The 57,671-nt window shown below is 61.2% G+C and carries 52 protein-coding genes and 1 riboswitch (2 of these 53 running past the window's edge); of the genes, 29 read left to right on the top strand and 23 right to left on the bottom strand.

What is annotated here, in order from left to right; all coding sequences use genetic code 11:
* Positions 1-1,085, top strand: the 3' portion of a protein-coding gene (gene parE / locus BM399_RS04685; RefSeq protein ID WP_092864835.1) for a DNA topoisomerase IV subunit B. The gene continues 922 nt to the left of window position 1, outside the view; 1,085 of the gene's 2,007 nt are visible here — the last part of the coding sequence; the start codon falls outside the window, past its left edge; its stop codon occupies positions 1,083-1,085.
* 58 nt (positions 1,086-1,143) lie between these two features.
* Here parE and BM399_RS04680 read toward each other — a convergent pair whose 3' ends face one another.
* Positions 1,144-2,553, bottom strand: coding sequence for a fatty acid desaturase family protein (locus BM399_RS04680; RefSeq protein WP_092864832.1), 1,410 nt, complete (start codon positions 2,551-2,553; stop codon positions 1,144-1,146).
* Positions 2,554-3,235: 682 nt separating this feature from the next.
* Between BM399_RS04680 and BM399_RS04675 the strand changes: the two genes are divergently transcribed.
* Positions 3,236-5,098: a DEAD/DEAH box helicase gene (locus tag BM399_RS04675; RefSeq protein ID WP_092864829.1), complete on the top strand. Its 1,863-nt coding sequence runs from the start codon at positions 3,236-3,238 to the stop codon at positions 5,096-5,098.
* 22 nt (positions 5,099-5,120) lie between these two features.
* On the opposite strand, the gene BM399_RS04670 is transcribed toward BM399_RS04675, so the two are convergent.
* From BM399_RS04670 to sufC, 6 genes are all read right to left on the bottom strand, one after another.
* Positions 5,121-5,537, bottom strand: coding sequence for a TfoX/Sxy family protein (locus BM399_RS04670; RefSeq protein ID WP_092864826.1), 417 nt, complete (start codon positions 5,535-5,537; stop codon positions 5,121-5,123).
* A gap of 26 nt (positions 5,538-5,563) precedes the next feature.
* Complete coding sequence (locus tag BM399_RS04665; RefSeq protein ID WP_092866351.1) at positions 5,564-5,920, bottom strand: HesB/IscA family protein; 357 nt, start codon at positions 5,918-5,920, stop codon at positions 5,564-5,566.
* A 105-nt stretch (positions 5,921-6,025) separates the two neighbouring features.
* Positions 6,026-6,412 carry an SUF system Fe-S cluster assembly protein gene (locus BM399_RS04660; RefSeq protein ID WP_342028742.1) on the bottom strand — a complete coding sequence of 129 codons (387 nt, stop codon included), beginning with the start codon at positions 6,410-6,412 and terminating at the stop codon, positions 6,026-6,028.
* 116 nt (positions 6,413-6,528) lie between these two features.
* Positions 6,529-7,812, bottom strand: coding sequence for a cysteine desulfurase (locus BM399_RS04655; RefSeq protein WP_092864820.1), 1,284 nt, complete (start codon positions 7,810-7,812; stop codon positions 6,529-6,531).
* A gap of 4 nt (positions 7,813-7,816) precedes the next feature.
* Positions 7,817-9,154: a Fe-S cluster assembly protein SufD gene (gene sufD, locus BM399_RS04650; RefSeq protein WP_092864817.1), complete on the bottom strand. Its 1,338-nt coding sequence runs from the start codon at positions 9,152-9,154 to the stop codon at positions 7,817-7,819.
* 2 nt (positions 9,155-9,156) lie between these two features.
* Positions 9,157-9,912, bottom strand: a complete 756-nt coding sequence (sufC, locus tag BM399_RS04645) for a Fe-S cluster assembly ATPase SufC (protein WP_092864814.1) — start codon at positions 9,910-9,912, stop codon at positions 9,157-9,159.
* Between the two features lie 263 nt (positions 9,913-10,175).
* Here sufC and BM399_RS04640 point away from each other — a divergent pair, with 263 nt between their 5' ends.
* Together BM399_RS04640 and BM399_RS04635 are read left to right on the top strand one after the other, a co-directional pair.
* On the top strand, positions 10,176-10,541 hold the full coding sequence (locus tag BM399_RS04640) for a hypothetical protein (protein ID WP_143111330.1): 366 nt from the start codon (positions 10,176-10,178) through the stop codon (positions 10,539-10,541).
* Between the two features lie 27 nt (positions 10,542-10,568).
* The gene (locus BM399_RS04635) at positions 10,569-10,976 is read left to right on the top strand and encodes a hypothetical protein (RefSeq protein ID WP_092864808.1); all 408 of its coding nucleotides are present in this window, start codon (positions 10,569-10,571) and stop codon (positions 10,974-10,976) included.
* Between the two features lie 116 nt (positions 10,977-11,092).
* Here the strand turns inward: BM399_RS04635 and sufB are convergent, their stop codons facing one another.
* Together sufB and BM399_RS04625 are read right to left on the bottom strand one after the other, a co-directional pair.
* Entirely contained in the window at positions 11,093-12,562 is a 1,470-nt protein-coding gene (gene sufB, locus BM399_RS04630; RefSeq protein WP_092866348.1) for a Fe-S cluster assembly protein SufB, read from the bottom strand.
* A gap of 55 nt (positions 12,563-12,617) precedes the next feature.
* Positions 12,618-14,189, bottom strand: coding sequence for an aminotransferase class V-fold PLP-dependent enzyme (locus BM399_RS04625; protein ID WP_092864805.1), 1,572 nt, complete (start codon positions 14,187-14,189; stop codon positions 12,618-12,620).
* 291 nt (positions 14,190-14,480) lie between these two features.
* Here BM399_RS04625 and BM399_RS04620 point away from each other — a divergent pair, with 291 nt between their 5' ends.
* The gene (locus BM399_RS04620; protein ID WP_092864802.1) at positions 14,481-15,263 is read left to right on the top strand and encodes an alpha/beta hydrolase; all 783 of its coding nucleotides are present in this window, start codon (positions 14,481-14,483) and stop codon (positions 15,261-15,263) included.
* Between the two features lie 33 nt (positions 15,264-15,296).
* On the opposite strand, the gene BM399_RS04615 is transcribed toward BM399_RS04620, so the two are convergent.
* Complete coding sequence (locus tag BM399_RS04615) at positions 15,297-16,418, bottom strand: anhydro-N-acetylmuramic acid kinase (protein WP_244531069.1); 1,122 nt, start codon at positions 16,416-16,418, stop codon at positions 15,297-15,299.
* Between the two features lie 89 nt (positions 16,419-16,507).
* Between BM399_RS04615 and tyrS the strand changes: the two genes are divergently transcribed.
* The gene (gene tyrS / locus BM399_RS04610; protein ID WP_092864799.1) at positions 16,508-17,767 is read left to right on the top strand and encodes a tyrosine--tRNA ligase; all 1,260 of its coding nucleotides are present in this window, start codon (positions 16,508-16,510) and stop codon (positions 17,765-17,767) included.
* A 7-nt stretch (positions 17,768-17,774) separates the two neighbouring features.
* Here tyrS and BM399_RS04605 read toward each other — a convergent pair whose 3' ends face one another.
* A complete protein-coding gene (locus tag BM399_RS04605) occupies positions 17,775-21,425 on the bottom strand; it encodes an AsmA-like C-terminal region-containing protein (RefSeq protein WP_244531068.1) in 3,651 nt (1,216 codons plus the stop codon).
* 318 nt (positions 21,426-21,743) lie between these two features.
* On the opposite strand from BM399_RS04605, the gene BM399_RS04600 reads away from it, so the two are divergent.
* Together BM399_RS04600 and BM399_RS04595 are read left to right on the top strand one after the other, a co-directional pair.
* Complete coding sequence (locus BM399_RS04600) at positions 21,744-22,211, top strand: peroxiredoxin (RefSeq protein ID WP_092864793.1); 468 nt, start codon at positions 21,744-21,746, stop codon at positions 22,209-22,211.
* Between the two features lie 236 nt (positions 22,212-22,447).
* Positions 22,448-22,960: a bactofilin family protein gene (locus BM399_RS04595; protein ID WP_092864790.1), complete on the top strand. Its 513-nt coding sequence runs from the start codon at positions 22,448-22,450 to the stop codon at positions 22,958-22,960.
* A gap of 64 nt (positions 22,961-23,024) precedes the next feature.
* On the opposite strand, the gene BM399_RS04590 is transcribed toward BM399_RS04595, so the two are convergent.
* The 5 genes from BM399_RS04590 to BM399_RS04570 form a co-directional block, all read right to left on the bottom strand.
* A complete protein-coding gene (locus BM399_RS04590; protein WP_092864787.1) occupies positions 23,025-25,280 on the bottom strand; it encodes an ATP-binding protein in 2,256 nt (751 codons plus the stop codon).
* Positions 25,277-26,446, bottom strand: coding sequence for a metallophosphoesterase family protein (locus BM399_RS04585; RefSeq protein ID WP_092864784.1), 1,170 nt, complete (start codon positions 26,444-26,446; stop codon positions 25,277-25,279). The genes BM399_RS04590 and BM399_RS04585 overlap by 4 nt, the downstream gene beginning before the upstream one ends.
* A gap of 39 nt (positions 26,447-26,485) precedes the next feature.
* Entirely contained in the window at positions 26,486-27,025 is a 540-nt protein-coding gene (locus BM399_RS04580; RefSeq protein ID WP_092864781.1) for a GNAT family N-acetyltransferase, read from the bottom strand.
* Positions 27,026-27,098: 73 nt separating this feature from the next.
* Positions 27,099-27,536 carry a hypothetical protein gene (locus tag BM399_RS04575; RefSeq protein ID WP_092864778.1) on the bottom strand — a complete coding sequence of 146 codons (438 nt, stop codon included), beginning with the start codon at positions 27,534-27,536 and terminating at the stop codon, positions 27,099-27,101.
* A gap of 127 nt (positions 27,537-27,663) precedes the next feature.
* Positions 27,664-28,296, bottom strand: coding sequence for a MarC family protein (locus BM399_RS04570; protein WP_092864775.1), 633 nt, complete (start codon positions 28,294-28,296; stop codon positions 27,664-27,666).
* Positions 28,297-28,536: 240 nt separating this feature from the next.
* Here BM399_RS04570 and BM399_RS04565 point away from each other — a divergent pair, with 240 nt between their 5' ends.
* Positions 28,537-28,809: an usg protein gene (locus tag BM399_RS04565; protein WP_092864772.1), complete on the top strand. Its 273-nt coding sequence runs from the start codon at positions 28,537-28,539 to the stop codon at positions 28,807-28,809.
* Positions 28,810-29,100: 291 nt separating this feature from the next.
* Here the strand turns inward: BM399_RS04565 and BM399_RS04560 are convergent, their stop codons facing one another.
* Positions 29,101-30,045: a sensor histidine kinase gene (locus BM399_RS04560; RefSeq protein WP_244531067.1), complete on the bottom strand. Its 945-nt coding sequence runs from the start codon at positions 30,043-30,045 to the stop codon at positions 29,101-29,103.
* A gap of 607 nt (positions 30,046-30,652) precedes the next feature.
* On the opposite strand from BM399_RS04560, the gene BM399_RS04555 reads away from it, so the two are divergent.
* The 5 genes from BM399_RS04555 (at position 30,653) to BM399_RS04530 (ending at position 35,273) form a co-directional block, all read left to right on the top strand.
* The gene (locus BM399_RS04555) at positions 30,653-31,033 is read left to right on the top strand and encodes a TIGR02300 family protein (protein WP_143111329.1); all 381 of its coding nucleotides are present in this window, start codon (positions 30,653-30,655) and stop codon (positions 31,031-31,033) included.
* A 204-nt stretch (positions 31,034-31,237) separates the two neighbouring features.
* On the top strand, positions 31,238-31,615 hold the full coding sequence (locus BM399_RS04550; RefSeq protein ID WP_092866342.1) for a DUF930 domain-containing protein: 378 nt from the start codon (positions 31,238-31,240) through the stop codon (positions 31,613-31,615).
* A gap of 45 nt (positions 31,616-31,660) precedes the next feature.
* Positions 31,661-32,074: an arsenate reductase (glutaredoxin) gene (gene arsC / locus BM399_RS04545; RefSeq protein ID WP_092864764.1), complete on the top strand. Its 414-nt coding sequence runs from the start codon at positions 31,661-31,663 to the stop codon at positions 32,072-32,074.
* Positions 32,075-32,455: 381 nt separating this feature from the next.
* Positions 32,456-33,280 carry a GlcG/HbpS family heme-binding protein gene (locus BM399_RS04540; protein WP_244531066.1) on the top strand — a complete coding sequence of 275 codons (825 nt, stop codon included), beginning with the start codon at positions 32,456-32,458 and terminating at the stop codon, positions 33,278-33,280.
* 349 nt (positions 33,281-33,629) lie between these two features.
* A complete protein-coding gene (locus BM399_RS04530) occupies positions 33,630-35,273 on the top strand; it encodes an arylsulfatase (protein ID WP_092864758.1) in 1,644 nt (547 codons plus the stop codon).
* Positions 35,274-35,367: 94 nt separating this feature from the next.
* Here BM399_RS04530 and BM399_RS21575 read toward each other — a convergent pair whose 3' ends face one another.
* The gene (locus BM399_RS21575) at positions 35,368-35,679 is read right to left on the bottom strand and encodes a PsiF family protein (protein WP_425284054.1); all 312 of its coding nucleotides are present in this window, start codon (positions 35,677-35,679) and stop codon (positions 35,368-35,370) included.
* Between the two features lie 48 nt (positions 35,680-35,727).
* Complete coding sequence (locus BM399_RS04520; protein ID WP_143111328.1) at positions 35,728-36,105, bottom strand: hypothetical protein; 378 nt, start codon at positions 36,103-36,105, stop codon at positions 35,728-35,730.
* Positions 36,106-36,396: 291 nt separating this feature from the next.
* Here BM399_RS04520 and BM399_RS04515 point away from each other — a divergent pair, with 291 nt between their 5' ends.
* The 4 genes from BM399_RS04515 to BM399_RS04500 all read left to right on the top strand — a co-directional run bounded on the left by BM399_RS04515 (position 36,397) and on the right by BM399_RS04500 (position 39,926).
* A complete protein-coding gene (locus tag BM399_RS04515; protein ID WP_092864752.1) occupies positions 36,397-36,648 on the top strand; it encodes a hypothetical protein in 252 nt (83 codons plus the stop codon).
* 99 nt (positions 36,649-36,747) lie between these two features.
* The gene (locus tag BM399_RS04510) at positions 36,748-37,464 is read left to right on the top strand and encodes a TonB family protein (protein ID WP_244531065.1); all 717 of its coding nucleotides are present in this window, start codon (positions 36,748-36,750) and stop codon (positions 37,462-37,464) included.
* Positions 37,465-38,209: 745 nt separating this feature from the next.
* Positions 38,210-38,860: a hypothetical protein gene (locus BM399_RS04505; RefSeq protein WP_092864746.1), complete on the top strand. Its 651-nt coding sequence runs from the start codon at positions 38,210-38,212 to the stop codon at positions 38,858-38,860.
* A gap of 163 nt (positions 38,861-39,023) precedes the next feature.
* A complete protein-coding gene (locus BM399_RS04500) occupies positions 39,024-39,926 on the top strand; it encodes a restriction endonuclease (protein WP_092864743.1) in 903 nt (300 codons plus the stop codon).
* 3 nt (positions 39,927-39,929) lie between these two features.
* Here BM399_RS04500 and BM399_RS04495 read toward each other — a convergent pair whose 3' ends face one another.
* A complete protein-coding gene (locus BM399_RS04495) occupies positions 39,930-40,568 on the bottom strand; it encodes a DUF1285 domain-containing protein (RefSeq protein WP_092864740.1) in 639 nt (212 codons plus the stop codon).
* 188 nt (positions 40,569-40,756) lie between these two features.
* Between BM399_RS04495 and BM399_RS04490 the strand changes: the two genes are divergently transcribed.
* The 6 genes from BM399_RS04490 to BM399_RS04465 all read left to right on the top strand — a co-directional run bounded on the left by BM399_RS04490 (position 40,757) and on the right by BM399_RS04465 (position 50,343).
* On the top strand, positions 40,757-41,755 hold the full coding sequence (locus tag BM399_RS04490) for an AAA family ATPase (RefSeq protein ID WP_092866336.1): 999 nt from the start codon (positions 40,757-40,759) through the stop codon (positions 41,753-41,755).
* Positions 41,756-41,763: 8 nt separating this feature from the next.
* Positions 41,764-42,762, top strand: coding sequence for a DUF58 domain-containing protein (locus tag BM399_RS04485; RefSeq protein ID WP_092864738.1), 999 nt, complete (start codon positions 41,764-41,766; stop codon positions 42,760-42,762).
* Entirely contained in the window at positions 42,759-45,731 is a 2,973-nt protein-coding gene (locus tag BM399_RS04480) for a DUF4159 domain-containing protein (protein ID WP_092864735.1), read from the top strand. The genes BM399_RS04485 and BM399_RS04480 overlap by 4 nt, the downstream gene beginning before the upstream one ends.
* Before the next feature lie 11 nt (positions 45,732-45,742).
* Positions 45,743-47,884 carry a hypothetical protein gene (locus BM399_RS04475; RefSeq protein ID WP_092864732.1) on the top strand — a complete coding sequence of 714 codons (2,142 nt, stop codon included), beginning with the start codon at positions 45,743-45,745 and terminating at the stop codon, positions 47,882-47,884.
* Between the two features lie 30 nt (positions 47,885-47,914).
* Positions 47,915-48,697 (top strand): NAD(P)-binding domain-containing protein, encoded by a 783-nt coding sequence (locus BM399_RS04470; RefSeq protein ID WP_092866333.1) that lies wholly within the window; start codon positions 47,915-47,917, stop codon positions 48,695-48,697.
* 86 nt (positions 48,698-48,783) lie between these two features.
* Positions 48,784-50,343, top strand: a complete 1,560-nt coding sequence (locus BM399_RS04465; RefSeq protein ID WP_092864730.1) for a DUF4332 domain-containing protein — start codon at positions 48,784-48,786, stop codon at positions 50,341-50,343.
* A 33-nt stretch (positions 50,344-50,376) separates the two neighbouring features.
* On the opposite strand, the gene BM399_RS21065 is transcribed toward BM399_RS04465, so the two are convergent.
* Complete coding sequence (locus tag BM399_RS21065; RefSeq protein WP_177228039.1) at positions 50,377-50,550, bottom strand: hypothetical protein; 174 nt, start codon at positions 50,548-50,550, stop codon at positions 50,377-50,379.
* A gap of 592 nt (positions 50,551-51,142) precedes the next feature.
* Positions 51,143-51,253, top strand: a riboswitch (TPP riboswitch).
* A 112-nt stretch (positions 51,254-51,365) separates the two neighbouring features.
* Here BM399_RS21065 and thiC point away from each other — a divergent pair.
* On the top strand, positions 51,366-53,402 hold the full coding sequence (gene thiC / locus BM399_RS04455) for a phosphomethylpyrimidine synthase ThiC (protein ID WP_244531064.1): 2,037 nt from the start codon (positions 51,366-51,368) through the stop codon (positions 53,400-53,402).
* 41 nt (positions 53,403-53,443) lie between these two features.
* On the opposite strand, the gene BM399_RS04450 is transcribed toward thiC, so the two are convergent.
* On the bottom strand, positions 53,444-53,662 hold the full coding sequence (locus tag BM399_RS04450) for a hypothetical protein (protein WP_092864724.1): 219 nt from the start codon (positions 53,660-53,662) through the stop codon (positions 53,444-53,446).
* 339 nt (positions 53,663-54,001) lie between these two features.
* On the opposite strand from BM399_RS04450, the gene BM399_RS04445 reads away from it, so the two are divergent.
* On the top strand, positions 54,002-54,436 hold the full coding sequence (locus tag BM399_RS04445; protein WP_244531063.1) for a hypothetical protein: 435 nt from the start codon (positions 54,002-54,004) through the stop codon (positions 54,434-54,436).
* A gap of 59 nt (positions 54,437-54,495) precedes the next feature.
* Positions 54,496-54,780: a hypothetical protein gene (locus BM399_RS04440; RefSeq protein WP_092866323.1), complete on the top strand. Its 285-nt coding sequence runs from the start codon at positions 54,496-54,498 to the stop codon at positions 54,778-54,780.
* Positions 54,781-55,464: 684 nt separating this feature from the next.
* On the opposite strand, the gene BM399_RS04435 is transcribed toward BM399_RS04440, so the two are convergent.
* Complete coding sequence (locus BM399_RS04435) at positions 55,465-56,853, bottom strand: polysaccharide deacetylase family protein (RefSeq protein ID WP_092864721.1); 1,389 nt, start codon at positions 56,851-56,853, stop codon at positions 55,465-55,467.
* A gap of 223 nt (positions 56,854-57,076) precedes the next feature.
* Here BM399_RS04435 and BM399_RS04430 point away from each other — a divergent pair, with 223 nt between their 5' ends.
* Together BM399_RS04430 and BM399_RS04425 are read left to right on the top strand one after the other, a co-directional pair.
* Entirely contained in the window at positions 57,077-57,403 is a 327-nt protein-coding gene (locus BM399_RS04430; RefSeq protein WP_092864718.1) for a hypothetical protein, read from the top strand.
* A 229-nt stretch (positions 57,404-57,632) separates the two neighbouring features.
* Positions 57,633-57,671: the 5' end (the start) of a bactofilin family protein gene (locus BM399_RS04425; protein WP_092864715.1), read on the top strand. The gene runs 456 nt beyond the window's last position; the window shows 39 of its 495 coding nt (coding positions 1-39); the start codon lies at positions 57,633-57,635; the stop codon falls past the right edge of the window.

Here is a 57,671-nt window from a genome sequence, read left to right as displayed (position 1 = left end):
TTCCGACGGCCGAAGGCGGCACGCACGAGAACGGCCTGCGTCAGGCGCTGTACAAGGGCCTCCGCGCCTATGGCGAACTCGTCAACGTCAAGAAGGCGATCCAGATCACCTCGGAAGACGTGATGGGCACGGCAGCGTCGATGCTGTCGGTCTTCATTCGCGAGCCAGAATTCCAGGGGCAAACGAAAGACAAGCTCGCGTCCGCCGAAGCAACCAAGATCGTCGAAACCGCTGTCCGCGACGCCTTCGATCACTGGCTCGCAGATAGCCCGCAACAGGCAACGAAGCTGCTCGAGTGGACCATCGATCAGTCCGAGGAGCGCCTGAAACGCCGCCGCGAGAAAGAGGTCGGCCGCCAATCCGCCACGCGCAAATTGCGCCTCCCCGGCAAGCTTGCCGACTGCTCGATTCAGCAGGCAGCAGGCACGGAAATCTTCATCGTCGAAGGCGACTCCGCCGGTGGCAGCGCCAAGAGCGCGCGCGATCGCGAAACCCAGGCAATCCTGCCGTTGCGCGGTAAAATCCTGAACGTCGCCAACGCGTCCTCGGCGAAGCTGTCGCAAAACCAGCTGCTCTCCGATCTCATTCAGGCACTCGGCGTCGGCACTGGCACCAAATATCGCGACGAGGATTTGCGCTACGAGCGCGTGATCATCATGACGGACGCCGACGTGGACGGCGCACACATCGCCTCGCTGCTGATAACCTTCTTCTATCAGGAGACGCCGGAGCTCGTTGAAAACGGCCATCTGTTTCTGGCCGTCCCGCCGCTCTACAAAATCTCCGACAAGAGCGACGTTGCCTATGCACGCAACGAAGTGCATCGCGACGAGCTTATCGCCACGCGCTTCAAGGGTCGCAAGCCCAAGGTTACGCGCTTCAAAGGCCTCGGCGAGATGGACTTCAAGGATCTCAAAGAGACGACGATGGACAAGAAGAAGCGAACGCTTCTGCGCGTTGGCATCAGCGAAGACGCACGTGGCGGATTGGGCGATGTCGTCAATGCACTGATGGGATCGAAGCCCGAAGCTCGTTACCGCTTCATCCAGGAACACGCGGCTTTCGCGAAGGACCTGGACATCTAAGACGAAACGATAGGCTGGCAGCTTGAACGAGGGGAGCGCAAACGCTCCTCTCGTTTTTTTATGTACCGTCGCGCAGAGACGCCTCGTTCTCGCGCGCAATGGCAGCGGCGTCGCTCACCTTGGCGTATTCGAGCGTATTGGTATCGACGTAGACGTTACCGCCCGCCTCCGGCGCGTACTTTTCACCCAGAACCTCGATGACGGTCGGATTGCGATCCTCGACCTTGCCATGCGGCGAGTTGAAGTAGCCCTCAACGACGATCCCCTTGTCTCGGTATTCGGGATCCTGCAGCAGCAGCTCGTGCAAGCCCTTCAGCTTGTAGTGGGGCACCGAGGCGAAGACGTGGTGCGGAAGGTGATAATCCATGCCGAACGGAAACACCGCGTAACGAATGAACGGATTGACCAGGAACACCCGGGTGTTCGTGTAACGTCCGCGATCGGCATTTCCGTGCTGCACCCACTGGCGCATGATCATGAATAGCGGGAACGCCGTGAACAGAGGAAGGATCCAAAGTAGACCGAAATATGCCCACGCCGGGCCCCAGCCCGCAACTTCGATGCCCGTGAGAGCGGAGTACAGGATCGCCATAAAGAGAATGCGGCTGATGTTCGTCGTCCGATGCGAGATCACCGTCTCGACGTGCGCATGCGGCAGCTTCTCCTCATCGAGAAAATAGAAGTACGCAACAGCCGCGGCCGTCATCACGCCAAGCGCCGCGAAAGCCCACGCGCCATGTCCCGACTCGATGAGCGTGATCGCAGCCGCAGGCGCCGTCACGGCGTAAATGACGCCCATCAGCGTCGGTAGCCGTTCGCCCTTGCGCTCGCGGTCCATGTACGGGTTGTTGTCGGTGCCGAGAGCACTATAGCGCGCACGAACGATCATGTAGCGGAAGAGGTTCGGCAGCCAAAGCTGCTTCCCGAGCTCCTTCAGCATCTCGAAATGAGTGATCGGGAAATCGAGATCATGGCCGCTTTCATTGAGCTGGGCCCAATCGGGATCGCGAAGCGGGTCGTTGATGAATTGGTGATGCGCGAGATGGTGCAGCCGGTATTGGAACGTCGACGTATAGATCGGAAACCCGCCGAGCCAATCGGACGCCAGTTCATTCAGGGTCTTGTTTTCAAAGAGGATGAAGTGCGTCCCCTCATGAATGACACCGCCGAACTGGTGCTGCGACGCGCCGACCACGGCGATGCACAGCAGCGTCATGGGGATATTCCACCACCACTCGAGACCTGCCTCCGCGACCGCGCCATAGCTCCAAATGGTCAAGCCAATCGATGCAGCGATGACGAGGTAGACAAACGCGATATGGCGGAAATTCGTGAAGTTATCCCGCTTCTTGAGCTCTCGGATGGCGTCACCGCGGCGGGGGCCTTTCTGACGCGCTTCGCCGCTCGTCGCGGTTTCGCGAACTGTCAGACCGGCATCGGCCATCGAAGAACGAGCATTTCCAGCCATCGATCGAGATCCTCGCGAATTTCAGCGGCGCTCGGGTATCTCTAACCTGAGAATCGCGTCGCACCACGCGACGCCATCGACTTTTAGCGAACCTGCGTGTCCGACCGGTATCTGCCCCAGCAGATATCTACGGCATTGATTATTGATCCAAAAGTCAATTTCGCTGATACGACAAATAAGCCCTTCTCGGCGGGGGACAGTTTGTAATCGCCTTCAACCGGGGCCTATGTCCTATGCCTCGCGAAAATGAGTGCGCGCCGCATTGATTCGTCCACGCGGCCATTCGAGGCCGAGCATTTTTACTCCTCCAGAGCACCGCCGGGGCGCTGCGGCATCCTCGGCATCGCCTTCTCCGGGAAAAATGGCTGCCCGAGCCGACGCATAGTGACGATAACCGGCGCAAACGGCCGAATTCGCTCGCCCAATCCTCCCTGTGACACAACCCCGCGGGCTCACAGGCCTAAACCGGCGAGTTTCCCTTGCGCTAGGACGAGATGTATGCGAGCACCCGAACGTGCCGGAGCGCAGGGGATCGATTTGCGCATTTTTTAAATGCTTTTTGATCCGCACTCCTATTTCGGCTTAGGTCCTTTCGGCACCCGTCCCCCCTGCGCTCTTGAAAGACTGTCTGACGCTGCGTTGCGCCGGACCATCCGAGCTGTGCAGATGGAGATACTGACTTTTGGAAACCAAGACGTTCGCTGACCTAGGGCTTTCGCCCAAGGTTCAAGCGGCCATAACGGCTGCGGGTTACGCAAACCCAACCCCCATTCAAGCCGCCGCCATCCCGGTCGCCGTTACCGGACGAGACGTGCTCGGCATTGCCCAGACGGGCACAGGAAAAACGGCTTCGTTCGTCCTCCCGATGATCACGCGCCTCGAAACCGGCCGCGCGCGGGCACGAATGCCCCGTTCGCTGATCCTCGCTCCGACCCGAGAGCTTGCGGCCCAGGTCGCGCAAAGTTTCGAAAAATACGGTGTAAATCACAAGCTGCAGGTCGCGCTCCTCATCGGCGGCGTCTCGATGGACGACCAGGTCAAGAAGCTTGATCGTGGCGTCGACGTTCTGATCGCAACCCCCGGCCGCCTTCTCGACCATTTCGGGCGTGGCCGCGTCATGCTGATGGGCGTCGAAATCCTCGTCATCGACGAAGCCGACCGCATGCTCGACATGGGCTTCATTCCGGACATCGAGAAAATCTGCAAGCTTCTGCCGCCACGGCGCCAGACGCTCTTCTTCTCGGCGACGATGCCGCCGGAGATCACCCGGCTCGTCAATCAGTTCCTGAACAATCCCGAGCGGATCGAAGTCGCGAAACCCGCGACGACCGCGAAGACCATCACGCAGCACTTCGTCTATTGCCCGAACGGCGAAGACTGGGCGAAGCGCGACGTCCTGCGGAATTTGATCCGCGATGGCAACGTCAAGAACGCCATCATCTTCTGCAACCGCAAGCGTGACGTCGCCGTCCTCTTCAAATCGCTGACGAAGCACGGCTTCAACGCCGGCGCGCTTCACGGCGATATGGATCAGGCGAGCCGGACGGACACCCTCGACAAATTTCGTTCGGGCGACATCATGTTGCTCGCGGCGTCCGATGTCGCGGCGCGCGGCCTCGACATTCCGGAAGTGTCCCACGTCTTCAACTTCGACCTTCCCTGGGCTGCCGACGATTACGTGCATCGCATCGGCAGAACCGGACGCGCCGGTCACGAAGGCCATTCGATTTCGCTCGTAAGCCCGGACGACCTGAAGTTCGTAAAGGACATCGAAAAGGTCACCGCCGAAACAGCCGTCTGGCTCGGCGATCCGCCGAGTGAGGAAGATATCGCAGGTGCCGGCAAACGCCGCCGCGGTCGCGGTGGACGCGGCCAAAGCTCGGGCCCCGATAAATCACGGAGACCGCCGCAGGCTGCGCAACGAGGTAGCCGCCCGCCGGAACATAAAGAACGTGCACCCGAGCGTCGGGAACGACCGGAGCAAAGCGCTCGCCCGCCCCAGCACGAGCCGGCTCAGCCGGAGTATGCCGAGCCGATCGAGCAACCGCACCGCGAGGAGCGTAAACGCACGCCTCGCCCGGAGAGAGCGCCACAACCGCGATCCGAGCAGCCACGGCAGCAGCATGCGAGATCAGAGCGCTCGAGATCACCCGAGCATTCAAGATCCGAGCAACCGAGGCTCGAACAACCGAGGCCAGAACATCCGCGGTCTGAGCACGCGAGATCTGATCAGCCAACCCCTGATCACCCAAGATCCGAGCACGCACGGCCCGAGCACGCACGGACGGAGCATCCTCGCCGGCCCACAGAACCGGGACGGCGCCCGCAGCGCCCGAAACCCGCTCCTGATGCGTGGACGGACGAGCCCGCACCCGCGCAGCGACAGGCACGCCATGAGCGGGCGGAAAAGCGGGAACCGGCAAGGGAAGCGCCTCGTAAGCAGCAGCCCTCTCATAAGGGTGATGAGCGCTTGGGCTTTGCCGAGAACGTGCCCGCGTTCATGCGCAAGCCGCCACGTCCGATGAAAGTCCCTGGCCGCGGCTGAGGCTCGCGGCTGAGGCTAACGCTCAGCGTTTCGTCGGCTTAACATTAGGTTTCGCCGGCTTCGCCGTTCTAACGGTGCGAGCCGGCGTGACTGACCGCTTGGTTTCCGAAGCCGCATATTTCGCCGCCGCGACCGATGCGGATGCCCAGTCTCGCAGGTCCTCGGTATCGTCGAGCAGGCGCTCGGGAAGTAGCCAGTAGGAATGCAGTTCGGCGCGGCCATTCTTCGTCATGTATGAGAACGCGCGCGAGCCTTCAGCCGCGAACCTCAACCGTGTCTCGTCCGACGTCTTGAGATAGATCGCGCCGTCGTCGATGATGGCGAAGAAGATGCCGTCAAAATAAACGCCGACGCCGCCAAACATGCGCCGCCCGCGAACCGAGCCCGCACGTCCCAGCGCATCCTTCAGAATTTCGAGAATTTCGTCATTGGCGGACATGATTGACCGTCATGCCCGCGTCCGCCTCACGCCTCGGCCGGAGCAAATCCAGGAGGCGTTGCCGGCTCGAGATTGACGCTCTCGCCGCAACCGCATGCACTCTTCTGGTTCGGGTTGTTGAACACGAACTGCGAAGAAAGCTTGTCGGTCTTGTAGTCCATCTCGGTGCCGAGCAGATACATCATCGCAGCCGGATCGATCAGGACGACGGCGCCCTTTTCCTCGATGATCTCGTCGAACTTCCCGATCTCTTCCGCCCACGTCATGGTGTATTCCATGCCCGCACAGCCGCCCTTCTTCACCCCGATCTTGAGGGCTTTGACGCCGGGCTTCTGCGCAATGAGCGCGGAAACGCGCGCCGCAGCGGCGTCGGTCAGGGTCATGACTTTTGGCATTATTCTAAGCGAGGGCACGCGGGCCTCCGTATGTGCGAGTCGTGGCAACAGCCACATCATATAGGAATTCGGGGCTCAAATGCGAGGGCGTCCTCAAAACATGCCGACAGCGAGGCGCGCCTCATCCGACATCCGGCTCTGATCCCAAGGCGGATCGAACACGATGGCGACTTTCGTCTGCGCGACGCCCGGAACCGCATTGACGGCATTTTCAACCCAGATCGGCATTTCCCCCGCAACCGGGCATCCGGGAGCCGTTAAGGTCATGTTGATCGCGACATTGCGGTCGTCGTCGATCTCGACTTTGTAGATCAATCCCAGCTCGTAGATGTCGGCAGGGATTTCGGGATCGTAAACGGTCTTCAGTGCGGCGACGATTTCGTTCGTCAGCCGCTCGATCTCTTCAGGCGGCAGCGCCGTCGCCAGAGCCGCCGCATTTTGATCAGTTGTCTTTTGCTCAAACGTCGCAGTGTCCGGCACGGGGTCCGGAGCGACGCCACCATCCGGCGGCGACGTCGGCGGCGCGTCTAGCGCTTCGACCGCCTGCTTTACGGCGGCGCGGTCTTCAATCTGCTTCCCGTCCATGCGGAAGCTCCTCAAGTAAAAAGGTCATGGGCTTTGGTAAGCGCTACCATCAGCGCGTCAGCCTCGGCCTTTGTGTTGTACAACGCGAAAGACGCGCGGCAGGTTGCGGTAACCCCAAGCCGCTCCATCAGAGGCTGCGCGCAGTGATGACCGGCGCGAATAGCGACGCCGGACCGGTCGATGATCGTCGAAACGTCGTGCGGGTGCAGACCATCGATCGTGAACGAAAAGATCGAGCCTTTTCCCGGCGCAGTCCCGTAGAGCTTCAGCCACGGTAGTTCCGCCAAGCGTTCCGCTGCGTAAGCGCCAAGCTCCGCTTCGTAGAGCGAAATCTTTTCTCGGCCGATCTGCATCATGTAGTTGAGCGCGGCACCCAGGCCGATGGCTTCGACGATGGCCGGGGTGCCCGCTTCGAACCGGTGCGGCGGCTGGTTGTACGTCACGTTATCGAGCGTCACGGTCTCGATCATATCGCCGCCGCCCTCGTAAGGCGGCATGGCAGCGAGGTGTTGGCGCTTCGCGTAAAGCACGCCGATCCCCGTCGGGCCATACGTCTTGTGGCCGGTGAAGACGTAGAAATCGGCATCGAGTTCGCGAACGTCGACGCCCATGTGCACGGCGGCCTGACTGCCGTCGACGAGAACCGGCACGCCCTTGGCGTGCGCAATCCTGATGATCTCCTTCACCGGATTGATCGTGCCGAGCACGTTCGACATATGCGTAACGGCGACAAGCTTCGTGCGCTTCGTGATCAGGCTCTCGAGCTTTTCAATGATCAGCTCGCCGCTATCCGTCATCGGCGCCCATTTCAGAACGGCGCCCTTCCGCTCGCGCAGAAAGTGCCAGGGCACAATGTTGGCATGATGCTCCATGATCGTGATGAGGATCTCGTCGCCCTCGCCGATCCGGGGTTCGCCGAACGAACGCGCAACGAGATTGATCGCGCTCGTCGCATTGCGCGTGAAGATGATCTCGTCCTGGTACTCGGCATTGAGAAAGCGGCGCACGGTTTCCCGTGCCGCCTCATAGTGCTCCGTCGCGGTATTCGAGAGATAGTGCAGCCCGCGATGCACGTTCGCGTACTCGAAGCGATAGGCGTGATCCATCGCCTCGATGACGGAGAGCGGCTTCTGCGCCGACGCCCCGTTGTCGAGATAGACGAGCGGACGATCGTTCACCTCGCGAAAGAGGATCGGAAAGTCGGCCCGAATGCTTTCGACGTCATAAGGCGCCGCCGTCAGCCCCGCGTGCGAGGCCGTGCTTCTCGCTACATCAATCGACGTTTCGCGTCCCATATGCCTATCCGCGTGGCGAGCGGCCGAGCCACTGCATCGCATACGATGCAAGCGCCTCTCTGAGCCCCTCGTGCTCGACCTTGTCGAGCGCCTCACCAATGAACGATTCGATCATCAGCGCGCGGGCTTCCTTCTCAGGAATTCCCCGCGAGCGGCAGTAGAAGAGAAGATCGGAATCGAGTTCCGCACTCGTCGTACCATGACCGCAAACGACATCGTCGGCGTAAATTTCGAGTTCGGGCTTTGAGTCGAACTCCGCATCTTCAGACAGCATCAAAGCTTGCGACATCTGCTTGCCGTCCGTCTTCTGCGCGTCGGGCCGAACGATGACCTTGCCTTGGAACACACCGCGGCCGTGACCGTCGAGAACGCCCTTGAACAGCTCCCGGCTTTCGCAGTGCGGCACCGCATGGTCGACGACGAGCGTGTTGTCGACGTGCTCGGAGCCCCGCGCCAGATACGCGCCCGAAAGATCGAGCTTGCCGCCTTCGCCGTCGAAAAGAATGTTGGCGCCATGCCGTGCAAAGCCGAGGTTCGATGAAAATTGGAAGCCACGATAAGTTGCATCAACTGCCATCGTCACTTCGCAATTCGAAAGATGCAGCGACTTGCCTTCATCAACCGCCGACCGGACGTGATTGAGCGTTGCGCCCTTCCCGACCGACACTTCCGCGAGGACATTGAGATGCGCGTCGCGGACAGCGCCCGGCAGCACGACGTTGGCTTCGACGATGGTCGCGCTGGCGCCTTCGCCGACCGTGATCAAATTCCGGACGGTAACGGCGTTCGCCTCTGAGCCCGCACGAACGAAAACGATCAGCAGCGGCTTGGCGATCGACGCGCCCTTGGTGACGTCTACGATTGCGCCGTCGGTCATGAAAGCCGTGTTGAGCGCCTCGACGGCGTCTCCGCCCGCTGGCGTTGAAGCCAGGCTGGCAACGGCCTCTTCCGACGCCGACTGTAGCGCCTTCCCGATGGTCGAGATCGCCAATCCCTTGGCATCCGCGATGTCGCTGAGGTCTGCGCGATGGTGACCATTCACGAACACGATGCGATGCGCGTCGACGTGAGCCAACGGCCCGAGCGCAACGATGAGTTCGCCGATGCTCAGCGGGGTCTTATCCTCGACGGCGGCTGGCAGCACCTCTTTGAGGTTGGCGCGCAGATCCGTGTATTTCCACTCTTCGATCCGCCGGTGTGGAAGCCCGAGGCCACCGAACGTGCCGATAGCCTCAGCACGGCGCGCCTTCACCGGTGCGCTGCCCGGAAGCTTTGCGGCGGCCGCCTCGAAACTTTCCGAGATGGCCTGCTCCGCCTTGGTCTTCATGACTGCTACGTTCATGTTCACGCTGCCTTGTTCGAATATTCAGCGTAGCCGGATTTCTCGAGTTCGAGCGCGAGTTCCTTGCCGCCCGTCTTCTGGATGCGCCCGTCGGCGAGAACGTGCACCTTGTCCGGAACGATGTAATTCAAGAGCCGCTGATAGTGCGTGATGACGAGGAACGCGCGGTCGGGCGAGCGAAGCGCGTTGACGCCTTCCGAGACGATCCGCAGCGCATCGATGTCGAGGCCGGAATCCGTTTCGTCGAGCACGCACAGCGTCGGCTCGAGAAGTCCCATCTGCAGGATTTCCGAGCGCTTCTTCTCGCCGCCCGAGAACCCGACGTTGACCGGACGCTTCAACATCTCGATGTCGATGTTGAGCTTCGCGCCCTTCTCCTTCGCGAGCTTCAGGAAGGCAGGCGTCGTCAGCTCCGCTTCGCCGCGCTTCTTGCGAATGGAGTTGAGCGCAGTCCTGAGAAACGTCAGGCCGGCCACACCCGGAATTTCCATCGGATATTGGAACGCCAGGAACACGCCCTTCGCGGCGCGCTCGTCAGGCTCCATGTCAAGGATCGACTCGCCATTCCAAAGAATGTCGCCGTCGGTGACTTCATAGCCGTCGCGCCCCGCGAGCACATACGCAAGCGTCGACTTGCCGGAGCCGTTCGGCCCCATGATAGCGTGCACTTCACCTTTCGGCACCGTCAGCGAAAGCCCCTTGAGAATCTCCCGATCCTCATCCTCGAGCTTCACGTGCAGGTTCTTAATCTCAAGCATCTCAGTGACCGTTTCCTATGAACTTCCGTTTGAATTCTTACCCGAGCGCCAACTCACTTCTGTTTTGCTGGCTGTTTCTTCCCGATCACAGACCCATCGGCAATCGCCCTTAGGCCGTTGACGTTATAACGGCATCCATGCAGCACTGGACCCGAGATCGAGGGGGACCAATTCGGACCATGCTGCGCATACCGGGATGCATCCTTGCGCTTATGATTGCGACTGGGTGCTCCTCGGCGATGGGGCCTGACGCGAGCATCCGAGTGCCGGCCCTGGCGAGCGCGCCGGGCCCTGCCTTGAACATGTACTGGCCGTGCCTTCTCGAAATCCCGACGCCCGATGTACTGAAAGAGCGCTACTCCGTCATCGTCGATGGCAACACTGTCGGAGACATCGGGCGCTGCGAGTATCGGCGCTTCGAGGTCACGTCCGGACGCCATGAAGTCAAAGTCAAATCGCCCATGCTGCTTGTCGACCTCGCGGGCGCCTTCGGATTGAAGGGGCCGTACTATAATGTTCCGCCCGGCGCCCCGATCTACATCCGGCTGACCTTTTTCAAATACGTCGAATACCGCGAGGTTCCCGCGGAAGTCGGCATTCGCGAAATTACCAACATGGCCAAGAATTGAAGCCGTCCTGACTGGAGCGTCCTCAAAATGAAAACCACTTTCGCCATCGCCGCCTTTGCAACGATCCTCGCCCAATCTGCCCAAGCCGGCGAGCTTTACATCGTTTCGCGGTGCGCACCGATCCAAATCTTGACCGGCTGGAAAACCGACCCCTTTGGCTCGTCCAGTCCCGTCTTCGTCAATGGCAAGCTCGTCGGACACTTGAAAATCTGCGACGCGCTCCGCACCAACGTAGTGGCGGGGAATCACAACGTTCGCGTCAAGCTCGCCGGAAAGAGCGACTATGGGGTTTCGAGCGATGCTGGGATAAGCGTCGCCGCCGCAAATCACCCAGTCTATGTCGTGATGAGCAACAACGACTTCACGCACGCTGAGGTCGTGAGCAGCGAAGAAGGACGGCAATTTCTCGCGAACGTGCGGCAAGCCAACAAATAGGCCACCGGCCACGCCTCCGCATCCCGGAAGCACGTCGATTTCATGCAGGCAAGCGGCCGCCGGCTCCGGCAACGGAACCGGAGGCAACGTTCCCAAATTATGAGCCGGCATTCCGATCATCCCACGCTTCCTTCAAGCGAGATGCCGATAAGCTTCTGCGATTCAGCCATGAACTCCATCGGCAGCTGCTGCAGCACATCGCGGACGAAGCCGTTGACGACGAGCGCAATCGCCTCTTCCGACGAAAGCCCGCGCTGGCGGCAGTAGAACAGCATGTCGTCCGAAATCTTCGACGTCGTCGCCTCGTGTTCGAAGTGCGCGCTCGAGTTCTTCGCTTCGATGTAAGGCACGGTGTGCGCACCGCACTTGTCGCCGATGAGCAGCGAGTCACAGTTCGTGAAGTTGCGAACGCCTGTCGCCTTCCGGTGCGCCGACACGAGACCGCGATAGGTATTCTCCGAATAGCCCGCCGCAATGCCCTTCGAGATGATGCGGCTCGACGAATTCTTGCCGAGATGGATCATCTTCGTTCCGCTGTCGACCTGCTGATAGCCGTTCGAAACCGCGATCGAATAGAACTCGCCCCGTGAATAGTCGCCACGCAGAATGCAGCTCGGATACTTCCACGTGATCGCTGAACCGGTTTCCACCTGCGTCCACGAGATCTTCGAGTGATGACCGCGGCAATCCCCGCGCTTCGTCACGAAGTTATAGATGCCGCCTTTGCCTTGCGCGTCGCCCGGATACCAATTCTGCACCGTTGAGTATTTGATCTCGGCATCGTCGAGCGCCACAAGCTCGACGACCGCTGCGTGCAGCTGGTTTTCGTCGCGCATCGGCGCGGTGCAACCTTCGAGATAGGATACGTACGCGCCGCGATCGGCAATGATCAGCGTGCGCTCGAACTGTCCCGTCTGCTTCGCGTTGATGCGGAAATACGTCGAAAGCTCCATCGGGCAGCGCACGCCTTCCGGCACGTACACGAACGAGCCGTCAGAGAACACCGCCGAGTTCAACGACGCATAGAAGTTGTCCGACTGCGGCACGACCGAGCCGAGATACTTCTTCACGAGCTCGGGGTGCTCGCGCACGGCTTCCGAGATCGAGCAGAAGATGACGCCAGCCTTCTTCAACTCGTCCTTGAACGTCGTGACGACCGAAACGCTGTCAAACACGGCATCGACCGCGACGCGCGACGACGTCACGCCCGCGAGAATTTCCTGCTCCTTGAGCGGAATGCCGAGCTTCTTATAGGTCTCCAGCAACTCCGGATCGACTTCGGCGAGGCTCTTCGGCCCCTCGGTCGATTTCGGCGCCGAGTAGTAATACAGATCCTGAAAATCGATCTTCGGATAGCGGACCTTCGCCCAAGTCGGCTCGGTCATTGCCTTCCAGCGGGTGAATGCCTCGAGCCTCCAATTCAGAAGCCACTCCGGTTCGCCCTTTTTGGCCGAGATGTAGCGCACGGTCGATTCATCGAGGCCCTTCGGCGCCCGGATGCTGTCGATCACCGTCTCGAAACCGTACTTGTACTGGTCGACATCGATCTTCCGAACGTGATCGATTGTCTCCTGAACAGCAGCCATTTCTTTCCGTCTCTCTTTCAACGCCGCCAACCGGCGGCCCTTCAACTAAATTCCGTTACGCAGCGAGCGCTGATGCCCCTGCGATCGTCGTCCACGCAGCCAGAAATGCCGCGATATCGTCCTTCGTCGTCGTCGGCCCGAGACTGATGCGGATGGTGCCCGCGGCAATGTCGTGACCGAGGCCCATCGCTTCGAGAACATGGCTCGCGCCGACTTTGCCCGATGAGCAAGCCGATCCGGCGCTTACAGCGATTCCGGCGAGATCCAACCTGATGACCAGTGTCTCGGCGAGCTTGCCGGGAAGCGCCAACGCTGTCGTATTTCCGAGGCGTGTCGCGCCTTCGCTGATGATCGCCACATCCGGACTGATGCGTTTCAGGTCGGCCTCGAACTCATCCCGCAAGGCGCTGATGGCCGCTGCAGCCTGCAAGTCGCGAAGCGCGGCTTCCGCCGCTGCGCCAAATCCGGCGATTGCCGCGACGTTCTCTGTTCCCGCCCGCCGCCGTCGTTCCTGCCCGCCGCCCCGAAGTAAGGGCACAAGATCTATATGGTCGCGAATGACCAAGGCGCCAATACCTTTGGGCCCGCCCAATTTGTGCGCGGAGAGCGCAAGCGTATCGACACCGAGTGCGGCGAAATCGATCGCCATCCGGCCGGCCGCCTGCACAGCATCCGTATGCACACTGAGCCCATGCGAGCGCGCCAGCTCCGCGATTTCCGCGACAGGCTGAACGACGCCGGTTTCATTGTTGGCGAGCTGAAGCGCAAGAAGGGATGGCCCCGCAAAGCTCCGCGACGATACCTGCTCGCTGACGTCTTTGGCGCTGACCACGCCGTTCCGGTCGACCGGCAGCATAATGATTTCGCTGCGCGAAGAACGGACCGGCGCGAGAACCGAATCGTGCTCGACGCCGCTCGTCAAAATCGACGTCCACGGCTGCGCCATGACCCAGTTGTTGGCTTCCGTCGCGCCGCTCGTGAAAACAATTTCGGACGGCTTGGCGCCGATCAGGCGCGCGACGCTTTCGCGCGCCCCCTCGACGACCGCGCGAGCGCGACGTCCTTCCGCATGAACCGACGAAGCATTGCCGACGACGTCGAGCGCCGCGATCATCGCAACCTTGGCCTCGGGCCGAAGCGGCGCCGTGGCATTATAATCGAGATATGTCCGCATGCCCGCCGGCCGCGCGGCAGCGGCTGCGAAAGCCGGCCGCGACGAATATCGCCCGCCTGCAATGACGTCGGCGAGATTGACGGAAGCCAGGAACTGCCCCGTCGACTCACTGAGCGCGCTCCAAAGCCAATGCGTGACACAAGGCGTCGCGGCAGAGCAGCGCGGATCGTTATGCGAGCAACGGGTGAATCGCGTGTCTTCCTCGACCGCATCCATGACCGCAGCAATCGAGATTTCCGCGGCACGCTTGGAAAGCCGGTAACCGCCGGACCGGCCGCGGGCGCTTTCGACGAGACCAGCGCGGCGAAGTGGCACGAAAAGTTGCTCGAGATAGGCGAGCGGCAGGCTCTGCCGCTCAGCGACGACCGATAGCGCTATCGCGCCCTCATCGGCATGCCCGGCGAGATCGGCCATGGCCATGACCGCGTACCGGCCTTTGGTCGTCAATTCCACGTTTCTATTCTCCGGACTATCGTCGCCCCAAGTGGCAACGGAATCCAAACCTTGCGCCCGGCACCCCGGACTGTGCTAAGAGAGCCGCCCTGATCCAATGCCTTTTGTAAACGAGCCAGGACCCAGTATTTCGAACGGTTCTAAAGTTATGGAAATCCTGAGCGCCGGAGTCAAGGATTGAGATTCAACCCACAAGGATTTGAACGCCCGGAGGCCATCCATTGGCTTCCTCAGTCGCTCTGAAGCCAATCGTCTGAACCCGAATCACCCGAAAAAACCGAGTAATCTCCGATGCCCGAACTTATTATCAATGGCCCAGGCGGACGCCTGGAAGCCCGGTACCATCACGAAAGCAACGGCGACAGCCCGATCGCGCTGATTTTGCATCCCCATCCCCAGTTCGGGGGCACGATGAACAATCAGGTCGTCTATTCGCTCTATCACACCTTTGCCGCACGTGGATTTTCCGTCCTGAGGTTCAATTTCCGGGGCGTAGGTCGCAGCCAGGGCGTCTGGGATGGCGGGCCGGGCGAGCTTGCCGATGCGGCATCTGCTCTCGACTGGCTCCAGCAGGTTAAGCCCGACGCCAAGACGTGCTGGATCGCCGGCGTGTCGTTCGGAACGTGGATCGCCATGCAGCTCCTGATGCGGCGCCCCGAGGTGGATGGCTTCATCTGCGTCGCCCCGCCGTCCAATCTCTATGACTTCTCGTTCCTCGCGCCCTGCCCCTCCTCTGGCCTGATCATCAACGGCGACATCGATCGCGTCGTCCCGACGGCGTCCGTCGCCGAAATGGCCGCAAAGGTTAAGGTGCAAAAAGGCATCAAGATCACGCACGAGGTCGTGCCCGGCGCCAACCACTTCTTCGAGAACAAAACCGAAGAACTCGGCTCCATCGTCGGCTCCTATCTGGATGACCGGATGATCCAGTTCGAACAGGATCGCGAGCGCAACAAGGAACGTGAGCGCGAACGCGAACGCGAACGTCAGCGCCAGCGTGAACTCGAGCGCATGGAAACTCAGAGCACCCCGGCGGCGGCGGCGGCTGGCGAGGACGACAGCGACGACGAGTAAGTTCGTCGCCCAGCTTTTCGAGAGTCCGGTTCTCTAATTAATCACATGAGCGGTGGGGTCTGCGCGCAGCCCCCCGCTCATCGGCTCGGCAACGCCCGTCGTTCCGGGATAAGTGATCGGCAAACCGCGGATTGAGCGGACCGCCAGATAAGCCCACGCTTCCGCTTCCAAACTGTCGCCGTCGAGTTCCACGGTCTCTGCGGGAACAACCGCATACTGAACCCGCTCGGCAAGCATCCGCATGATCGCGCGGTTCTTGCGGCCGCCCCCTGAAATGATCCAAAGCTCGGGCTCAGCGGGCATATGCTCGCGCGCTCTGGCGATGGCTCGCGCCGTGAAAGCAGCAAGCGTCGCCGCCCCGTCCTCGACCGAGAGATGGTCGACGAGATCAGTCGAAAACGTATTCCGGTCGAGTGACTTCGGCGGCGTCTCCGTGAAGTAGGCGTGGCTCAGACAAAGCCGGACGGCCTCCTCGTCTACGGTGCCGTTCGATGCAGTCGCCCCACCGGAATCGAGAGCTGCGCCCGTTTTCCGCGCCATCCAATCGTCGAGCAACGCGTTGCCCGGCCCCGTATCGAACGCCAGCAGATGGCCGTCGCGGCCGATCCACGTGACGTTCGCGACGCCGCCGATGTTGACGACCGCGACCGGCCGTTGCGGCAGTTTGGACGTGAGCGCACGATGGTAAACCGGAACGAGGGGCGCGCCTTGCCCGCCCGCATCGACGTCGGCGGCGCGGAGATCGTAGACGACCGGACAGCGCGTGAAATTGGCCAGAAGCCCGCCGAGCCCAAGTTGCACGGTCAAGCCCGCCTCAGGCCTGTGAAGCACGGTTTGGCCGTGAAACCCGATGACGTCGACCGATGCCCCGTCGATCTCGGTATCCCTGAAAAACTGGCTGACGGCGACAGCATGACGCTCGGTCAGGGCCCGCTCGGCCTCCGCCAGCGAACGAATACGATCACCCCGCGATTTCAGACCGCCGGCGTCCGCAATCGCGTTGATGAGAAGCCGCCGCATGGCGTCGTCATAGGGATAGGTCCGCGCTTGGCCGCGACGAACGATGTCCTCCCCATCCGTTTCGAGAAGGGCTACGTCAACGCCATCGAGCGATGTGCCGCTCATCAGCCCAATCGCCCGCATCAACTTGCCCATGGGCACCTTCCCGTGCATGGTGTCGCCCGCCCGCGACACGGCTCGATTGGAGCAGCTCGCGGCCACCCAAGCGGAAGCCAACAATAACGATGTCGACACCGAAATCCGAATTTCTCAAGATTATGACCGAGCGCGGCTTTGTTCACCAGAGCTCGGATATCGAGGGCCTCGATAAATTGGCGAGCGAGGGCCGCCTCGTCGCCTATGTCGGCTATGATTGCACCGCGCCGTCGCTGCATATCGGCCATCTCTTGTCGATCATGATGCTCCGCTGGATGCAGACCTCCGGGGCCGGCAAGCCTATCGCCCTGATGGGTGGCGGCACCACGCGCATCGGCGATCCCTCCGGCAAGGACGAGACCCGCGTATTGCGAACGGTTGAAGAGATCGAAACCAACAAACAGAGCATCAAGCAGGTCTTTGCAGAATTCCTGCGCTTCGGCGATCAGATGACCGATGCGCTGATGGTCGACAACGCGGAATGGCTGGCGCCGCTGAATTATATCGGCTTCCTGCGCGACGTCGGCCGCCACTTCTCGGTCAACCGCATGCTGACGATGGACAGCGCAAAGCTGCGCCTCGAGCGCGACCAGGAGCTGTCGTTCATCGAATTCAACTACATGCTGCTCCAGGCCTACGACTTTGTGGAACTCAACCGCCGCTATGGCTGCAACTTGCAGATGGGCGGATCGGACCAGTGGGGCAACATCGTCACCGGCATCGACCTTGGCCGCCGAATGGGCGTCAAGGAGCAGCTCTACGCTCTGACGTGTCCGCTGCTGACGACCGCATCCGGCGCGAAGATGGGCAAGACCGCCTCCGGCGCCGTCTGGCTGAACGAAGCGCAGCTTTCCGCCTACGATTACTGGCAGTTTTGGCGGAACACGGAAGATGCGGACGTTGGCCGCTTCCTTAAGCTTTTCACATTCCTGCCGCTCGACGAAATCGCCAAGCTCGAGAGCCTTTCGGGCTCCGGGATCAACGAAGCAAAGAAAGTACTGGCGACGGAAGCAACCGCCCTTCTGCACGGCCGCGAAAAGGCCGAGGCTGCGGCCGAGACCGCGCGCAAAACGTTCGAGCAGGGAACGCTCGCGGATAATCTTCCAACGATCGAGATCCCTCGCGCCGATTTGGAAGCGGGCCTTGGCGTTCTGACTGCCTTCGTCAAAGCGGGCTTGGTGGCGTCGAACAGCGAAGCGCGACGGCAAGTCCAAGGCGGCGGCCTGAAGGTCAACGACGAACCGGTGACGAGCGACAAGGCAACCGTCGGCACCGCTGACGCTGGAACGACCGGCGTCATCAAGCTTTCGCTTGGCAAAAAGAAGCACGTGCTTCTGAAACCGGTCTAAGCGCCGCTCAGTGGTTGGTCGTCGTCGACGACCAACCATCGACCGCCTCAGCCTCCTTCGGAGCGGTCTTCTTTGCCTTGGCCTGCGCTGGCGCGTGCGTCTTTGCTTTCGACTTTGGCTTCTCGCCCGCGACAGAGGGAACGGGCGGCGCCGCGCGCACCCGGTCCTCGACCGGCTTTTGCGGAGCCCGGTCTTCGCGTACCTGAATGGTCGGATCCATCGACGTCATCTGGAAGATGTCCCGGAATATTCCAGGAGCGACCAGCGAGAACGGGTTGACGATGACCTGCGGGTCGGAAGTCGGTCCCTGCACGGCAAATGTCATTCCGACGATTCCCTCGCCCTGCGAGCCCGATAGGATCTGTCCAAGCAGCGGAATGTCGCCGAGCGCGCCATTCAAACCCTGCAACGGAATGTAGGTGCCGCCGATGTTGACGCGCTTCGTCCGGAAATCAACCTTGCCGCGAAGCGTTGCGCCGAGCATCGGCCCTTTGAGATAGGATTCCTGCAGCACGAACTGACCGTACCCGACAGAGAACGGCGCGCGCATCCGCGTGAAATCGAATACCTCGCGCGTAACCTTGCGATTGCCCCCGATGGCCGGACGCCCCTCGTCAGCGCTGCTGACGACTTCGGTAACGATCGGATCGCCGAGAATTCTGAAATTGTCGACGACGAGAACGCCGGTCTTTTCCGCGGGCCCAGCGCCGTCGAGCCCGACGTCGAGCTGCATCTTCCCGCCCGTCATATTCGGATAGAAGTTCACGAGCTTCATCACCTGGCCCGCGTCGCTCGAGGTAACGACCAATCTCCGGCCGCCCTGGCCTTGATCGAGTTTCGCGACGAGCAATGCTCCCCCGTCGAGCGTGCCCTTGGCATCGAGGCTCGCGAGATCTCCGTCGCGCATTTCAATTGCCATCTTGAGATTGCGCAACGAAACGTCATAGCTACCGATGACGTTCGCGAGGTCGACGGTAACGTGCGCACCGGCCGACGACGCCCTGTCCTTCCGGTCCGGACCGTCGCCGACGCTGAACAGCGAACGGAAGAAATTTCGCGCATCGAAATTCGAACCGGCGATCTTGATCGTCCAAATGTCGTCCTTGCTGCGCGAGCCGCTCATGTCGAGCCGCGAGATGACGTTCAGATTGACCCCAGGAAAATTGAATTCCTTGACCTTGTTGTCGGTGCCGATGACGATCCGCCCATCGGCGGCGATATCGTCGCTGACGACCTTGAAGTTTTGCAGTTCCGTGTCGCGGCCCGGACTACTGACGATATCCGCGTCAAGGCTCGCTGTCCGGCCCGGCGCCTTTCGCCATTGCAAATGCTCGAATGTAAGCTCGGCCTCCGTCAGATCGGCATGCAGCTTGATCGCGGGCTCCGGCCGGTCGCCCTTCTGCAGCGAAATTTCGACCGGGACGACACCATGAACGAGGTTGTTGATGTCGAGGCCGAGCTGCGTGCGATCCGTCTCGTCCAGCTTCGCGACGATCTTGAGCGGCGGCTGCTGCGCCGCATCCGGACCGAGAAGCCGCTGTCCGACGACCTTCGCCGGAATGCCGTTGATGAGCAGATCGCCCTTCGCATCGAGCGACGTGTCGGTGAGCGTAAGATCGAGAGTAAAGCCTTGAACATCGAAGCGGCCGGCGACTTTGCCGAAGCGCCCGTCGGATACGCGGGCTTTGCCGGTAATCGTCATGTCATCGCCGGTGACACCCGGGAAGAACGGCAGCTTGATCACAAGCTGAGCGTCGACCTTGCCTTCTCCGGCTTTCGGCAATGGCGACGCATCCCGCACAGCCCGGACCGGAAGCTGCTCCATGGCTTCAAGGAAAGGACCAAGATCTCCGACAGCCGAAAAGCCGATCTCGCCGTTCGGGCGCGGACCCAGGATATCGTCGGTCGTCAGGCGCCCATTCTTGAGCGGAAGCTGGCCACCGCCCGGCAACGCGACGGCGCCTTCGGGCACCGTAATATCAAGCGCGTTATCCTTGATGCGAATTGACGTGCTCGGCGCCGCAATCGACTGCATGCCCGGCAATGGCGCAAACACCGCGTTACTCGCCTCAAAACTCGCGTTGACTCGCTCGAGCTCCGTCGAAACGGAGCCCGGCTCCATGCCACCCACGTTGTCGTTCGTGAACCGAAGAGTTCCACCCTTGAAGTCGACGGCCGATACGTTCTTGCCAACCCAGTCGCGCGTCCCCGTCGCCACCGCACGCGGCCATAGCGCCTTGAGCGTCGCAAGCGGCATCGGTGAAACCGTGAACTCGGCCGACATACTCTGACCTTGCGGTCCCGCCTGGGTCGTCGCCTTGACCGTCGCCTCGCCGCCACCGCCCGCGAGGCGGAATTCGGTCAGATCGATGAAACCCCGCCGGGGTATGATCGTGCCGCGCGCCGACCAGTTGTCGATCGTCACCGGAGGCACGTTGAATTCCGCCGCCTCGAACACGCCATTCTTGCCGTCGAGCGCGAAGAGCCATTGCGGCGGGTCTGTTCCCTTCGAAACGTCGGTCATGTTCCCGGTGAACATCATCGTGCCGTCGGCCCATTTCACCGGGCTCGGCTGCAGCTCCCAATGCCGGGCCTTGCCGTCGAACGTCAGCTTGAAGAGACCGGCCGTCACCTCCATCGGGTGGACCAGATGCGGAAGCCGCACGCGCCCTTGACCGACTTCGAGGGCAAGTTCACCGCTTTCGATATCGCCGACGGTGGAAAGCTCGACCGTGGCATCGCCCGAAACCGGAAATTCGAAGTTCCCAAGCAAGGCAAGCGGGGGCGCCGCAGCTGCGAGCGTGGATGGAACGAGGTCGCGGATCGTTGCCTTCACGTCGAGCTTGCCGGTTTGAACGCTTTCGTCCGTCAGGAATGATACCGACCATGCCCCCCTCGGCGACGCGACGGTCGCGCGGCCGGAGATGACGCTACGCCGCTCGGCGTGATTGAAATCGACGCTCGCCTCATCAATGCGCCACGAACTGCGCTGGCCCTCGTAGTCGACGACGACCGTCGCGTTCGAAAGACCGAATTCCGTCAGATACGAAGTCGCGTCGAGGCGCTTTCTGGCGCGGCGGGACGACTCGCTCAGCATCTTCGCCAGGTTGACCTTCGTCCCCGCTTCAACCGCCGAGCGCGGCGGAGCCACCGTTGTTCCCGGGTTGGCGACGGGAGGCGGAGCGGCAACGCTGCTGCCATCCGGACGCACCGGAACAGGCTTCGGCACCGCTCGCTCGAACACGAACCCGGATTTCTCGGAATAGGCGAGCGCGATGATCGGATCGATGAGTTCGATGCGCGCCGGAACGATGCGTCCGCGCGCCAGCGCCGCCATCGAAATGTTTACGGCGGCAAGTGGCGACGAGAGCACCACATCGCCGCCCTGCTCCAGCACGCTCACGTCCCGGAGCCGGAATTCCAACTCGCTGTTTGGCCCAAGCCTGAGCTCGGCGCCGTCGATCTTCACCGAGCTCGTAACGAGTTCCGCGTTGATGCCGCGCTCGATCGGCGAGACGACGAAATCAAAAGCGATCGGACCGTGCTTCAGCCGTACGTAGAGCAGGCCGGTCGCCATCATCGCGAGCAACGTCAACGGCACGATGCAATAAAAGAGAACGCGGCAGCCGCTCAAGAAATGCCGGAGGCCTGTAGACATCGCCCCATCTTCATCGTCGTCCATCGGAGGACCGGGCGGAGCCGTCGCCACGCGCTGCGAAACAGCAGTTCGTGGCACGACATTTAGCTGCGCGCTTTGATCGGCGTCGCGCCGATTTGGAGGGCGCCCGCCGGTTGCCAGTTTCGTCAACGCCGCTCCTCAAGAACCCCCGCGGGCCATACCGGCCCGACCCCTCGTGCTGTCGCCGGGAACGGACAGAAAAAGCTTTCAAAAAGAAAGTCTAAATCTGTCTGGCCTCCGCTCGCTCGACGTGCCAGCTACAGTGCCGAAAAGCGACAAAAGAAAGGCACATTTAAGATGATCGAGGAAGGAAAGAAGGCTCCTGATTTTAGCCTGCCTGATGACATCGGTGGAGAGGTTCGGCTTTCCAAATTGAAAGGCCGTCTTGTCGTCCTTTATTTCTATCCGAAGGACGACACTTCGGGTTGTACGCAGGAGGCAAAAGACTTCTCGTGCCTCGCCGAAGAATTCGCAGCCGTAGGCGCGGACGTCATCGGCATCTCCCCCGATAGCGCAAAGAGCCATCAAAAATTCAAAACCAAACACGGCCTGTCCGTGCGCTTGGCTGCCGACGAGCAGAAGGAGACCGCGATCGCCTATGGCGTATGGGTCGAGAAATCGATGTACGGGCGGAAATACATGGGCGTCGAACGCTCGACCTTCCTGATCGACAAATCGGGAAAACTTCTCCGCAGCTGGCGGAAAGTTCGCGTCCCGGGGCATGCCGAAGAGGTTCTGGAGACGGTTAAGGCGCTCAAAACCTGACCAAAACGGTGCGAATAGCGGCACCGTTGATCTTCCGCCACACTTCTCCACCAAGAATATGCCATCTGCAGCAATGCAGAGAGTTTCCGGTGGAAATTGTTACGCTCAACGGTGGATTGGGCCGCCAAAAATGCTATCCGAATCAAACGCGCTCGCCGCACGTTTGAATAACGTAATGCGTTGAGGCCGCTTCGGGCGCGGGTCGTTGCTTATGTTGTGTTAGAGGGGAAGAACATATGTTGCCTAATTTTCGCCGTACCGAGCCGACCGCCTCTGCCGCCGAAGCGAGCGCCGCACCAGCCTTCCAGCCGCGCCCCTTTCTGACCGTGCCCCGAGCTGCCGCGACCGAAGGACCAAAATCCGTTTCGGTGATTGGCACGGACCTGACCATAACCGGCAATCTCATCTGCAAGGGCGAAGTCCAAGTCGACGGCATCGTCGAGGGTGACATCCAAGGCAGCAACGTCGTCGTCGGTGAACACGCGACCGTCACCGGCAGCATCTCCGGTGAAGAAGTCATCGTCCGCGGCCACGTCGTCGGATCGGTACGCGGACGCCGCGTCATGCTGCAGACGACCAGCCAGGTCGAAGGCGATATTTTCCACCAATCGCTGTCCATCGAGCAGGGTGCTCTGTTCGAGGGCAAGTCGCGCCGCACCAAGGAGGACCCGCGTACGATCGCGGCGCCGAAATCCGAGCCCATCGGCTTTGTCGTGCCGCCGCGGCTGCCGCCCGAACTTCCGAATTAATACCCGTCACTACCGACTAAACCCTCTCAAACCCCCCAAGGCCTTTCCCCCTAAAGGCCTTAACTCACCTTTCCGGCCGCCAGTTTGTAACTGTGAGTCGACGGCCGGGAAGGATTTCGAAAGCTCTCTCGCGACACGTCAGAACGATGATCTGCGGAACGCTGCTGGCGGCCGCAAGCTCCCCGCATACGGCCGCGAGACGCGCATCGTCCGAATAGGCCAGCGGATCGTCGACCACGAGAGGCACGCCCCGCCCGCTTTCGGCGAGTATTTCCGCAAACGTCAGGCGGACCAGGATCGAGAGCTGCTCCCGCGTGCCGTCGGAAAGCGCGGTGACGGTCTCGGTCCCTGCAGCACGCCGCAGGGCATCGACAGCGAAATCATCGCGAAATGTCAGCTCCGATGTCCCGAACACCCGTTCGAGATGCCGGCCGAGCCGGCGTGAGATCGGGGCCGAATAAGCAGCCTTCGCTTGGGCTTCGATAGCGGCGAGCGTTCGCTCCAAAAGCCGCAACGCTTCCGCCTCGTGCCGTAGCCTCTGCGCCTCCGCTTCCGCGCGCTCGAACTCGCCTTCGCGCGCAGCAAGTTCCCCCGCCCGGCCGTTTTCGTCACTTGCCTGCTGCGCGCCCTTTGCGTGCGCAAGCTCATCCCGCAGGCGGCCGATCTCGCTCTTGCGATTTTCTTCGGTCTTTCGGGCGGCAACGATTTCGCCGTCGAGTCTGCGGAAGTCGTCGTCGTCCATCGCCTGAGCACTGAGTGCGTTGAATGTCAGGCGAGCGTCCATGGCAACCGACTTCAAACGTTCGACGTCAGGTTCGGAGAGAGAGGCTTGAGCCACAGCCGCCAACTCCGCCTCGATCTGCGCAATGTCGCTGGCGAGCACTTCCGCGCCACGAGGCGCGAGATCTGAGAGCCGGGCACGCGCAGCGGCGAGATCCGCTTGCTTCTTTGCACGGGCCTGAGCCCGCTCGCGCGCTTGTTCGGTCGTCGCAACGCCGAGACGCTTCAGCGCATCCTCGATTTCGCGCGTCGCCGCTTCACTCTTAGCGCGGAGTTCCGCGCCGCGCGCCGCATGCGCCGTCGAAATCGAAATCGCAGCGATCCCCGGAATGCGAATTTCGAGCGGCTCGACGACAGCGAAACTGCGGCTCTCTTGAAGCGGCGACCCGCCGATCTCGATCCGCCCGCGGCCACCCTCTTCGACCGCGATATCGACTGTTGCGGCGTGCCCTGAAAGCTCCGCTTCGGCGACGGCACGTTGCTGTTCCAGAACGCCGAGGCGATCGATCACGCCCGGAAGCGCCGGATCGGCTTCAATCTCGGATGTCCACGTGCCGATCTGCCGGCCGGTTTCCACCGCCGTGGCATATCCCGCCCGCTTCTGGTCGAGCGCTTCCGCCAATTTCTTGCGCGACGCGAGCGCGCCGAGCGCCGCAGCGTGTTCCGCTTCCCGCGCGCGCATCGCCTCCCGTGCGAGATCCCGCTGAGACCGCGTATCGATGGCAGCCGCGCGCCGCGCCTCTAGTGCCAGAGTCCCCGAACCGGACGCATTCGATTGCACCTCGGCTTCCAACTCGCCAAGCCGCCTCGTCATCTCCACGATGTCGTTGAGCCGCTGCTCCGCAGCTTGCGCGATTGTGCGAGTCTCGTCGCGCTCCTTTTTGGCATCGTCTCGAAGCTGCTGCGCGACGTAAAGCGGCCCGTCCTTCTTGATCCCGGCTCTCGACGGCGTCAGCAGCAGATCAAGCGCACGTTTGGTTCGATCGCGCACGCCCTCGAAAGCCGCATCGAATGCAGCCGTTTCGATTTCGCGGCCGATCACGTCCCTGAGAATGGCCCTCTCGCCACGATCCTTCACTTTACCGGCGGGATCGATGTCGGGCTCGGGCAGCGACAACGTCTGCTTCTGGCGAACCCAGACCAAGCCGAAGCTCCCGGGAAGGTCGCTGCTCCTGCCGGTCAACTCGGCAAGGCGCTCTTCGGCCTCGGCGTTGCGCGCGACGATCGCCCCAGAATCAAGATCGCTCAAAAGAGCGCTCGCTCCCCGTCCGAACTGCTTGCGAATGTGCCAGCGGCGGCCCTGCGCTTCGAAGTCGACTTCGACCAGGGGCTCGCCTCCCCCATACGGCCGCATCGCGTCGAGCGCACCGCCGCTCACTTTGTGGCGTGTAAGAAAAGCCGCTTCGAGCGCGTGGAACATCGTCGACTTACCCATCTCGTTGGGTCCGCAGAGAACGTTCACGCCGTCGCCGAATGTTTCGATGGCAACCGGCTCGACAAATCTTCTGAATGCCGCGACGCGGAGGGCGAGAATTTTCACTGGCCCGCCTCGCGTCGGCCCTCAGCGGCGAAGCCCGCGAGACGAAGCAGCGCCGTTGCGGCAGCGTCACGTTCCGGACTTGCGGGATCTGAACTCACCGCAGCCAGATGTCGTGCCGCGTCGAGCAGCGCCCCCGCAAGACCGAGGCTCTCGAAATCCATGGAGCCGGACGTAACCGTCAGCGCTTTGTCGTCGATCTCGAACCGGCGCAGCCGCGCCGACCATTCTTCCCGCCATACATCGAGCGCCGCGCGATCCGCGAGCGAAAGATGGCCGCCAAGAGCGAGCCGAAGCAAAGTCTTGCCGAGCGTCGAAGCCGCGCTCCGAACGTCGCGTTCGATCGCACCGAAATCGGCGGCCGAGTGAACGGTCCGATCGAACTTCAGCCAGGTGAACTCCGCTGTCGGCACCTTATCAACCGCAACCAGCTGCGCACCGTCGACCGTGACCGAAAGCGCAAAGCCCGGCTCGTTGTCGGGAAATTGATCCGGCTCCGGCGTCCCCGAATACCAGGTCTCTGCTGAAACACGCGCCGCACCGTGCCAATCACCGAGCGCCAGATACGCGAGCCCCGCACGTTTCGCGCGATCGGGCGCCAAACGGAGCGCCGCGTCGTCATCGCTGCCGAAGCCGCGAACCGACCCATGCGCGAGCCCGATGCGGGCGGCGCCCGGCGGGGTCTGAGCCGCGTCCATCCATTCGGTGACATCGCGCCCCGGATCTTTCGACGTTACCGGCGACGGCAACAGCACCGCATTGCCGGCGAGCGTATGAGGCGTTGCACTAGAAAGCACGGAAACGTTCGGCGGCAGACCAAGTCGCGAGACCTGATCCCACACGCCACTCAATCGCAAGGGATCGTGATTGCCCGGCAGAAGCAGCCAGGTCACGTCGCTTTCCTCGGCGAGTTGCGCAAGCGCACGCCGGATCTCGAGCGTCGCGATCAACTCGGAATCGAAGATGTCTCCTGCAACGAGAACATGCCGCGCGCCACGCTCACGCGCGATCTTTGCAAGCCGTCCGATAATTCCGAGCCGCGCAGCCGCCAGCTCGCCCGCGAGCCCCGGCTCGAAGCGGCGAAACGGTTTTGCGAGGTGCCAGTCCGAGGAATGAATGAAGCGGAACGTCATGGCGCGAGCTTTCGCCGCTTCGTCCGTCAACTTCAAGGCATCTCTGGGCGTCGCCGCGGCGTGTGGATAACTTTATCAGAGCGCGCGGCCCAAGAAGAGCAGCTGTCCGCTCGTCCCGGCCCGGACGATCTCGGCGAACCCGTTCCGGTTGTAGAAGCTGATATTCGGCGAGCCAGCCCCCGTGACGACGTGGACGCCCGGCGAGCCAAGAGCTTTTGCATCGGCGACGAAATGATCAATCAACCGGCCGCCAATGCCGCGATTTCGAAAATCCGGCGCGACGTTCACATGCAGGTGCGCGGGAAATTTCTTCGTCTGCTCGCGAAGCGCGTTGAAGAACTCGATGTCGGCAAAGCGCGCCGCCTGGGCCGGATCCTCAATGGCCCCGACGAGATAACCGGCGACCTCGCCCGACGGCCTCAGCGCCAGATACCCGAATTGCGGATCGTGCCGCAGATAGCGCCCGAGCCACCGCTCCCGGAACGCCGCCCGCACGGGCTCGCTCTCGAACGATTTCGTATTGCTTGACTCAAAAAAAATAGCGTCGATGCCGCGCTCGATGTCAGGCGTCGGACCGGCGTCGAGCAAACGGTGGATGCTTACTGTCTCGGACATTGCTCTCGCTTGTCACGCAATGGCGTTTGGACGAGGGCAACCCCCAAAAAAGCATCCCCCTGGCGCAATGCATCTACCCGGCGGCGTCGACGGCGGCAACAAGTTGCCGGCGAAACGACGGGGGCAGATCGGCCGGAATGGCAACGGGCATCGGCGTCGACGTGGACGTGGACGCCGTGTCGTTCGGTCTACTTACAGTCGCCGGTGCGGAACGCCGGTCTGCCGGATTGGCGCCGCCGTAGTTGGGGCTGAAGGGCTCGTTCGGATCGTCCGGCATCGCCCGGATACGTACCGACGGCGCTGCCTGCACCGGCAGGCCGTCCGCTTCCATCTGAACCGTTTGAACCGTTGGTGCTTGCGCGACATAGGCCGGAGGCGGCGAGCCCGCGTAATAGGCCTCGTTGTCGGTTGCGCATCCCGCCACTGAGATCACAACCGCTCCGGCCATCAGCGGGAAAAGGACCGCGCGCAGGGCTTCAACCGGCCGTCGGCCGCAGGATAACGCGAACATGGAACACGCCTTCGACAACGCTACAAACGCTACAAAACCCAAGAATTGTCCGAGATTGAAACATCCGGGCGTTAATGCGGCCCTAACGGCTGCCAGCTTTTGGAAAGCCCGCGAGCTTCTTTTGCTCTCAGCGGTGAATAATGCCTGAAGCGCTGATTCCGTTGAAAACAGCCTGCATGGCAATAGCCGCAAGCAAAATGCCGAACACCCGGATGAGCACGCGTTGCGCCGTAATGCCGAGCAGGTGATTGAGCTCGTTCGCGAGAATGAGCAGCACGAGCGTTACGACCATCACCGCGGCGAGCGACGCCGCGACGATCGCAACGCCGAGCGGCTCACCATGCGCATTCGCCGTCAGCAAAATGCCGGCGCTCATTGCGCCCGGCCCCGCGATCAGCGGCGTCGCTAGCGGAAAAACAGCGATGTCGTCCTTCGTCTGAGCCTCAGCCCCTTCGGGCGGCGTGAGCTTGATCGCGCCCCCCGGCCTCGCAAAAATCATGTCTAGAGCGATCAGCAGCAGGATGATCCCGCCCGCGGTTTGCAACGCCGCAAGCGATACGCCGAGTTCACTCAGGATCGGATCGCCGAACAGCGTGAAAACCGCGAGGATGCACGAAGCGATGAGCGTCGCGCGAATGGCGATGCCTCGGCGCACGTCGTAAGGCATCTTCGGCGTAAGCGTCGCAAACAGCACCGCCGCTTCTATCGGTCCGATCGTTACGAAAAACGTCAGAAAACTTTTGAGCGCCATCTCAACCATTGTCATCCGCCTCTAACGCCGCAACAGACACCGAAGCAAACCGCAGAGCTGCACAGCGAGGCAGCGCTTTGCTCAATGCTCCGCCGACAAATCCAAGCACTCGATTTGGTCAGCTGCTAACAATTCGAATTGGCCAACAATGAATATGGACACGGAACGAATCTCGCATGATCATCGTCATTTCAGGGAGGGCGCCCAGTCACCTAATTGAAAGGAGATTGCTAAGTGACCGAACGTGAAATGTCTTGCGACAAAGGTTTTAAAGCCCAGCTCGCTGGGTTCAGTCTGACGACTGCGGAGATCCTTTATCGTCTTCCGGATCATCCGTCGCTCATCCAAAGCTATATCTGGCAAGAATACGACTCCGCGCCGCGCTTTCCAAAGCTCAAATCGTTTCTCGACTTCTGGACGGCAAAGCTCGAGGGCCAGCTCTACCGCGTGACCGTCGCGCATTCCAAGCTGGTGCGCCCGGCAGAACTCAGATTGATCGGCACAGAGTTTAAACTGAACTAGGAAGCGAAGTTCGCGCTGAAAGCAGTCCGCCTTTTCGATGGCGGCGCCAGGTTCGGAAACGGGGGGATCGCGCGCCACGTTGCGCGCGACGCAGAACGAATTCGATCATCGCCGAGCCCCGCGTGCGACGTCGCATTCGATCAGTTCGCGAACGGGGCGGAGGGCCTCACAAGCTACTTTACCAAAGTGTAAGTACTGCTTTCCGCCAGCTTGGGTTTACGTTCGAAGTTCACTGGGGAATCCCCAAGGACTCCGAAACTCGAGGCAGGGCGAATGCACTGCCTTTTTTTTTTAATTCGCGATCTTCACCGGGATCGTGACGACGATTGCAGTTCCCGGCGAGCGGGGTTCGACCTCGATCTTACTGCCGAGCTGCGCTGCGAGCATCCCCATCAGGCGATTACCGATGCCGGCCTTTCCCGATTCCGGCCCGTTGCGCTGCCCCACACCATCGTCCGCGACAACGAGCTTATAGGCCTCTCCCTCCTGCCGGAAATCCACGATGATGCTTCCATGCCGTTGAGGAAAAGCGTGCTTCGTCGCGTTGGTGACGGATTCGTTGATAATCAGCCCGAGCGGAACCGCCTTTTCCAAACTGATCGAGTGGCTTTCAGCATTGCACTCGATTGCAATGGGGCGCATCGCGAGCCGCGACAGCCTGAGGTCAGCGCACAATTCGCCGATATAGGATTTCGTATCGACGAACACGTGCTCGCCGCGCAGCTCCAGCCGCCGGTGCACGCGCGCTATCGTCTGCACGCGCTCCGCGGCCGAGGTCAACGCCTCGCGCGCCTCCGCATTCGCCGACCGCGCTTGCAAATTCAGTAGCGTCACGACATTGGCGAAATCATTCCTCGTGCGATGGGCGAGCTCGTGGAGCAGCACTTCGCGATCCCGCACGGCCTCACTCACACGCGCATGCTCGTCGGCGAGCGACACAAGCCCCGTATGCAAAGCTTCGACTACCGCCGAGATTGCAAATCCGATCACGACAAAAAGCGCCAGAGCCACTTGGTCGGACCGGTTAATGACGTCGATCCAATAGCGCGGTTCCATAAAGAAATACGAGACCGCCAGCGCGCTCAAAACCGTGGCGAAAAAGCCGTTGCCGCGATCGAGGAACGCCCCGGTAATAAAAATGATCGGAAAATATGCAAGGAATGGGTAGCGAAACGCCGCGTCCCCGATCCAACTATACTGTATCCACGCGACCAGGGCCACGAGTGCGACAGTCACAAGATAGCGCAACGCGACAGGAACTCTTCTTGAGGCGTCGGCAGCTCGGTGAACTGTCGAGATCCATCCTTGCATGCGCAGGAAACGCGCCTCGGCAAGAATTGTTCAAAGCATCGATAGCGCGAGAGTATCCGTGCCTAACACTCCCTGAAGGTCGCGCCCGTCCTGGTCGCGACGCCGCATCAACCTCCGCTCGCGGTTAGCGATCCGTCCACCTGGAACAGCCCTCGAGCCACCTTTCCCGGCCCCGACGGGGCGTGAAGTTGCTTTATTGGCGCACTTCCGGTACGGTCGCAGCACACTATTCGGCAGTTCGATCGGCCTCGCCAAGAACACCCCGAGGCGCCGCCGGCATAATTGGAGCTGACGCCCACCGAGGTTATCAGCGCAGAAGTCGCAAAGCAGACATCGCGGCTACACCGATTAGACACGCATATTCGCTGACCGGTTCCACGATTTGGATCGGCAACGCGCCGTCCAGCAAGCGGCGTCCACGATGACTTATCCGAAAATACTCAACTAACCGGACGATCAATTTTAACACGGTGTGCATCTCGCTTTGCAGGTGCTCGAAAAGCACCAACCAACCCCAGCGAGGATTCGACGAATGTCCACTAGCGCAGCTCAGATGCATGCGGCACGCGGCACAAAACACACGTGCAGCAACGACGAATGCGGCGAACGATTTTACGATTTGAACCGCGACCCGACGGATTGCCCGTATTGCGGCGTCGCCTTCGACCCGCTGGCCGTTCACGCTCGCCACACGTTCGAGATGGAAGTCGGCAAGCGCACGCGCGGCAAGGTCTACAAGCTGACCCAAGCCGAGCCCGAGGCTGAAGAAGCCGAAGTCGGCGTCGAAGCCGGAGTTGACGTCGAGGAAGCTGATGACGGCGCCGACACGCCGAACATCCTCATCGAGGACGACGACAGCGAGCCGACGACAGACGACGTCATCGACCCGGCCCACACCAGCGACGAAACGTAAGCGCTCACATTCGTCCTTCTGCGATGCCACACCGGATCGCCGAAGGACCTCCGCGCTTGTAAATCGAACGAACCCGGCAAACCAAAAAAGTGCGTGACGCTCCGTATGCTCTCTGGGCATAAGGAGACCGAGGAACTGCGCCTTCGTCTCGGCAGATTTTTTGCCGAAAAGTTGGAGGAAGTTCCAGGCACCCGCGGAGGACGAATGCAGCGCTGGCTTTTTCTGATTTTGATTGGACTGATATCGCCCGCAAGCGCCGCGTCCATTGACCAATCCCTGCTCCAACTCGATCCGGAGGAGCGCGCGCATCAGGTTTGCATCCTGAAGGGCATCGACGATATCAAGCGCTCGAAGAAGTTGCGGCACGTCGATCGCGTGAAAACGAGCATCCTCTCGCGCGCAAAATTCGACGGCACCACGGTCGTCGCCAACGGCGGCGCCGTCCGCGCCAATAATCATTGGTATCAGCTGAAGTTCACGTGTGCCGTCACGAGCGAGCAAATGAAGGCGACATCGTTCACCTATGAAGTCGGCCCCGAAATTCCCGAAAGCCAATGGGAGGACCTTGGCCTGTGGAAGTGACGCTCCCCAAACGGCGGCGCGTAGCGGCCACCATGGAGTGAAGTCATGTCCATCACGATCTATCACAACCCAAGCTGCGGAACGTCGCGCAACACGCTTGCCATCATTCGCCAAAGCGGCGCGGAACCGCGCGTCATTGAGTATCTGAAAACGCCGCCGAGCCGTGATGAACTCCGAGACCTCATCCGCGCGATGGGCATCTCGGCCCGTGACTTGCTTCGCCGGAAGGGTACCCCGTACGAGGAGCTTGGCCTCGACGATCCGAAATGGACCGACGATCAGCTGATTGGCTTCATGCTGGAGCACCCGATCCTCATCAATCGCCCGATCGTCGTAACGCCGCTCGGCACCCGCCTTTGCCGGCCATCCGAAACAGTGCTCGACATCCTTCCCAACGCCGACATCGGGGCATTCACAAAGGAAGACGGCGAAATCATCCCGGCGCGCAAAAAGAAATAACGCGCATTTGCGAGCTTGCGCTGGCGTGCCAACCGGCGGTCGCTCGAGCATCGCGAGCCCGATTACAGCACGCTCCTGACGCCCGGGAATATCTTTTGCGGCGGGCGAGCATAAATCTCGCGATATCCTGAAATACTCTGTGGACGAATAGATAAGCAGCCACGGCCCTCTAACGGGACGCTTGGGCCTGGCATCTCCTCCCACCTCCCCGCCCTAGCCTTTGGCTAACACCCCGCGCAAACCGAGCGAACGCCGAGTGCACGATGAACCATGTTCGTGCAGTCTCGCCCAAGCCCGAAGGCGGCGGCGCGGCGAATAATGGCGTGTACTGAATATTACGAAAACCCAACACACCAGTTATATTGAAAAAGGAGATTGCCAGTGAAAGCTCCAAAATTCGTAGCATGCGTTCTCACCATACTCAGCGCCCCCGCCGGCGTCGCGCATGCGACGGACGCTTCGTTCGATTTGAAGCGAGCGTGTGCCGGGCTTCCCAGCGTTTCGGTGCTGCGAGCCAGCCTCATTGCAGCAGCAAACGATCCGAAAGCCTTGAACGGCCTGCAGTTGCTCAACTGGGCGACGGTCGTCAACCGCGACGGCATCGTCTGCGCCGTCGCATTTCAAGGCGATGACCGCGGCGCGCAATGGCCGGGAAGCCGCGTGATCTCGGCACAAAAGGCCAACACCGCGAATGCGTTCAGCCTCAACAAGCTCGCACTTTCGACAGCGAACCTCTTCTCGGCCGTGCAGCCGGGCGGAAGTCTTTTCGGCCTGCAGGAAAGCAACCCCGTCAACACCGGCGTCGCGTACGGCGGCGATTCACGCCTTATCGGCACGTCGAACGATCCGATGGTCGGCGGCAAAATCGGTGGCGTCAACGTCTTCGGCGGCGGCCTCGCGCTTTACGATGGCAGCGGAACGATCATCGGCGGCGTCGGCGTTAGCGGCGATACCTCGTGCCGCGACCACTTCGTCGCTTGGGAACTGCGCCACGTGCTGAAACTCGACTACGTGCCCTCAGGCGTTTCCGGCGATCCTAACCGGCCGGACAACGTCATCTTCGACATCCCGACATCGCAGGTCGCAGCGCCGTCACCGGTGCCAGGACCGAGCACGAGCGGCTTCGGACATCCGAAATGCATCAACACCGGCAATCCCGCCGCGCTCGATCCGATCCGCCACGTTTCGATCGCCTCATCGCATTGATCGTTTGAAATTGATCGTTTGAATACGAGAAAGGGCAGCGAGCGGTCCCCACAAAGGCGGCCGCTCGATTTTCATACCGACCTCCGCGGGATCTTCCTTCATCCTCGAACGCGCGAGCAACGCCGTGACCTTCGGCGCCAAAGTCAAACCCGTTTCTGTCATCTCAAGATGCAACGAACGCCGCTGCGGCGTTGCTCGGTACAGTTTGATCTGCGGCCGCAACGGTTGATTAATTCGAATTGAATCGAGTTCGAGCGCGCTCCGTTTCAACGTCATAAGCATTGGGCGCCCGACCGAAGGCGAGACCATTTCTCCCGCACGAATGCTTCGATGGACCCGGAGATACTCCATGTTCGATTTTCGACAACTCAACATACTGACACCACTCATTACAGCTTTCGCGCTCGCGTTTCCGGCACTCTCCGCCTCACCCGCAGACGCCCAATCCCAACCCAACATCGTCGTCATCATGGGCGACGACATCGGCATGTGGAACATCGGCGCTTATCACAGGGGACTGATGGCCGGGCGAACGCCGAACCTCGACAAGTTGGCCAAGGAAGGCATGCTGTTCACGGACTATTATGCCGAGGCGAGTTGCACAGCAGGTCGCGCCAATTTCATCACCGGAGAACTCCCGATCCGCACCGGCATGACGACGGTCGGCCAAGCGGGCGCAGCAATCGGCCTCCCTGCAGAGGCCATCACCATCGCGACCGCTTTGAAATCGATGGGCTACGCCACGGGCCAATTCGGCAAGAACCACCTGGGCGACAGGAACGAGTTCCTGCCGACCGTCCACGGCTTTGATGAATTTTTCGGCTACTTGTATCATCTCGATGCCATGGAAGATCCGGCCCATCCCAACTATCCGCAGAACCTGCTGAACGTCGTTGGCCCGCGCAACATGGTCCATAGCTGGGCGACTGACACGGACGATCAGACCGTGATGCCGCGTTGGGGCAAGATCGGCAAACAGCGGATCGAAGACGCTGGGCCCCTCTATCCCAAGCGCATGGAAACGGTCGACAACGAGATCCGCGACCTCGCAATCAACTTCATGGATAAAGCCAAAAAGGACGGCAAGCCGTTCTTCGTCTGGCTCAACCCGACGCGCATGCACATCGTCACCCATCTTTCTCCCAAATACGAGGCGATGCGCAATTCCGAGAACGGCTGGTCGGAGGAAGAAGCCGGCATGGCCCAGCTCGACGACGATGTCGGGCTCGTGATGCAGAAGCTCAAGGACCTGGGCGTCGACGACAACACCATTGTCGTCTTCACCACCGACAACGGCACCGAAGTCTTCACGTGGCCCGATGGCGGGCAAACGCCATTTGCGCAGTCAAAGGGAACCGTTCTCGAAGGCGGCTTCCGCGTACCCGCGATCGTTCGCTGGCCCGGCCATGTGCCGGTGGACTCCGTGCAGAACGGAATCTTTTCCGGCCTCGACTGGTTTCCGACGTTCGTCGCCGCTGCCGGCAATCCGAACATCACCGAAGAATTGCTGAAGGGTAAGCAGATCGGCGACCAGACGTACAAGAACCATCTGGACGGCTACAACCAGCTCGATTGCATATCCGGCAAGGGCCCCTCCGCGCGCCACGAGATTTTCTATCTCGGCGAAAGCACGGTCGGCGCGGTGCGCATCGACGACTACAAGTTCCGCTTCATCGATCAGCCCCAAGGTTGGGTGGGGCAAAAAACGCACCCCGACATCCCCTACATCACCAACTTGCGCCTCGATCCCTTCGAACGCACCGGCTGGCCGGAGAGCGGCACGAAAGAAGGCGGGCAACAATACTTCGATTGGTTCAAGTATCAGTTCTGGCGCTTCGTGTTCGTCCAGCAGATGGTCGCGAAGGAACTTCAGACGTTCCTCGACTTCCCGCCGATGCAGCGAGGCGCGAGCTTCAACCTAGACGCCGTCAAAGCGGAAATGCAGAAGCGGATGGCCCAGGCCGAAGCCGCAAGCAAAGGCACCGGCCAGTAGCACGGCCAGCGCGATCGGCGTCCGGCCCAACAGCAAACGCGATCGGCGGCCTGCTCCGCGGAGCGGGACCGCCGATCGCAAACAAAAAGAGCGATCAATTTTGCGTCTTGGTGCCCGTCGCCGAATCCTCAGTTTTCGCTGGAGCCGGCGTCGCGCTGGACTTATCGGCAGCCGGCGGTGGCGTCGTCGTAGCCGATGAGCCCGCGGCTGATTTCGCCTTCAGGTCCTTTTTGCATTGAGCGCGAAATTTGATGCGCTCCTTGCCGTGCAAGCCCTTTGCGTCGGCCTGCTTCGAGCATTCGATCGACTCAGGCGTCTTCGGCTTCGTTTTCGAATCTGCAGCGAAAGCCCCAGTCGATGTGGCCGCAATCGCAATGGCCGCCAGCATTATCGTGAAAGATTTCATCTCGTAATTCCTTTAGCTCTTGTCAGATCAGTTACGTTGCACGGCTCGTCAATTCCACCACCAGTGCCGCGAGCGGTGGTCTTCGCTGAGGTCCTCGCGGTCGTGACGAATGTCCGTCACGTCCCGGTTGAGTTTTTGCTCCGCCCCGCGAAGCTCGACGGCCTCTTCACGGACATTTTCCCTGGCATCATGGGCGGCCCAGATTTCACCGTGCAACCACGCCCAGCGCGCATGGCGGCGCGCATCGCTGAGCTCCTGGCGTTCTTCATCGATATGGCGCTCATCGCGCGCGATTGCGGCGCTATCTCGGCGAATGTCGTTCCGATCTGTGCGGATGTGCGAATTGTATTCATAAGCGTAAGCCGTCGACATCGCCGTTATTGTGACGCCGGCAGCCAGAGCGATAGCGGGAAAAATCCTGTTCACGACACTCTCTCCATGGAGATGCGTTGAATGCGTTGGCTCAGCGGCGTCATCGTGTTTTTGCTTTTCCGGATTATTGCAACGCGACGCCACCCGACGCAGGGCAGATTGCGCGCGTTCGGTTGAACCGTTTCGGAATAGACAGTTCACAGACCGTTCAGGATCAGGCCATCGTGTTGCTGGAAGAGGCCGAAACGAAGCCGTTCAACAATCTGAAAGAAGCCAACAGGCCACGTTTGCTCCGCCCGTCATCGAATTTGGTCATGTGCCCGGGGATCCGATATTTGCACCCTTATGCGAAAGAAGATGTTTTCTGCCCTACGGTCAACCTTCCAAATCGTGTCGGCGCAAATTGTCTGCAACTGGAATCCAACCGCTGTAGAGTATTCGGCAGCGATGGATTCGCTCGGTAAGGTCTTCGGCGATCTCAAACTGGAGGCTGCAGTTGCGCTGCTCTTTAGCGATCTCGCGGCACCGATCGGCGTATCGTTTAGCACCTTCGTCAGAATGTGGAGTTCGCTGCCGCGAGCCCAGAGCGCGGTTTAACCTAAAAGACGCCGCACGGTTCGAATATTGGCCCGAACACGGGCACAGTTTACAGCAGATTACGTCAGAATGAGCCGGCTGCGATTAATCGCAATATCGATGTCTGTGCTGATCCACGCCTCGATCGGCAGCTTAATGCTGGCTTCGTCGCGAAAATCCATCGCAGATGCGCTCGACCTCGGGCAAGGGATCGACGTTGTGCTTGTCGAGCAAGGCATCGCGACCGAGGGACTTGTAAAGCTCGGCGACGCGATGCAGACGATCGAACCGGCCCAAATCTTGCCGCCTCAACCTCCGCCCCAACCGGATGAGGTAAAGCCAGACGAGTTGCGCAACGTCATTGCTTCGGATGCGAGCAGTGTCGAGGCAATCGTGGGCGAGACGCAAGAACGGCCGGCGCCTCCCCAGCCGGATGTCGCGCAGGCCAAGGAACAGCAGCCCCCGCAGGCTGCGGTCTCCACTGAGCAAAGTTCCGGCCCAGCGAAGACAGGCGCAGATGCGAAAGCGGTCGGTCTTTACCTCGGTCAGATCCAAAAGCACGTTGAGCGCGCGAAAGTGAGCCCCCCGTCGCGGCGGTCTGGAGCTGTCGTCATGCGCTTTGTAATCGGTCTCGACGGCAAGCTCTTGTCGCGAGAGGTCGTATCAGGCTCGGGCTTCAAAATACTCGACGATGCCGCCGCAGCCGCACTCGACCGGGCTGCGCCTTTTCCTCCAATCCCGCCAAAGGTCAGCCTGAGCCCCATCACCCTCACGCAGCAATTCACATTCGAGGCGATGCTTGTGAAGGGAAAACCACCGCGCTCACGCAGGGAATAGACCCTGTCCACAAGCTTGCGTTTCGCTAAGGGCAGAGGCGATAGACATGCGCATCCATCCGGCTCCGCGAAGCGGACCCGGTTGCACAAAACAACAAAGGGACGGGGCGACGCGGCCTCGCTCTTTGCAGTTGGATTGGGGATGCGGACCGATGCCGCCCCGCGCATGCCAACTCTCCGCCTCGGCTCCGGCCCTTGCGTCCGGCGCCTCTCGTATGAGTGCGAATCGCTGTGAGGCGATCCCTGAGCCGTCGAACCCGCCATCCGCCCCCGCATCTCCTTTCGAGCGGCGTTTCACTGCGCTGCCTCCTGAGAGGCCCGCGCGCAGCAGGCAGCGAACCCGCGGCATACCGATTTCTCCGCGCGACCCCGCATGCTCTTCACCACACACGTCTCGCGGCACGAGCTCATGCCCTTTGTCAGCGTGGCAAGATGCGGAGAACTATGCGGGCACGGACGAGAGCGGGGATAAGTTTTTTTGACCCCGTCATCCCGAAACGCAGTTAAGGCGGCACTGCTTCCCCACCATCATCCCGGCGAAGGCCGGGATCCAGGCAACGCGCAGCGCAGGGCGGATTGACGGTGTTTATTTTCGGTCACTCGGAGCAACGGGGCGCATTATTGTTCGGTGGACAAGTGTTTGCGACAGGTATTCCAAATACGGCGATCGACAACTTATTTGTTATAGCGTCCTAAACATTTCATCCATTGAGACACAGACTGCAGACAAGATCGTATCGAAAGACATGACGGTTCCGACAAAGTATCTGAACAACTACCTTCCGGCGAAGTATTTCTTGTCGTCTTACCGAGCGCTTTCTGACGGCCGCCGCGGCATCCGGCATCTCGATGAGCAGCTCACCTCCGCAAAGTTCTTCCTCCATGAATGGAAGATAATATGGATTGGGACTTGCACCATACTCAGGACAGCAATTGATCTTTTTCGGGCCGATCAACAATCATGCCTGCCTAAACAGATCAGAGATGAAATAGCGGCCGAATGGAACTTGATTAGGGTTCAACAAAATGAGCACGCCATATTCTGGGATTTCCTCAGAAAAGAGAGAGACAATATCCTACACCAATACGAGTGGGGCGCCTACGAAGCTTGGATGAAGCCCGATGGAACGTTTCGCGCCCCCAACTTGTCGCTCCTTACTCTGGATGAGGATGGTGCTCGTCCCATACTATTAATGAAGGGGGGACCATTTGAGGGTCGCAACTCACTCGATCTGCTCAAGGAAGGTGCCGACTGGGTGGAGGCGCGCATCTTCAGCGCAATTCGCCGAGCCGGATTAGACCCAGATGAGGAACGTGGCTTGGTTCATTTTCGTCCACGACCGAACCTCCCCGGTAGCATACTAGGCACTATACTAGACGAAGATACAGGTTCTTAGTATTGCGGACGCCCAAATCGGCCATCAGCTTTGTCTACTGGCAAATTTGGGTTCCGTCTCCCGCGATGCATGCTGGTTTTATCTTGAAAGCCCACATCGGCGGCCTATGAACGACAGAATCAACTAGATTGCGCGCAGGAAATGGACGGCAAGGAATTGGCTGATGGCGGAAATTACGCGTAAACGAACGGGGGAATTACTTCGCAAGCTTTTTGAAATATTGATAACGGCGCCTGAAGGATTGCCGGCTCGGCAAGCCCTCGACCGTCTCGCTGATAGCATTCAACTCACGGATTATGAGGCGGGAATGTATGACTCCGGCAGTCGGAGGTTTGACAAGATCGTCCGCTTTGCAACCGTCGACTGCGTGAAAGCCGGCTGGCTCTTAAAGCATAAGGGCAATTGGTCTTTAACCGATGCTGGGCTGGGCGCATATAGGGAGCTGCCAGACCCAGAAGCCTTCTATAAAGAAGCCGTTCGCCTGTATCGCATGTGGAAAAAGAACCAATCGAGCGCGGCGAATGACACTGATGAATTTTCTTCGGATGTCCTCGATGATGCGGTCGACAAATCATCGAGCATCACTTTCGAGCAAGCGGAGGAACAGGCTTGGACGGAGATCGAGTCTCACGTCGGATTAATGGATCCTTATGAATTTCAAAGGCTCGTCGCTGATTTACTGAAAGCAATGGGTTATTACGCATCGTGGATTGCACCACCTGGCAAGGATGGTGGGTTGGATATAGTGGCGTATCCGGATCCGCTTGGCACACGACCACCGCGAATAAAGGTGCAGGTAAAGCGCCAACAGCAACGTATAAACGCCGACGGCGTCCGCGCCTTCGTATCTTTGGTCAATGAAGATGACGCAGGATTGTTCGTGGCTGTCGGCGGATTTACGCGTGATGCCGAGGATTTTGCGCGGATGCAAGAGCGGCGTAAGATCACTCTCATCGATCTCGAGCGGCTTGTTGATTTATGGACGGAATTCTATCCCAAACTGACCGACCTCGCTCGCGAGCGTCTACCCCTCACTCCCATCTACTTCCTGGCCCCAAATACCTAGCGCTCACCCCATCCCCCACCACTTCCCCCCACTCCACACACCAACCTCTTCCCCACCACCGTCACCCGCCTCCGCAAGCTGCACCAACTCCGCATAAACCGCACGCGTACAGAGCGCTTCCAGTCTCCCACGCACACGCACATACGGCTTCAATCCACCATCAGGCCCTGACGGCTGGAACCGCAGCGGATGCTCCGCATCCACCGTCACCACATCGTCGACGTTCGTTCGAAGCGTAATCGTCCGCGCGCGGCCCTCGCCTTCCGCCGCCATCTCGACGGCGAGGAACGGCGCATCCTCCACCTCGACGTCGACCTTCTCAGCGGGCGTCACGAGATAGGTGCGGCCGTCGTCGTCCTTCCGCAGGATCGAGGCGAAGAGCTTCACGAGCGCGATGCGACCGATCGGACTGCCCTGATACATCCAGGTGCCGTCACGGCGGATCTTCATGCCGATGTCGCCGCAGTAGGGCGGGTTCCACTTTTCCACAGGTCTGACGGTCTTCTCCCCGCCCGGCCCCCCGCCTTGAGTTGTGCCCTCGGAAGCGGCCCGCAGCAGCGCTTCGAGGCCCGATGACGGCTGCGACGGATGTGCATCAGACTCGACGTTCAGACGGCTAACTTCCGATTTTTCATTCGCCATTTACGTTCCGCGCAATCGCGGGCCTCAAAGAGTGCAACATCCTAACGTAACGTTCACTTGACCCTATGAGGGCCGGGCAGGATCGTCTAGGTTCACGCCACCGCCGGGAACGCCATTCCTCGGCCGTTGTTTCCCAAGGCGTTTTTGCCACCAAGAATGAAAAGAAGCTGCCGCACGAGGCCTCCCTTATGAGCACTGTCGTCGAAACTCACACCGATATCGTGCCGCGGCTCGAAGCCGCCGCCGAACGCGTGCAGCGCGCGCACAAGGCGGCCGCATCCGTCATCTTCGGACAGGATCAGGTGATCGAGCGCACGCTCATCACGATCCTCTCAGGCGGACACGCGCTGCTCATCGGCGTTCCGGGCCTCGCGAAAACGCTGCTCGTCGAAACGCTCGGCAAGGTGCTGGGGCTCGACGCCAAGCGCATTCAGTTCACGCCCGACCTGATGCCGTCCGATATCATCGGCTCCGAAGTGCTGGAGGACGAGCCCGGCCGCGGCCGCTCGTTCCGCTTCATCAAGGGTCCGATCTTCACGCAGCTACTGATGGCGGACGAAATCAACCGCGCGTCTCCGAAGACGCAGTCGGCGCTGCTGCAGGCGATGCAGGAGCATCACGTCACCGTCGCCGGCCAGCGCCACGATACGCCCGCGCCGTTCCACGTGCTCGCGACCCAGAACCCGCTCGAACAGGAAGGCACGTACCCGCTTCCCGAAGCGCAGCTCGACCGGTTTCTTCTGCAGGTCGACGTCTCGTATCCCGATCTCGCCGCCGAGCGCCGCATGCTCTACGCAACGACCGGCACCGAAACGCCGAAGCTCGAAGCCGTCATCTCCGCGCAGGAGCTGATGGCGACCCAGCGCCTCGTCCGCCAGATCCCTGTGCCGGACAAGGTCGTCGAAGCGATCCTGAAACTCGTGCGCTCCGCCCGTCCGGGCACCGGCGCCAACAGCGACACCGACCGCTTCGTCGCCTGGGGCCCAGGCCCCCGCGCCAGCCAGGCGCTGATGCTCGCGGTCCGCGCGAAAGCGCTCATCGATGGCCGCCTCGCGCCGTCCGTCGATGACGTCGTCGCGCTCGCCGAGCCGATCCTGAAGCACCGCATGGCGCTGACGTTCGCCGCGCGCGCCGAAGGCGAAGACCTCACTCATATCATCGCGCGTCTCGCAGCGGCCGTGGAGTAGGTGCACGCATGGCGAGCCCACTAGGGCGGACAAGCGGCGGAAGCCAAGGCCCAACCGCGGAAAGCCGGCGCGTTCTGGGGCTTGAGCGCGAAGCCGTCTCGCTGGTCGATCGCATGCCCGAGTTGCTTATGGAAGCGGCGCGCATCGCCTCGACCGTCGCGCAAGGCATCCACGGGCGCAGGCGCGCAGGCCCCGGCGAGACGTTCTGGCAGTTCCGGCAATATCAATCCGGCGAGAACGCGAGCCTCGTCGACTGGCGGCGCTCCGCGGGCTCCGATCATCTCTACGTTCGCGAACGCGAATGGGAAGCGGCGCACACGCTCTATCTCTGGCCCGATGTCTCGCCGTCGATGGACTTCAAAAGCCATCTGTCGAACGTGACGAAGCGCGACCGCGCGCTTGTGCTTGCGCTCGCCTCGGCCGAACTTCTGGTGCGCGGCGGCGAACGCGTCGCCCTTCTCGCGCAGACGCTGCCCACCGCGAACCGCAACGCCGTGACGCGCATCGCCGAGACGATCATCGTCAACGCCAAATCGGATCTGACGCAGAAAAGCCTGCCGCCGAATGCCGGTCTCAATCGCTTTTCCGGCCTGATCCTGTTCAGCGATTTTCTCGCCCCCGTGCACGCGATCCGCGAGCGCCTCGAAGGCTACGCCGGTAACGGCGTCGGCGGCCATCTCGTACAAGTCATCGATCCGGCGGAAGAAACGCTGCCCTATCAAGGCCGCACGGAATTCACGACGCCATCGGGCGCCCAACGCTGGGTCGCCGACCGCGCCGAAACGCTGCGTGAGAAGTATCAAGAGCGGTTCGCCGCCCATCGCGCCGAACTCGCCGAGATGGCGAAGCGGTTCGGCTGGTCGCTTCTCACGCATCACACCGACCGTCCGGCTTCCGAACCTCTGCTGTCGCTACTGATGCGGCTCAACGGCTCGGCGACGGGCTATCGCTGGATGTCGTCGAGCTCGGATGCAGTTTCGACCCAAACCAAGGAGCGCGCTCGATGAGCCTCGGCCCGCTCGCGTTCCTCAATCCATGGCTGCTTGCGGCCCTCGTCACGCTGCCCGTCATCTATTGGCTGCTGCGTGCCGTCCCACCGCGCCCGACGCAAGTCGAATTTCCGCCGACGCGCATACTCGTCGGCCTCGAGAACGATGAGAAGACCGCCGAGAAAACGCCGTGGTGGCTGACGCTCATTCGCCTCATCGCCGCAACGCTCGTCATCCTCGCGCTCGCCGAACCCATTCTCAATCCGTCGAAGGGATCGAACCTCGGCGGCACCGGCCCCGTCGTCGCATTCGTCGATAACGGCTGGGCGGCAGCGTCCCGCTGGCCGGAACGCGCGAACATGCTCGAGCGCGTCATCGGCGAAGCCGAAAGCGGCGGACGACCCGTCGTCATCGTTCCGACCGCTGCGACGAGCAAACTCCACAGCGTCAAGATCGAGCCGCCGGGCGAAGCCCGCAGCACGGCAGCCGCACTGGCGCCCGAACCCTTCGACCCCGATCGCGAAGCCGCATTCACCGCCTTGCAATCGGCGCTGTCGGAAGCAGGCGTCAAGAACCCCAGCATCGTCTGGCTGCACGACGGCATCGACCACAAATCCGAGGTCGGCGACGTTGCGAAGAAACTCCAAGACCTGTCGGGCAACGGCACCTTCGCCGTGCTCGACGAAACGAACGGCCGCGAGGCCTTAGGCCTCGTCGCAATCCTCGCCGAAAAGGGCAAGCTCGAAGCCGTCGTCCTGTCGCCCGGAGGGCCCGCACGCGAGGGCACCGTCAACGCGTTTTCCGCGCGCGGCGAACGTCTCGGCGAAGCGCCGTTCAGTCTCGCGTCCGGAGCGACATCCACGAAGGCAACGTTCGAACTGCCGCTCGAATTGCGCAATCAGGTCGCCCGCATCGAAATCGCGAGTGAACGGTCGGCGGGCGCCGTAAGCCTCATCGATGCCATGACGCAATGGCACCGCGTCGGTCTTCTGTCAGGCGAAAGCCGAGAAGAGGCGCAGCCGCTGTTGGCGCCGCTCTACTATGTCCAAAAGGCGTTGAAGCCCTACGCCGATGTCGTCGTCACGAAGGATTCAAACCTCGTTCAGGGTCTCGATTCCGTTCTGAAGCAGAACGTCTCTGTGCTCGTGCTCGCCGACATCGGCACGCTCGCGGGCGAAGCCGCAGAAAAGGTCGCCGACTTTGTCGACCGCGGCGGCCTGCTCGTTCGCTTCGCGGGACCAAGACTTGAAAAGGCCGGCGACGATCTCCTCCCCGTCGCGCTGCGCTCGGGAGGCCGATCGCTCGGCGGCGCCTTGTCGTGGTCGTCGCCGCAACCGCTCGCGCCGTTCGATGAGAGCAGCCCGTTCTCCGGTCTCGCAATTCCAAAGGACGTGACGATCAACCGTCAGGTTCTCGCGGACCCCGCCGAACTCACGCCGGACGTCGAGATCTGGGCGCGGCTCAAGGACGGAACACCGCTCGTCACGTCGGCGAAACGCGGCAAGGGCCGATTGGTGCTCTTCCACGTGACCGCGAATTCCGATTGGTCCAATCTTCCGATCTCCGGCTTGTTCGTCGAAATGCTTCGCCGTCTTTCCACCATGGGCGTGGTTGGCGCATCGGCTTCCGGACAAGGCGACGGCACGAAGGTCGAGAACAGCGATGCGGCGGCGAAGCCGCGCAACGACGCCGGCTCCCTTGCACCGCTGAAAACGCTCAACGGCCTCGGCACGCTCGTATCACCCCCGCCCACCGCGGAGCCGCTGAAATCATCGGAACTGCAATCGGCAAAACCGAGCTTCGAGCATCCGCCGGGCTACTATGGCCAGTCGGCAAGTCCGCGCGCACTCAATGTGCTCAACGCAAAAAGTGCGCTCGTACCCTTCCCGTCGCTGCCGGCAGGCGTCACGCGGTTGAGCTATGACAACGCGGCAAGCACGGCGCTGAAACCTGCATTGCTCTCGGCCGCACTCATGCTTCTCTTCCTGGATATCCTCGCCGTGATGCTGCTGCAGGCTGGCGGCATCCGCGGGCTGTTCTCACGCCGTCCGCGACACTCGACAACAGCCGGTGCTGCCGCGCTTGCATTCGCCGTACTTGCATTTGCAGGCGCAGGCGATGGCAAAGCCCAGGACATCCAGCCGAATTTCCAGGACATACCGCAGCTCGACAACTTCGCACCGATGCAGCCGCAGCAGTCGGGGCCGGACGTCGTGCGCCGCGCGCCGACTCCCGCCGACAAAGCCGCAATCGATGCGACCAGCAAGGTCACCCTCGCGTATGTGACGAGCGGCGACCGCGAAACGGATGAAACGAGCCGCGCCGGCTTGCAGGGCCTCGGCCGCGTTCTTCAGACCCGAACCGCCGTCGAACCAGGCGAACCCGCCGCCGTCGACATCACCAAGGATGAGATCGCCTTCTATCCGATCCTCTATTGGCCGGTGCTCGAATCCGCCGAAGCCCTTCCCGACACGACGATCGCCAAGATCGACGCCTACATGAAGGAAGGCGGCCTGATCATATTCGATACGCGGGACTACGGTCAGGGCGGCGCCAATACGTTGCCGCTCGCGGGACGCGGAGGGACAGCCCTGCAGCGGCTCTTGAGCAAGCTCGACGTGCCGCGTCTGGAACCCGTTCCCGAGAACCACGTCGTGACGAAGTCGTTCTATCTGTTGCGCACGTTCCCGGGACGTTGGGATGGCGGCCAGCTCTGGGTTGAAGCCATTTCGAACAACGACACCGATACGCACAAGGCGCGCGTCTCCGACGGCGTCACGTCCATCATGATCACATCGAACGATCTTGCAGCCGCCTGGGCGCTCGACGATCGCGGCCGCCCGATGTACCCGGTCGTACCCGGCGGCGAGATGCAGCGCGAAATGGCGTTCCGCGGCGGCATTAACATCGTCATGCACGCGCTGACAGGCAACTACAAAGCCGATCAGGTTCACGTACCCGCTCTCCTCGAGAGACTGGGGCAATAGAGGCATAACTTTTGAACTGGTCGATCACATTCGCCCCGCTGCTTCCGACGCCGGTCCTCATCGGCCTGACGGTGCTGGCTGTCGCGCTGATCGTGGCGCTGCTGTTCCGCCGATCGCGCGGAGCCTTCATTCGCGCCGCAGCGCTCGCGGCGCTCATTGGCGCGCTGTTCAATCCGATCCTCAAGGAAGAGCAGCGCGAAAGCCTCGCCAACGTCGCGATTGTGGTTCTCGACGAAAGCCCGAGCCAGAAACTTGCCGACCGCAGCAAGCAAATGGAGGCGATCCGCTCCGACCTGGAGACGAAGTTCGCAAAAATCCCGAACCTCAATATCAAGTGGGTCACGGGCGGCGTTCCCTCCGAGACCGCGCCGCCTGGAACGAACCTCTTCACCGATCTCAACGCCGCGCTGAACGACACCGCGCCCGACCGCATCGCAGGAGTCGTTTTCGTAACCGACGGTCAGGTGCATGATGTTCCGAAGTCGGCCGCGGCGCTCGGCTTCGACGCGCCGGTTCACACCCTGTTGACAGGCAAGCCCGACGAGTTCGACCGGCGTATCGAAGTCATCGAGGCGCCACGCTATGGCCTTGTCGGACAATCGCGCGAGATTGAGGTCGCCGTGCGCGAGACGGGACACGCGCCGTCCGCGAATTCAGGCGCCGCAACGTTGAAGGTCCGGCGCGAGGGCCAGCCCGACGAGACGGTGCGCACCGAAATCAATCGCAACGTCAAAATCGACATGCCGATCCCGCACACCGGGACGAACATCGTCGAGATCGAGCTTCAACCCGTCGAAGGCGAGTTGACGACCGCCAACAACCGCGCCGTCGTCGCAGCCGAAGGCGTTCGCGAAAATCTCCGTGTGCTGCTCGTATCCGGCGAACCCCATCCCGGCGAGCGCACGTGGCGCAACCTTCTGAAATCCGACGCGGCCGTCGATCTCGTGCATTTCACGATTTTGCGTCCGCCTGAAAAGCAGGACGGGACGCCGATCAATCAGCTTTCGCTGATCGCGTTCCCGACGCGCGAACTCTTCTCGGAAAAGATCAACGAGTTCGACCTGATCATCTTCGATCGCTACGAGCACCGCGGCATCCTGCAGTTGCTCTACTACGACAACATCGCCCGCTACGTGAACGATCACGGTGGCGCGCTTCTCATTGCGGCCGGTGACGATTACGCGAGCCCCTACAGCATCTATAAGACGCCGCTCGCGCCCGTGCTCCCGGCTCCGCCGACCGGCCGTGTCCTCGAAATGCCGTTCAAGGCGAAGGTGACGCCCGACGGACAGAAACATCCCGTCACGAAAGACCTGCCCGGCTGGAACGCGGCTCAGGTGGCCGATGCGTCGCCCGAACCGACGTGGGGAAAATGGTACCGCCAGGCTGAGGTGACGCCCCAGCGCGGCCGCGTCGTCATGAACGGCGCCGAGGACAAGCCTCTCCTCATCCTCGATCGCAAGGGCAAAGGCCGTGTCGCGCTTTTGACGTCCGATCACGCGTGGCTGTGGGCCCGCGGTTACGATGGTGGCGGACCGCACACCGATCTTCTCCGGCGTCTCTCGCATTGGTTGATGAAGGAGCCCGACCTCGAGGAAGAGCGGCTCATCGCGTCGGCCAAAGGCCTGAAGCTGACGATCGAGCGCCACTCGATGGAAGACAAGGTCGGCCCCGTCAAGATTCTCGGCCCCGGCGGCGATACCTCGAACGTCACGCTCGACGCCGTGCCGGTCGAAGCGGGCGTGTGGCGCTCGGCCATCGATGTGAAGCTTCCCGGACTCTATAAAATTGAAACCGATGGTCCCGATGGCGAGCTGACGGCGGTCGCCAACGCCGGCGTCGAAGACCCGCGCGAAATGAGCGAAGTGACGGCAACTGATCAGAAAATGAAGCCGATCGCCGATGCGACGGGCGGCGGCGTTTTCTGGACAAAGCCGACGAGCGTGCTCGCGACTGCAACCGATATCGACGTGCCGCGTATCTCAATGATGTCGGCTGCAAAGGTGATGGCAGGTTCCGGCTGGCTTGGCCTCAAGGACCGCCAGGCCTATCTGACCCGCGGCGTCAAGCTGACACCGATGTTTACGGGCCTGGCAGCGCTTTCGGCTCTGCTTGCCCTGATCGCGTTGGCTTGGTGGCGTGAGGGAAGATAGCGATAAGCAATAGCGATGGGGCACGACACAATGGGTCAAGCTCTGAACAATCGGCCGGTCGGCGTTATCGGCAATGACGAATTCGGCGCGGCAATCGCCGAGCGCATCGCCGGTTGCCGCCTCCCTGTCATGTACGCTGCGCTGTCCGGCTCCCCGCCGGTCGCCTACGGCGAGATGCTCGAACCGGCGAGCGAGTCGAGTATCGCCATGCGATGCCCGATCGTGCTTGCCGCCATCGAAGACACCGAGACGTTCCGCCGGCTCCTCGTGGGCGACGGCGGGAAGGCCGTTGCAGGCGGACTGCAGCCGGGATCCGTGCTCGTCGATCTTGGCGCCCGCACGCCGCGCGAATTTCAAACGCTGTTCGAACTCCTGGAGCCGCGAAACGTCGCGTTGGTCGACGCTGCATTGATCAGCGCCCCCGAGGCGACGCTGCACGGCCACGCGAAAATACTTCTCGGCGGCGACCTCGCTTCGGTCGAAATCGCGGAGAGCATTCTGGCGCTCCTCGGTAACGTCGAACGCACCGGCCCGCTCGGCAGTGCGCACGCCGCGGCCGCGCTGATGGGCTACATCGAAGCCGCACAATCCGTCGCCCGCGAAGAAGCGCTCGCTCTCGGTGCGGCTTGCGGACTGACGCCTGAGACGCTGAAACGCGTCCTCTCCGACGAAACGACGCCGCGCGAGCTGAACGTCGTGCAGCTCGCCCGCCGCGCGGCCCTCGCCCGCAGGATCGCCCGCGACCGCCGCGGCAGCGCCGATATCATCAACCTCGCGGCCGAAAAGCACGCACGAAACCGCGAAAATCGTTGATGACCTGCAACTCGGGGACCGAATCAATCGAGCGGGGAACGCGACTCACGTAGACATCGGGAGCGGTTGCTCACCCTGAGGCTCCCATGTCCCTGCTCTTCCGAATTGTCTACGCCACGCACGCGAATGGCACCCATCATAAGCTGGCGCTCGACGCGCTCGAAGCCATGGCGCGCGACGACAGCGAAGAATGGACGCGCCTATTCCTGAAGCACGTCGATCGCTACCTCGAGGGCTCCAAAGCCCCCGACGTGACGTTCAAGGATTTCAAGAACCACGTCCTGCACGTCTCCGAGAACTATTGGGGCGGCGCGCTGGAGAAAACGAACGAATGGTACGGCCGCACCGTCTTTGAACTCAAAGCCGGTAACTGGCCCGAAGCCGTCTACGCCGCAGGCGTTCTGAGCCACTACTTCACCGATCCCGTCATGCCGTTTCACACCGGCCAGACCGAAGCCGAAAATGCCATTCATCGCGCCGCTGAATGGAGCATCAATCGCTCTTACAATACGCTCCGCGCGCTCGGCGAAAAACGCTACCCGAACCCGGACGTTCGCGTTCCCGCCGGTCCGCGCTGGCTCTCCGAATTCGTGTGCAATAGCGCCGAGTTCTCGCATCGCTATTACGAAAAGCTCATCGCCCACTACGACATCCACAAGGGCGCGACACGGCCGGAAGAAGGCCTCGACGACATCGGCAAGAACATCGTCGCCGAGCTTTTGATCTACGCGTCGGCAAGTTTCGGCAAGGTTCTCGATCGCGCCATCACCGAAGCGAACGTGCTGGTGCCCGAAGTGACACTGACGTCGGAAACGTTCCTCAGCTTCACCGAGATCCCGCAGAAGTTCATCGAGAAAAGGCTGTCGAACGCCGAAGACAGAAAGCTCGTCAGCGCCATCTATGACGAACTCCGCGCGACCGGTACCGTCCGGCATTCCCTGTCGGAAGACGACAAGACCATTCGCGAGCTTCACTACAACGAGGTTTTGGCGCCTAAACTCGCCGAGCGGAACGAAGAACGCGCGGCCCGCATCGAAGGCCGCGACGATACCCCGCTCGAACTCGCCGTTGCCAAATCGGCCGTGTCACTCGCGCAAATCTCCGAGCAGCCACCCGCGCTGCCCGAAGCGCCGCCGCCAAGACCGCGCGCCGAGACAATGTCGGCACATCAGAAGCCGGCGCCCGCACAGAGGCAATGGGACGAGCGCACGATCCAAGCGAAAACGTACCTGATGCCGGATGACGATCTTGAGGCCGCGCCGTCCATCGGACCGAAGACCGCCGATCGCATCGCGGCAATCGGCGTGTACAGCGTCGGAGATTTCCTCGCCCAAGATCCGGAGGCGCTCGCGGAGCTTTTGAACGATCCCCATCTCGACGCCGAAACGCTTCTCGAGTGGCAGGATCAGGCAAGGCTCGTGATGGCCGTGCCCGGCCTCAGAGGCACGCACGCGCAATTGCTCGTCGGCGCGGGCTACAGGACGGCACAGGCCGTCGCCGAAGCCGATCCCGTCGCGCTTTCCGCCAACGTACTGCGGTTCGTCACGACGTCCGCCGGCAAGCGCGTATTGCGCGAAGGCCGCCCGCCCGACATCGAGAAGATCAAGGGCTGGGTTGCAGTCGCCAAGCAAGCCATCGCGGCCTAGCCTCGCCTATTCAAGGCGCGCCGGTTTTTCTCGTCATCCCGGCGAAAGGCCGGGATCGATCCAGGCTGGATACTCGCAATCGACGACCGGCTTCCTCCAGAAGGTCGATGCCAACCTCAAAGCCGCGATGGCGAAGACGGCATAGGCGAAAGCCTCAGCTGCAAGCCGGGCAACGCCTTGGTGGTGACGGTCGGTGCTTTTCCTCACCACTTGTCATCCCGGCCGGAGCGCAGCGCAGAACCGGGACCCAGGGCCGCGACGAAGGTGGGTCCCGGGTCTCGCAAAATGCTCACCCGGGATGACAATAGTGTTCACTGAAACAAACTCCGTCATCCCGGCGAAGGCCGGGATCCATCCAGGCCGATGGCAACCCGTAGACCCTACACACGTGAGCGCCCTCGTTCTTAGCTCCGGCAGCTTGGACAGATCCCCGCCTGCGCGGGGATGACGTTCTGGGAATTGATGCGTTCAATTTGATATCCGTCTCCATACCCGTCATCCCGGCGAAGGCCGGGATCCATCCAGGCCGATGGCAATCCACTCTTGCTTGGACGGATCCCCGCCTGCGCGGGGATGACGTTCAGGGAATTGATGCCTTCAATTTGATATCCGTCTCCATACCCGTCATCCCGGCGAAGGCCGGGATCCATCCAGGCCGATGGCAATCCGTAGGACCTACACACGTGAGCGCCCTCGTTCTTAGCTCCGGCAGCTTGGGCGGATCCCGGCCTTCGCGGGGATGACGGCGGTAATTGTCCCGCCAGGCTTGCAAACGTCGGCCAATGGAGTCACGGTGGTCTCGTTTTCCGAGGGGCGCCGGTAATCCGGCTGAGATCGCGTATAGGAAGCGCGAGCACCCTTCGAACCTGATCCGGGTTATGCCGGCGAAGGGACGGAGCACACAGTGGCACGACGCCACCAATCCGCACCTTTCCGGGCAACGCATTTGTCCGCACGCGTTTTTTGCGTGCCATCGCCCAGCCACGTCCTTCCAAGGCGTGGCGGAGAGGAGCAAAACTGCCATGAATAAAGTCACACGCGCCGCCGATATTCAAACGCCGAAAGTGACCGTCGGACCGCATCGGGCTTCCACGAAAGTCTATTCGTCACCTCAGGGTCACGACGACATCCGCGTGCCGTTCCGCGAGATCGCGCTGACCGACCCGGCAGAGCCAGCGTTCCGCGTGTATGACCCGTCGGGCCCCTACACCGATCCGGCTGCCGTTATCGACGTCGAAAAAGGCCTGCCGCGCATGCGCGATGCGTGGAACGCCGGACGCGTTGGAATAGAGACTTACGACGGCCGGACCGTGAAGCCCGAGGATAACGGCAACGTCTCGGGCGCCCATGCCGCGCGGGTCTTCCCAACGGTTCATCGCCCAATGCGCGCCACTTCTCCCCGTGAGATCGGGGCGGATGGCTTGCCTTCTTCTCCCCTCCCCTCAACGGGGAGGGGTCGGGGGTGGGGTGACGACCAAAGCGGAAACGCCGAGGCATCACGCCAGCCCTTTATCCCCACCCCTAACCCCTCCCCGCAAGGGGGAGGGGAATTGCAGCCGCTCACCCAATTCGAATGCGCCCGCGCTGGCATCATCACCAAGGAAATGATCTACGTCGCGCATCGCGAAAACCTCGGTCGCGAAGCCGTCCTGGCGCGCGCGAAAGACGCTCTGGCGGATGGCGAAAGCTTCGGCACCGAACTTCCCGAGCACATCACGCCCGAATTCGTCCGCAGCGAAATCGCCCGCGGCCGCGCTATCATTCCGTCGAACATCAATCACGGCGAACTCGAGCCGATGATCATCGGCCGCAACTTCCTCGTGAAGATCAACGCCAACATCGGCAACTCGGCCGTCACGTCGTCGGTCGAGGAAGAAGTCGAGAAAATGGTGTGGGCCATCCGCTGGGGCGCCGACACCGTGATGGATCTCTCGACAGGCCGCAACATTCACACGACGCGCGAATGGATCATCCGCAACAGCCCCGTGCCGATCGGCACCGTGCCGATCTATCAGGCGCTCGAAAAATGCGGCGGCGATCCAGTCCAGCTGACGTGGGAACTCTATCGAGACACCCTCATCGAGCAATGCGAGCAAGGCGTGGATTACTTCACGATCCACGCGGGCGTCAGGCTGCCATTCGTCCCGCTCACCGCCAACCGCGTGACGGGCATCGTCTCGCGCGGCGGCTCGATCATGGCCAAGTGGTGCCTCGCCCATCACAAGGAAAGCTTCCTCTACGAGCGCTTCGACGAGATCTGCGATCTGATGCGCAAGTATGACGTGTCGTTCTCGCTGGGCGACGGCTTGCGGCCAGGCTCCATCGCCGACGCCAACGATCGCGCCCAATTTGCCGAACTCGAAACGCTCGGCGAGCTGACGAAGATCGCTTGGGACAAAGGCTGCCAGGTGATGATCGAAGGCCCCGGCCACGTGCCGATGCACAAGATCAAGGTCAACATGGAGAAGCAGCTGAAGGCCTGCGGCGAAGCCCCGTTCTATACATTGGGACCGCTGACGACCGACATCGCGCCGGGCTACGATCACATCACGTCAGGCATCGGCGCTGCCATGATCGGCTGGTTCGGAACATCGATGCTTTGCTACGTGACGCCGAAGGAGCACCTCGGGCTGCCGAACCGCGACGACGTCAAGACGGGCGTCATCACCTACAAGATCGCAGCGCACGCGGCCGATCTCGCCAAGGGGCATCCGGCGGCGCAACTCCGCGACGACGCGCTCTCGCGCGCCCGTTTCGATTTCCGCTGGGAAGATCAGTTCAATCTCTCGCTCGATCCCGATACCGCCGTCGCCTTCCACGACGAGACGCTGCCGAAGGACGCTCACAAGGTCGCGCACTTCTGCTCGATGTGCGGACCGAAGTTCTGCTCGATGAAGATCACGCAGGACGTCCGCGATTACGCCGCGACCCTGAACGATAAGGAACTCGGCATGGCCGAGATGAGCGAGAAGTTCAAGGCGATGGGAAACGAGGTTTATCTCGATGCCGAGGAAGTAAGAAAGCAGACAACAGCTCGCGTGCCGCCGGTTAGGAACTGAACTCTATCGATGCACGAACGAGCTGATGCTGCTTCAGATGCTTAGGCCGCGACCGACGTCATGCGCTCAACGGTTGCCGCAAAATGTCCGCACCAGTCGCTCTTTTCGACAACGGGCCAAGCAGCACGCGTATTGGCGGACGCTGTTTGGGGAAGGGGCGGATTGAACCGGCACAATCCGGTATCCTTTTCCTTATGCTTTGCCGCACCACCCATATGGGTGTCGTAGAATTGGCAGTTCGCACAGGCGCAAGTGGTCATTGGACAACTCCTTATGACTAAACATGCCCCGGACGGAGTTATAATCACGGGCAAGACACATTGAAATAGCGCAGCGCACCATTGCGGGGCGCGGAGCGAGACATCTTTCGCGCGCCAAGCACGCCGGCCCTTTGTTCTGGTGTTCTGGGCATAACGCATAAAAAGCCGGGCAAATGCCCGGCTTTTCCAAATCCGTTTATCGCATCTCGCGACGGCTATTTGCCGAGCGAAGCGACGGCCAGACCGCCCGTTGCGTAGAGGAGCGAATGATCGAAGGCGTAGCCGATCCGTACCCGAAGCCGACGCTTGCCCGTTTTGCCGCATCAAAGCATAACGGGCATGCGCAAAAAATCGGGGGGACCGATGGGCTTCAAGGGATACCAACTCGGCGAACTGCTTGGGATCGTGTTGCTGCTCGGGGCGACGGCAACGCAAATGTTTTATCTCGACCCATTGAAGCGCCAGATCGAATGGCGGCTTGCGACCTTCAGCATTCAGCAATCGGCGCAAGTGCAGATCAAGGCGGTTCACGACAATCAAATCGCTCTCCTGCAGACGTTGAACGCCCCCGCCGACAGGATCAAGGAAGCCGAAGCGGAACGCGAGAAAATCCTCGAGCGGTTCAAGACGTCTGACGCCGATATCTCTGATTACATGTTCGAGAAGGAAGGCGTTGAAGACAATCTTCAACTCGTCGTCCTCGCCCTCTTCGCGCTCGGAACGCTTCTCGCAGGCTTTGGGCGAGCCATGGAAATGCGAAGGCACAGCGATTGACCGCACGCCACGCAGAAACACGCGCCGACCGCTGCAAACTTCAGCTCAATGGATGTCCCATGCTGGCCTTTCGAACCTTCCTGGCGGTCGACATCGCCGCGCTCGTTCTCGCGCTCTACTTCTTCGTCGTCGGCATCGCCGACGGCTCAGTATCGTCCTTCAACATCCTGCTTTGGCTGGGCGTGCTCGGCGGCATTAGCGCGATCATCGCCGTGGGCTACACCCTGAAGACCAATGAACGCCGCGGGCCAGCGAATGCGGTGCTGGCAGTTCTCGCCCTTCCGGCAATCGCCGCCGCGCTATTCGTCGTCACGCTGCTTATCGCTCAGCCGCGATGGAACTAGAGAACGCCGCAGCGGTGACAGTATCGTCGCATGCCCCTTTTCAAAGCCTGCAAACAGTGCCAGCTTATCTTGATCTTTCAACAACCGAGAGGAGGTGATCCGATGTCGAGTGGGATCTTGAGGCGGACGATGTCGTGGTCGCTCAGGCTTGCATCCGGAACTCTCCTGGAGCGCATCTGAGACCTAAGCGGTAGACATTGCACTCCGCTCACAACGATGATCTCACGGGGCCGCTCTTTCGGGAGCGGCCCTTTCTTTTTGCCAGAAACAGTCTGAAGCGCTCGATGGTGAGCCTATCCACAGCATTATGCGCTGCACACTGATAAATCATTGAGTTGTATCCAAGACGCCACACCTGCCCGAATTCAGAGCAAGATGATTCGTTTTATCTGGAAGAAGCGCCGCGCCTCACATAGCCTTGCGTCAAGTGGGCAGCCGATCGGGGGATCGACTGGGGGATGGGTTTAGTCCCACTTGATGCCGGAAACGCTACACGCCGATCATCAGCGTCGGCCGTAGCGAACGCCCAAGGATAAGCCACTGCGCTGTCTTGCGCTTAGGCCACAACACTTGGTTTGCGGCGGGCCCGGGGGGGGCCTAACAGGGCGTCCAAAAAGAAATGGGTGGCATCGCCGCCCATTTCTTTTTTGTATCTGGCCGCTGATTTGTATCGGCTGCTGGCGATTACTGCCCGAACCAATATTCCCAAGCGTCCTTCACGCGCTGTGATATCGATTTCTTCGGCTCCTGCGGCCCCGTCTCGACCGGCATCATCGGTGCAGCGGGAGCGGCATTCGCCGTCGCAATTTCCTGCGCCCCTGCCCCGGAAACGGTTTTGACTGGAGACGGCGTCTCTGACTGCAAGTTCACCGCCGCAGTATGCGTCGGCGAAGCGGCTGCAGTGTCGGCCGCTGGAAGACTGCCCGTCGCAGCGGCGACCGGGCCATTCGGAGATGGCGGCGAAGACGGCTCGGCGATGGACTTCATCGGCACGACAGCCGACTGCTTGCCCGGAGCCGGATTGGACGCCGGCTCCGAAGGCGTTGTAGGAAATGCCGGGAGCGGCGGCGACGCCTGAGCTGCTGGCGTCGCGGCACCAGCAGCCGGAGCCGCCGAACCCGTCGTCGAGGGGGCCTCAGGAGTGGGCGGAGCCGGCAGTCCTTCGGGCTCTCCACCGTTCGAAGCAGACTCTGGCGCCGGCGCCGGACCATCGATCGTCTTGACGATGCTCGACACCGGCCGCTCTGCGCCGACCTGCGGTAAGCCCTTGGCTTCCTTCTCGATGGCTTGATCGTATTCCGCAACCGTCGTCAGCGGGGCCTTCGCCGTCATGTGGACGATTTTGTATCCCTTCGCCTTGAGCTGGGCGAGGATCAGCGGCACGGCCTTCGCGGTCGTCTTGTGAATGTCGTGCATCAAGAGGATGCCCTTGCCCCTCTTGTCGAGCTTCTGCATCAGCGACTTCACGAGATGATCGGCCGTCTGCGGTTTGAAATCGAAGCTATCGATGTCCGTCGAGAACATCGCGATGTTGCGTTTGCCGAGATAGGCAACGGCCTCCGGCGTGTCGGCGAGCGTCGGAAAGCGGAAGAACGGCGCGACCGGTCCGCCGACAGCACGATGAACCGCGCTGATGCCACGCTCGATCTCATCCTTGCCTTCGTCGAATGTCTTGAGCTTGGCGATCGACTTGTGGCTCCACGTGTGCGTGCCGACCGTATGTCCGGCTTTGGCGACTTCGCGGATGATCTCAGGATATCCGAGAGCCATCTTTCCGATCGAGAAGAAAGTCGCCTTCACGCATTCATCGCCCAGCGCCTTCAGCACGGCTTCCGTCGTGTATTTCTGCGGGCCGTCATCGAAGGTCAGGATGACTTCCTTGTCCTGCAGAAAGTCATAGGCCTTGTAATTGTCCATGCCGAAGCCAGGGCCGCCGGTCGTATCGATCTCGACGGTGCGGGATACCCCGAGCGTGCCCGCGCGAGGACAGGCTGCCTCATCCGCTGCATAGGCGACGGGGACGGCGGAAAGTGCCGTCAGACCAAATAAGAGCGCCACCCGGCAAACGAACATGTTGTCCTCCCTTATTTTATTAACGGAACCTAGCAGACTCCAATGGCGGCAGCAGCCCGTCACAGAAAAATTGAGACGAGCACGTCGCTTTCTGGCTTCACTACCCAGGCTCAGGTTCAGCATAAGTGTTGCATGAGTCGGACGTTTGTCGAACCTGAGTTGCACTCGAAATGAATGGCCCTTAGTTTCAATGACCTACAAACAGAAATGAAGTGAGTATCTGATGACGGCATTTTTCTGCCCCGCGCTAACCATTGCCGCGGTGCTGGGCTCGGTCGCGCTGTCCGTATCCCAAGCCAACGCGATGACACTCGCGAAGCCTGCAGGCGAAGCATCCACCAGCCTCGTTCACGTGGATTACCGCGGCGACGACCGTCGCTATCGGCATCAGCATCGCCACTACCGCAATCGTGGTCGCCATGTCGTGCATGCGCCGTTCACACGCGTAGAAAGCGGTCGCAGAACAGTCGTCGATGCACCCTTCGTGCACGTCTACAAGGACCGTCACGGCAAGCACATCGTTGCACCGTTCGTAGACCTGTACAGATAGCTCTCGCGGTCGATTGAAAATGTTTTTCGCGCGGGCCGTCCATGAGGCGGCCCGCTCGCTTTTTGGGCAAAGCGTGACGTTAATAATCTTCCGCAAAAAAGGTTTTTCGCAGCGCAGTGAAACTAGGCTGGCACATATGCCAACTTGGCCATAATGTACCCCAAGTACAGTGATTAGGCTGCGGTAGCGGGACGGGCGACAGCAGTTCTTTTTCTTTGGGGGTAGTCAGATGTTCAACCGCGTAGCGACGCCGGATATTCGTGGCCCT

This window comes from Hyphomicrobium facile (assembly GCF_900116175.1).
Lineage (GTDB): Bacteria > Pseudomonadota > Alphaproteobacteria > Rhizobiales > Hyphomicrobiaceae > Hyphomicrobium_B > Hyphomicrobium_B facile.
Note: the sequence above shows the minus strand (reverse complement) of the source record. Positions and strands in the feature narration are given on the sequence as shown.

Bases quoted from the DNA above. Each gene is read 5' to 3' on its own strand.
- BM399_RS04680 (WP_092864832.1), bottom strand. From the start codon at position 2,553: ATGGCTGGAAATGCTCGTTCTTCGATGGCCGATGCCGGTCTGACAGTT.
- BM399_RS04670 (WP_092864826.1), bottom strand. From the start codon at position 5,537: ATGTCCGCCAATGACGAAATTCTCGAAATTCTGAAGGATGCGCTGGGA.
- BM399_RS04665 (WP_092866351.1), bottom strand. From the start codon at position 5,920: ATGACCCTGACCGACGCCGCTGCGGCGCGCGTTTCCGCGCTCATTGCG.
- BM399_RS04655 (WP_092864820.1), bottom strand. From the start codon at position 7,812: ATGGGACGCGAAACGTCGATTGATGTAGCGAGAAGCACGGCCTCGCAC.
- sufD (WP_092864817.1), bottom strand. From the start codon at position 9,154: ATGAACGTAGCAGTCATGAAGACCAAGGCGGAGCAGGCCATCTCGGAA.
- sufC (WP_092864814.1), bottom strand. From the start codon at position 9,912: ATGCTTGAGATTAAGAACCTGCACGTGAAGCTCGAGGATGAGGATCGG.
- BM399_RS04635 (WP_092864808.1), top strand. From the start codon at position 10,569: ATGAAAACCACTTTCGCCATCGCCGCCTTTGCAACGATCCTCGCCCAA.
- sufB (WP_092866348.1), bottom strand. From the start codon at position 12,562: ATGGCTGCTGTTCAGGAGACAATCGATCACGTTCGGAAGATCGATGTC.
- BM399_RS04620 (WP_092864802.1), top strand. From the start codon at position 14,481: ATGCCCGAACTTATTATCAATGGCCCAGGCGGACGCCTGGAAGCCCGG.
- BM399_RS04615 (WP_244531069.1), bottom strand. From the start codon at position 16,418: ATGGGCAAGTTGATGCGGGCGATTGGGCTGATGAGCGGCACATCGCTC.
- tyrS (WP_092864799.1), top strand. From the start codon at position 16,508: ATGTCGACACCGAAATCCGAATTTCTCAAGATTATGACCGAGCGCGGC.
- BM399_RS04605 (WP_244531068.1), bottom strand. From the start codon at position 21,425: ATGTCTACAGGCCTCCGGCATTTCTTGAGCGGCTGCCGCGTTCTCTTT.
- BM399_RS04600 (WP_092864793.1), top strand. From the start codon at position 21,744: ATGATCGAGGAAGGAAAGAAGGCTCCTGATTTTAGCCTGCCTGATGAC.
- BM399_RS04595 (WP_092864790.1), top strand. From the start codon at position 22,448: ATGTTGCCTAATTTTCGCCGTACCGAGCCGACCGCCTCTGCCGCCGAA.
- BM399_RS04580 (WP_092864781.1), bottom strand. From the start codon at position 27,025: ATGTCCGAGACAGTAAGCATCCACCGTTTGCTCGACGCCGGTCCGACG.
- BM399_RS04575 (WP_092864778.1), bottom strand. From the start codon at position 27,536: ATGTTCGCGTTATCCTGCGGCCGACGGCCGGTTGAAGCCCTGCGCGCG.
- BM399_RS04570 (WP_092864775.1), bottom strand. From the start codon at position 28,296: ATGGTTGAGATGGCGCTCAAAAGTTTTCTGACGTTTTTCGTAACGATC.
- BM399_RS04565 (WP_092864772.1), top strand. From the start codon at position 28,537: ATGTCTTGCGACAAAGGTTTTAAAGCCCAGCTCGCTGGGTTCAGTCTG.
- BM399_RS04555 (WP_143111329.1), top strand. From the start codon at position 30,653: ATGTCCACTAGCGCAGCTCAGATGCATGCGGCACGCGGCACAAAACAC.
- BM399_RS04550 (WP_092866342.1), top strand. From the start codon at position 31,238: ATGCAGCGCTGGCTTTTTCTGATTTTGATTGGACTGATATCGCCCGCA.
- arsC (WP_092864764.1), top strand. From the start codon at position 31,661: ATGTCCATCACGATCTATCACAACCCAAGCTGCGGAACGTCGCGCAAC.
- BM399_RS04530 (WP_092864758.1), top strand. From the start codon at position 33,630: ATGTTCGATTTTCGACAACTCAACATACTGACACCACTCATTACAGCT.
- BM399_RS21575 (WP_425284054.1), bottom strand. From the start codon at position 35,679: ATGAAATCTTTCACGATAATGCTGGCGGCCATTGCGATTGCGGCCACA.
- BM399_RS04515 (WP_092864752.1), top strand. From the start codon at position 36,397: ATGCGAAAGAAGATGTTTTCTGCCCTACGGTCAACCTTCCAAATCGTG.
- BM399_RS04510 (WP_244531065.1), top strand. From the start codon at position 36,748: ATGTCTGTGCTGATCCACGCCTCGATCGGCAGCTTAATGCTGGCTTCG.
- BM399_RS04505 (WP_092864746.1), top strand. From the start codon at position 38,210: ATGACGGTTCCGACAAAGTATCTGAACAACTACCTTCCGGCGAAGTAT.
- BM399_RS04500 (WP_092864743.1), top strand. From the start codon at position 39,024: ATGGCGGAAATTACGCGTAAACGAACGGGGGAATTACTTCGCAAGCTT.
- BM399_RS04495 (WP_092864740.1), bottom strand. From the start codon at position 40,568: ATGGCGAATGAAAAATCGGAAGTTAGCCGTCTGAACGTCGAGTCTGAT.
- BM399_RS04490 (WP_092866336.1), top strand. From the start codon at position 40,757: ATGAGCACTGTCGTCGAAACTCACACCGATATCGTGCCGCGGCTCGAA.
- BM399_RS04485 (WP_092864738.1), top strand. From the start codon at position 41,764: ATGGCGAGCCCACTAGGGCGGACAAGCGGCGGAAGCCAAGGCCCAACC.
- BM399_RS04480 (WP_092864735.1), top strand. From the start codon at position 42,759: ATGAGCCTCGGCCCGCTCGCGTTCCTCAATCCATGGCTGCTTGCGGCC.
- BM399_RS04470 (WP_092866333.1), top strand. From the start codon at position 47,915: ATGGGTCAAGCTCTGAACAATCGGCCGGTCGGCGTTATCGGCAATGAC.
- BM399_RS04465 (WP_092864730.1), top strand. From the start codon at position 48,784: ATGTCCCTGCTCTTCCGAATTGTCTACGCCACGCACGCGAATGGCACC.
- thiC (WP_244531064.1), top strand. From the start codon at position 51,366: ATGAATAAAGTCACACGCGCCGCCGATATTCAAACGCCGAAAGTGACC.
- BM399_RS04450 (WP_092864724.1), bottom strand. From the start codon at position 53,662: ATGACCACTTGCGCCTGTGCGAACTGCCAATTCTACGACACCCATATG.
- BM399_RS04445 (WP_244531063.1), top strand. From the start codon at position 54,002: ATGCGCAAAAAATCGGGGGGACCGATGGGCTTCAAGGGATACCAACTC.
- BM399_RS04440 (WP_092866323.1), top strand. From the start codon at position 54,496: ATGCTGGCCTTTCGAACCTTCCTGGCGGTCGACATCGCCGCGCTCGTT.
- BM399_RS04435 (WP_092864721.1), bottom strand. From the start codon at position 56,853: ATGTTCGTTTGCCGGGTGGCGCTCTTATTTGGTCTGACGGCACTTTCC.
- BM399_RS04430 (WP_092864718.1), top strand. From the start codon at position 57,077: ATGACGGCATTTTTCTGCCCCGCGCTAACCATTGCCGCGGTGCTGGGC.